Source organism: Planifilum fulgidum (assembly GCF_900113175.1).
Lineage (GTDB): Bacteria > Bacillota > Bacilli > Thermoactinomycetales > DSM-44946 > Planifilum > Planifilum fulgidum.
The window spans coordinates 2,771-60,441 of the sequence record NZ_FOOK01000012.1 but is presented as its reverse complement, the minus strand read 5'-3'; the positions used below and the strand labels follow the sequence as shown (position 1 = coordinate 60,441).

Annotated in this window: 52 protein-coding genes, 1 pseudogene and 1 CRISPR repeat array (1 of these 54 cut by a window edge); of the genes and pseudogenes, 15 read left to right on the top strand and 38 right to left on the bottom strand. The window is 58.5% G+C overall.

The genetic code is table 11. The features are described 5' to 3' along the window. The 10 genes from rpsB to BM063_RS08500 all read right to left on the bottom strand — a co-directional run. On the bottom strand, positions 1 to 332 hold the beginning of the coding sequence (gene rpsB, locus BM063_RS08540) for a 30S ribosomal protein S2 (protein WP_092037908.1). 367 nt of this gene lie to the left of the window's left edge; the window shows 332 of its 699 coding nt (coding positions 1-332); the start codon lies at positions 330 to 332; the stop codon falls past the left edge of the window. 205 nt (positions 333 to 537) lie between these two features. Next, positions 538 to 1,950 carry an ATP-dependent protease ATPase subunit HslU gene (gene hslU / locus BM063_RS08535; protein ID WP_281246692.1) on the bottom strand — a complete coding sequence of 471 codons (1,413 nt, stop codon included), beginning with the start codon at positions 1,948 to 1,950 and terminating at the stop codon, positions 538 to 540. Between the two features lie 2 nt (positions 1,951 to 1,952). Then, positions 1,953 to 2,492, bottom strand: coding sequence for an ATP-dependent protease subunit HslV (gene hslV, locus BM063_RS08530; RefSeq protein ID WP_092037975.1), 540 nt, complete (start codon positions 2,490 to 2,492; stop codon positions 1,953 to 1,955). A gap of 199 nt (positions 2,493 to 2,691) precedes the next feature. Then, complete coding sequence (gene trmFO, locus BM063_RS08525) at positions 2,692 to 4,014, bottom strand: FADH(2)-oxidizing methylenetetrahydrofolate--tRNA-(uracil(54)-C(5))-methyltransferase TrmFO (protein WP_092037906.1); 1,323 nt, start codon at positions 4,012 to 4,014, stop codon at positions 2,692 to 2,694. Between the two features lie 9 nt (positions 4,015 to 4,023). Further along, entirely contained in the window at positions 4,024 to 6,096 is a 2,073-nt protein-coding gene (gene topA / locus BM063_RS08520; protein WP_092037904.1) for a type I DNA topoisomerase, read from the bottom strand. Between the two features lie 200 nt (positions 6,097 to 6,296). Further along, positions 6,297 to 7,382, bottom strand: a complete 1,086-nt coding sequence (gene dprA / locus BM063_RS08515; RefSeq protein WP_092037902.1) for a DNA-processing protein DprA — start codon at positions 7,380 to 7,382, stop codon at positions 6,297 to 6,299. Between the two features lie 54 nt (positions 7,383 to 7,436). Continuing rightward, positions 7,437 to 8,342: a succinate--CoA ligase subunit alpha gene (gene sucD / locus BM063_RS08510; RefSeq protein ID WP_092037901.1), complete on the bottom strand. Its 906-nt coding sequence runs from the start codon at positions 8,340 to 8,342 to the stop codon at positions 7,437 to 7,439. A gap of 32 nt (positions 8,343 to 8,374) precedes the next feature. Continuing rightward, positions 8,375 to 9,535, bottom strand: a complete 1,161-nt coding sequence (gene sucC, locus BM063_RS08505; RefSeq protein ID WP_092037899.1) for an ADP-forming succinate--CoA ligase subunit beta — start codon at positions 9,533 to 9,535, stop codon at positions 8,375 to 8,377. A 203-nt stretch (positions 9,536 to 9,738) separates the two neighbouring features. Then, the gene (locus tag BM063_RS18170; protein ID WP_281246691.1) at positions 9,739 to 9,873 is read right to left on the bottom strand and encodes a hypothetical protein; all 135 of its coding nucleotides are present in this window, start codon (positions 9,871 to 9,873) and stop codon (positions 9,739 to 9,741) included. Between the two features lie 195 nt (positions 9,874 to 10,068). Beyond that, positions 10,069 to 10,272: a hypothetical protein gene (locus tag BM063_RS08500; RefSeq protein WP_092037973.1), complete on the bottom strand. Its 204-nt coding sequence runs from the start codon at positions 10,270 to 10,272 to the stop codon at positions 10,069 to 10,071. Positions 10,273 to 10,435: 163 nt separating this feature from the next. On the opposite strand from BM063_RS08500, the gene BM063_RS08495 reads away from it, so the two are divergent. The 6 genes from BM063_RS08495 (at position 10,436) to BM063_RS08470 (ending at position 15,422) form a co-directional block, all read left to right on the top strand. Further along, a complete protein-coding gene (locus BM063_RS08495; RefSeq protein ID WP_092037898.1) occupies positions 10,436 to 10,885 on the top strand; it encodes a cupredoxin domain-containing protein in 450 nt (149 codons plus the stop codon). 174 nt (positions 10,886 to 11,059) lie between these two features. Then, positions 11,060 to 11,761, top strand: a complete 702-nt coding sequence (locus tag BM063_RS08490; protein ID WP_092037897.1) for a lantibiotic protection ABC transporter ATP-binding subunit — start codon at positions 11,060 to 11,062, stop codon at positions 11,759 to 11,761. After that, complete coding sequence (locus BM063_RS08485) at positions 11,754 to 12,509, top strand: lantibiotic immunity ABC transporter MutE/EpiE family permease subunit (protein ID WP_092037896.1); 756 nt, start codon at positions 11,754 to 11,756, stop codon at positions 12,507 to 12,509. The genes BM063_RS08490 and BM063_RS08485 overlap by 8 nt, the downstream gene beginning before the upstream one ends. Before the next feature lies 1 nt (position 12,510). Continuing rightward, the gene (locus BM063_RS08480; protein ID WP_092037894.1) at positions 12,511 to 13,299 is read left to right on the top strand and encodes a lantibiotic immunity ABC transporter MutG family permease subunit; all 789 of its coding nucleotides are present in this window, start codon (positions 12,511 to 12,513) and stop codon (positions 13,297 to 13,299) included. Positions 13,300 to 13,326: 27 nt separating this feature from the next. Then, a complete protein-coding gene (locus tag BM063_RS08475) occupies positions 13,327 to 14,007 on the top strand; it encodes a response regulator transcription factor (RefSeq protein ID WP_092037893.1) in 681 nt (226 codons plus the stop codon). Continuing rightward, entirely contained in the window at positions 13,995 to 15,422 is a 1,428-nt protein-coding gene (locus BM063_RS08470; protein ID WP_092037892.1) for a HAMP domain-containing sensor histidine kinase, read from the top strand. Before BM063_RS08475 ends, BM063_RS08470 begins: the two co-directional genes overlap by 13 nt. Positions 15,423 to 15,482: 60 nt before the next feature. Here BM063_RS08470 and BM063_RS08465 read toward each other — a convergent pair whose 3' ends face one another. Continuing rightward, positions 15,483 to 15,971: a DinB family protein gene (locus BM063_RS08465; RefSeq protein ID WP_092037890.1), complete on the bottom strand. Its 489-nt coding sequence runs from the start codon at positions 15,969 to 15,971 to the stop codon at positions 15,483 to 15,485. A gap of 176 nt (positions 15,972 to 16,147) precedes the next feature. On the opposite strand from BM063_RS08465, the gene BM063_RS08460 reads away from it, so the two are divergent. After that, positions 16,148 to 16,567 carry a hypothetical protein gene (locus BM063_RS08460; protein WP_092037889.1) on the top strand — a complete coding sequence of 140 codons (420 nt, stop codon included), beginning with the start codon at positions 16,148 to 16,150 and terminating at the stop codon, positions 16,565 to 16,567. Positions 16,568 to 16,877: 310 nt separating this feature from the next. Here BM063_RS08460 and BM063_RS08455 read toward each other — a convergent pair. The 6 genes and pseudogenes from BM063_RS08455 to BM063_RS08430 form a co-directional block, all read right to left on the bottom strand. Then, positions 16,878 to 17,330, bottom strand: a pseudogene (locus tag BM063_RS08455) (PTS sugar transporter subunit IIA); the annotation flags it as partial. A 161-nt stretch (positions 17,331 to 17,491) separates the two neighbouring features. Then, a complete protein-coding gene (locus BM063_RS08450) occupies positions 17,492 to 18,436 on the bottom strand; it encodes an L-lactate dehydrogenase (RefSeq protein ID WP_092037971.1) in 945 nt (314 codons plus the stop codon). 130 nt (positions 18,437 to 18,566) lie between these two features. Next, a complete protein-coding gene (locus BM063_RS08445; protein ID WP_092037886.1) occupies positions 18,567 to 18,899 on the bottom strand; it encodes a PTS lactose/cellobiose transporter subunit IIA in 333 nt (110 codons plus the stop codon). 20 nt (positions 18,900 to 18,919) lie between these two features. Then, entirely contained in the window at positions 18,920 to 20,212 is a 1,293-nt protein-coding gene (locus BM063_RS08440) for a PTS sugar transporter subunit IIC (protein WP_092037885.1), read from the bottom strand. Further along, positions 20,209 to 20,538 carry a PTS sugar transporter subunit IIB gene (locus tag BM063_RS08435; RefSeq protein ID WP_092037884.1) on the bottom strand — a complete coding sequence of 110 codons (330 nt, stop codon included), beginning with the start codon at positions 20,536 to 20,538 and terminating at the stop codon, positions 20,209 to 20,211. Before BM063_RS08435 ends, BM063_RS08440 begins: the two co-directional genes overlap by 4 nt. 39 nt (positions 20,539 to 20,577) lie before the next feature. Then, complete coding sequence (locus BM063_RS08430) at positions 20,578 to 20,805, bottom strand: hypothetical protein (protein WP_092037883.1); 228 nt, start codon at positions 20,803 to 20,805, stop codon at positions 20,578 to 20,580. Between the two features lie 422 nt (positions 20,806 to 21,227). Here BM063_RS08430 and treP point away from each other — a divergent pair, with 422 nt between their 5' ends. From treP to BM063_RS08415, 3 genes are all read left to right on the top strand, one after another. Next, positions 21,228 to 22,670, top strand: coding sequence for a PTS system trehalose-specific EIIBC component (gene treP, locus BM063_RS08425; RefSeq protein WP_092037882.1), 1,443 nt, complete (start codon positions 21,228 to 21,230; stop codon positions 22,668 to 22,670). Between the two features lie 102 nt (positions 22,671 to 22,772). Then, a complete protein-coding gene (gene treC, locus BM063_RS08420; RefSeq protein ID WP_092037881.1) occupies positions 22,773 to 24,437 on the top strand; it encodes an alpha,alpha-phosphotrehalase in 1,665 nt (554 codons plus the stop codon). 161 nt (positions 24,438 to 24,598) lie between these two features. Then, a complete protein-coding gene (locus tag BM063_RS08415) occupies positions 24,599 to 25,585 on the top strand; it encodes an extracellular catalytic domain type 1 short-chain-length polyhydroxyalkanoate depolymerase (RefSeq protein WP_092037880.1) in 987 nt (328 codons plus the stop codon). Positions 25,586 to 25,601: 16 nt separating this feature from the next. On the opposite strand, the gene phaZ is transcribed toward BM063_RS08415, so the two are convergent. The 13 genes from phaZ to BM063_RS08350 form a co-directional block, all read right to left on the bottom strand. Then, the gene (phaZ, locus tag BM063_RS08410) at positions 25,602 to 26,495 is read right to left on the bottom strand and encodes an intracellular short-chain-length polyhydroxyalkanoate depolymerase (RefSeq protein ID WP_092037879.1); all 894 of its coding nucleotides are present in this window, start codon (positions 26,493 to 26,495) and stop codon (positions 25,602 to 25,604) included. Between the two features lie 3 nt (positions 26,496 to 26,498). After that, positions 26,499 to 27,536, bottom strand: a complete 1,038-nt coding sequence (locus BM063_RS08405) for a 3-oxoacyl-ACP synthase (protein ID WP_092037878.1) — start codon at positions 27,534 to 27,536, stop codon at positions 26,499 to 26,501. Next, positions 27,536 to 28,540, bottom strand: a complete 1,005-nt coding sequence (locus BM063_RS08400) for a branched-chain amino acid ABC transporter permease (RefSeq protein ID WP_092037877.1) — start codon at positions 28,538 to 28,540, stop codon at positions 27,536 to 27,538. The genes BM063_RS08405 and BM063_RS08400 overlap by 1 nt, the downstream gene beginning before the upstream one ends. A 4-nt stretch (positions 28,541 to 28,544) precedes the next feature. Then, positions 28,545 to 29,405: a branched-chain amino acid ABC transporter permease gene (locus BM063_RS08395; RefSeq protein ID WP_092037875.1), complete on the bottom strand. Its 861-nt coding sequence runs from the start codon at positions 29,403 to 29,405 to the stop codon at positions 28,545 to 28,547. 60 nt (positions 29,406 to 29,465) lie between these two features. Then, positions 29,466 to 30,167 (bottom strand): ABC transporter ATP-binding protein, encoded by a 702-nt coding sequence (locus BM063_RS08390; RefSeq protein ID WP_092037874.1) that lies wholly within the window; start codon positions 30,165 to 30,167, stop codon positions 29,466 to 29,468. Next, the gene (locus BM063_RS08385) at positions 30,157 to 30,852 is read right to left on the bottom strand and encodes an ABC transporter ATP-binding protein (protein ID WP_342713744.1); all 696 of its coding nucleotides are present in this window, start codon (positions 30,850 to 30,852) and stop codon (positions 30,157 to 30,159) included. Before BM063_RS08385 ends, BM063_RS08390 begins: the two co-directional genes overlap by 11 nt. Before the next feature lie 139 nt (positions 30,853 to 30,991). Then, entirely contained in the window at positions 30,992 to 32,206 is a 1,215-nt protein-coding gene (locus tag BM063_RS08380; RefSeq protein ID WP_092037873.1) for a substrate-binding domain-containing protein, read from the bottom strand. Positions 32,207 to 32,301: 95 nt separating this feature from the next. Further along, on the bottom strand, positions 32,302 to 34,461 hold the full coding sequence (locus BM063_RS08375) for an AfsR/SARP family transcriptional regulator (RefSeq protein ID WP_092037867.1): 2,160 nt from the start codon (positions 34,459 to 34,461) through the stop codon (positions 32,302 to 32,304). A 16-nt stretch (positions 34,462 to 34,477) separates the two neighbouring features. After that, entirely contained in the window at positions 34,478 to 35,563 is a 1,086-nt protein-coding gene (locus BM063_RS08370; RefSeq protein WP_092037865.1) for a winged helix-turn-helix domain-containing protein, read from the bottom strand. Between the two features lie 20 nt (positions 35,564 to 35,583). Beyond that, positions 35,584 to 37,077, bottom strand: a complete 1,494-nt coding sequence (locus BM063_RS08365) for a class I adenylate-forming enzyme family protein (protein ID WP_245752182.1) — start codon at positions 37,075 to 37,077, stop codon at positions 35,584 to 35,586. A gap of 192 nt (positions 37,078 to 37,269) precedes the next feature. Then, a complete protein-coding gene (locus BM063_RS08360) occupies positions 37,270 to 38,109 on the bottom strand; it encodes a sulfurtransferase (protein WP_092037859.1) in 840 nt (279 codons plus the stop codon). Positions 38,110 to 38,407: 298 nt separating this feature from the next. Further along, on the bottom strand, positions 38,408 to 39,859 hold the full coding sequence (locus BM063_RS08355) for an amidase (RefSeq protein ID WP_245752181.1): 1,452 nt from the start codon (positions 39,857 to 39,859) through the stop codon (positions 38,408 to 38,410). Between the two features lie 155 nt (positions 39,860 to 40,014). Next, positions 40,015 to 41,268, bottom strand: a complete 1,254-nt coding sequence (locus BM063_RS08350; protein ID WP_092037857.1) for a chromate transporter — start codon at positions 41,266 to 41,268, stop codon at positions 40,015 to 40,017. A gap of 169 nt (positions 41,269 to 41,437) precedes the next feature. Between BM063_RS08350 and BM063_RS08345 the strand changes: the two genes are divergently transcribed. Continuing rightward, positions 41,438 to 42,526, top strand: coding sequence for a M24 family metallopeptidase (locus tag BM063_RS08345; RefSeq protein WP_092037855.1), 1,089 nt, complete (start codon positions 41,438 to 41,440; stop codon positions 42,524 to 42,526). Positions 42,527 to 43,246: 720 nt separating this feature from the next. Next, complete coding sequence (locus BM063_RS08340; RefSeq protein ID WP_177199055.1) at positions 43,247 to 43,987, top strand: thermonuclease family protein; 741 nt, start codon at positions 43,247 to 43,249, stop codon at positions 43,985 to 43,987. A 271-nt stretch (positions 43,988 to 44,258) separates the two neighbouring features. Here the strand turns inward: BM063_RS08340 and BM063_RS08335 are convergent, their stop codons facing one another. Beyond that, positions 44,259 to 45,686 (bottom strand): hypothetical protein, encoded by a 1,428-nt coding sequence (locus BM063_RS08335; RefSeq protein WP_092037851.1) that lies wholly within the window; start codon positions 45,684 to 45,686, stop codon positions 44,259 to 44,261. A 169-nt stretch (positions 45,687 to 45,855) separates the two neighbouring features. On the opposite strand from BM063_RS08335, the gene BM063_RS08330 reads away from it, so the two are divergent. Then, a complete protein-coding gene (locus tag BM063_RS08330) occupies positions 45,856 to 46,614 on the top strand; it encodes an NRDE family protein (RefSeq protein ID WP_092037849.1) in 759 nt (252 codons plus the stop codon). Between the two features lie 314 nt (positions 46,615 to 46,928). Next, positions 46,929 to 47,486, top strand: coding sequence for a GNAT family N-acetyltransferase (locus BM063_RS08325; protein WP_092037847.1), 558 nt, complete (start codon positions 46,929 to 46,931; stop codon positions 47,484 to 47,486). Positions 47,487 to 47,605: 119 nt separating this feature from the next. On the opposite strand, the gene BM063_RS08320 is transcribed toward BM063_RS08325, so the two are convergent. From BM063_RS08320 to BM063_RS08305, 4 genes are read right to left on the bottom strand one after another with little or no spacing between them, the layout of a single operon-like run. Continuing rightward, positions 47,606 to 48,703: a GerAB/ArcD/ProY family transporter gene (locus BM063_RS08320; RefSeq protein WP_092037845.1), complete on the bottom strand. Its 1,098-nt coding sequence runs from the start codon at positions 48,701 to 48,703 to the stop codon at positions 47,606 to 47,608. Between the two features lie 38 nt (positions 48,704 to 48,741). Continuing rightward, positions 48,742 to 48,984 carry a hypothetical protein gene (locus BM063_RS08315; RefSeq protein WP_092037843.1) on the bottom strand — a complete coding sequence of 81 codons (243 nt, stop codon included), beginning with the start codon at positions 48,982 to 48,984 and terminating at the stop codon, positions 48,742 to 48,744. 2 nt (positions 48,985 to 48,986) lie between these two features. Continuing rightward, positions 48,987 to 50,105: a Ger(x)C family spore germination protein gene (locus BM063_RS08310; RefSeq protein WP_092037841.1), complete on the bottom strand. Its 1,119-nt coding sequence runs from the start codon at positions 50,103 to 50,105 to the stop codon at positions 48,987 to 48,989. A gap of 1 nt (position 50,106) precedes the next feature. After that, the gene (locus BM063_RS08305; RefSeq protein WP_092037839.1) at positions 50,107 to 51,603 is read right to left on the bottom strand and encodes a spore germination protein; all 1,497 of its coding nucleotides are present in this window, start codon (positions 51,601 to 51,603) and stop codon (positions 50,107 to 50,109) included. Between the two features lie 152 nt (positions 51,604 to 51,755). Here BM063_RS08305 and BM063_RS08300 point away from each other — a divergent pair, with 152 nt between their 5' ends. Beyond that, positions 51,756 to 52,424, top strand: coding sequence for a protein kinase domain-containing protein (locus tag BM063_RS08300; protein ID WP_143085286.1), 669 nt, complete (start codon positions 51,756 to 51,758; stop codon positions 52,422 to 52,424). Positions 52,425 to 52,990: 566 nt separating this feature from the next. Here the strand turns inward: BM063_RS08300 and BM063_RS08290 are convergent. The 3 genes from BM063_RS08290 to BM063_RS08275 all read right to left on the bottom strand — a co-directional run bounded on the left by BM063_RS08290 (position 52,991) and on the right by BM063_RS08275 (position 56,001). Continuing rightward, positions 52,991 to 54,517, bottom strand: a complete 1,527-nt coding sequence (locus BM063_RS08290; protein WP_092037833.1) for a YifB family Mg chelatase-like AAA ATPase — start codon at positions 54,515 to 54,517, stop codon at positions 52,991 to 52,993. A 734-nt stretch (positions 54,518 to 55,251) separates the two neighbouring features. Next, positions 55,252 to 55,671 (bottom strand): DUF559 domain-containing protein, encoded by a 420-nt coding sequence (locus BM063_RS08280; protein ID WP_245752180.1) that lies wholly within the window; start codon positions 55,669 to 55,671, stop codon positions 55,252 to 55,254. A gap of 15 nt (positions 55,672 to 55,686) precedes the next feature. Further along, complete coding sequence (locus BM063_RS08275; protein WP_143085284.1) at positions 55,687 to 56,001, bottom strand: hypothetical protein; 315 nt, start codon at positions 55,999 to 56,001, stop codon at positions 55,687 to 55,689. Between the two features lie 835 nt (positions 56,002 to 56,836). After that, positions 56,837 to 57,671: a CRISPR direct-repeat array (repeat unit 30 nt; unit sequence GTTTCAATTCCTCATAGGTAACCTACAAAC).

The following is a 57,671-nucleotide window of genomic DNA, read 5'->3' as shown; positions in this document are numbered from 1 at the left end:
ATCCGCTTGCGGATCGTCTGGAAGTTGGTCAGGGTGCCTCCCAGCCAGCGGTGGTTCACATAAAACATGCCGCACCGCTCCGCTTCCTCGCGAACCGCATCCTGAGCCTGTTTCTTGGTTCCCACAAAGAGGAGGGTTCCGCCGCGGGAAGCCAGTTCGCGGACGTAGTTGTAGGCCTCCTCCATCATTTTCACCGTTTTTTGCAGGTCGATGATGTAGATCCCGTTCCGCTCGGTGAAAATGTATTTTTCCATTTTGGGGTTCCAGCGGCGCGTCTGATGCCCGAAATGAACCCCGGCTTCCAGCAACTGCTTCATCGAAACGACTGCCATGGCTCTTTCATCCTCTCTCGGTTGATTCCTCCGTCGGCTTCATCACGGCCGGGATCGCCTTCGCGACACCGCCCGCCCACCTCCGCCGACGTGTGTGCTTAACACCGTTCATAAATATACCACAGGCAAAACCGCTTCCGCAACGACTCCCCCTTCAATTTTTCCGGCTCGGAGAACGATTTTTCGGCAGGCACGAAAGCCCCTGTCAAAGGATGTACTGGCTCATGTCCCGATCCCGAACGATATCGGCCAGCCGCTCCCGCACATATTGGGGGGTGATCACGACTTCCTTCAGATGAATGTCCGGCGCCTCAAAGGACAGCTCCTCAAGCAGCCTCTCCAGGATCGTGTGCAGCCTCCGGGCCCCGATGTTTTCGGTCCCCTGATTCACCTCGGCGGCCAGGCGGGCGATTTCCCGGACGGCATCCTCCGTGAACTTCACTTCGATCCCCTCGGTCCTGAGCAGTTCCGTGTACTGCTTGATCAGCGCCCCCTTGGGCTCCGTCAGGATGCGGAAGAAATCGTCGGCGGTCAAGTCGTCCAGTTCCACCCGGATCGGGAACCGGCCCTGAAGCTCGGGGATCAGATCCGAGGGCTTGGCGATGTGAAAAGCTCCCGCAGCGATGAAGAGAATGTGGTCCGTCTTCACCGGGCCGTACTTGGTCATCACCGTCGATCCCTCGACGATGGGAAGAATGTCCCGCTGCACCCCTTCCCGGGAAACATCGGGGCCGCCGCGCTGGTCCTTGCCGGCGATTTTGTCCACCTCGTCGATGAAGATGATCCCCATCTGCTCCGCCCGCTCGATCGATTCCTGGATCACCTGATCCATGTCGATCAACTTCTGCCCCTCTTCCTGGATCAGCACCTTCCGGGCCTCCCGGACGGGCAGGCGGCGCTTCTTCGTCCGCTTCGGAAGGAACTGCCCCAGCATTTCCTGCATGTTGATGCCCATCTGTTCCATCCCGGAACCGGCAAACATGTCGAAGACCGGGAGCTGTTCCTCCACTTCGATCTCGATGATTTCCTCCTCCAGCTCTCCCCTTTTCAGCCGTTCCCGCACCTGCCTCCTGCGCTCCTCAATTCCCGCCTCTTCGGCTCCGACATCCTGGGAGCGGTTGGAGTGGCCGGACTGGTTGAAAAGCATCTCCAGGGGGTTTTTGAAGCCGCTCGTCTTCCTGGACGGGACCAGGATGGAAACCATTCGCTCGTCAGCCATTTGGGCCGCCTTGTCCTTCACTTTTTCCAGCTGCTCCGCCTTGACCATCCGGACGGCCGTCTCCACCAGGTCCCGGACCATCGATTCCACATCTCGGCCCACATAACCCACTTCCGTGAATTTGGTGGCTTCCACCTTGATGAAGGGGGCGCCGACCAACTTCGCCAGGCGACGGGCGATCTCCGTCTTCCCCACGCCGGTGGGGCCGATCATCAGAATGTTTTTGGGCACCACCTCGTCCCTGAGCTCCTCCGGCAGCAACGTCCGGCGGTACCGGTTGCGGAGGGCGATGGCGACCGCCCGCTTGGCTGCCTGCTGGCCGACGATGTATTTGTCCAATTCGGCGACAATCTGGCGCGGCGTTAACTGCTCTTGTCGGCGGATCGATCCCCCGTTCACGCCTATACCTCCTCGACGACAATGTGCTGATTGGTAAACACGCAGATCTCACCGGCAATCCTCAGGGCCGCCTCCGCGATCTCCCGGGCGCTCATCTCCGGAGCGTAGGTTTTCAGGGCACGGCCGGCGGCCAGCGCATATCCGCCTCCGGAACCGATGGCCAGCACTTGATCATCCGGTTCAATCACTTCACCGGTTCCCGACACCAGCAGAAGCTGCTCCGCATCCATGACAATCAGCATCGCTTCCAGCCGGCGCAGCACCTTGTCCGCCCGCCACTCCTTGGCCAATTCGACGGCCGCGCGGGTCAAATTGCCGTGGAACTCCTCCAGTTTCCCCTCGAACTTCTCAAAGAGGGTCATGGCATCGGCCACCGATCCGGCAAAGCCGGCGACCACTTTCCCGCGATACAGCCTGCGCACCTTTTTTGCCCGGTTCTTCATCACCATCTGATTGCCGAAGGTGACCTGACCATCTCCCGCGATGGCTCCCTTTCCCCGATGGCGGATGGCGAAGATGGTCGTTCCGCGAAACCCCTCCACCGCAAATCCCCCTTTGTCTCCCCGATTCATCCCGTTTTCCATTTTGCTCGGAGACGAACAAAAAAAGACTTCACAGCCGCTTTCCGGGTGAAAACCCATAAAGAAAAGAAACAGCAGCACGACCGACTGCTGCCTGTTTCCTCAAAGCCCGTATTCCGGAAGCCGTTTCCGTCTTCATCTTAGCACACCGATCGATGCATTAGCAAGGCAAACGGTCAAGCTCCCTGGAAAAATCATGAAGCCTGTTCAGTGCCCGCTCGGCGAATTGCAGGTTCCGCTCCTCCCGGGAGCGGATCCGCTCCGGAAGAGGGGGAAAGAGACCGAAGTTGGCGTTCATCGGCTGGAAATGCTTCGGATCGGCGGTGGTGATGTACCGGGCGAGGCTGCCCATCGCCGTCTCCGGCGGAAAAACCACCGGATCCCTCCCCATGGCCAAACGGGCGGCGTTGATCCCGGCGATCAGCCCGGATGCGGCGGATTCCACATAACCCTCCACTCCGGTGATCTGTCCGGCGAAAAACAGATTCTCCCGGCGGATCAGCTGGTACGTGGGTTGCAGCAACTTGGGGGAATTGATGAAGGTGTTGCGGTGCATCACGCCGTACCGGACAATTTCCGCCCGTTCCAGTCCGGGAATCATCCGGATCACCCGCTTCTGCTCTCCCCATTTGAGATGTGTCTGAAAGCCGACCAGGTTGTACAGCGTCCCGGCGCTGTTGTCCTGTCTGAGCTGAACCACGGCGTAGGGCCGTTTTCCGGTCCGCGGATCCGTAAGGCCCACCGGCTTCAACGGACCGAACAGGATCGTTTTCTTTCCGCGCCGTGCCATCACTTCGATCGGCATGCAGCCTTCGAAGTAAATCTCCTTTTCAAACTCCTTGAGGGGAGCCTGCTCGGCGGAGATGAGCGCTTCATAAAACCGGTCGAACTCCTCTTGCGTCATCGGACAGTTGATGTAGGCCGACTCCCCTTTGCCGTAGCGGGAGGCGACAAACACCTTGTCCATGTCGATGCTGTCCTTTTCCACGATGGGAGCCGCCGCATCGTAGAAATACAGGTACTCCTCCCCGGTCAGGCGGCGGATCGCCTCGGACAGCGCGGGAGAGGTAAGCGGGCCCGTGGCGATCACCGCGATCCCTTCGGGAATCTCCGTCACTTCCTCGTGGACGATCTCCACGTGGGGAATCTGTTTCAGCGCCTCCGTCACCGCGGCAGAAAAGCCCTCCCGGTCCACCGCCAGCGCCCCTCCGGCGGGAACCTGATGGGCATCGGCACAGCGCATGATCAGCGAATCCATCCGCCGCATCTCTTCCTTCAATATTCCGACCGCATTGGTCAGCGCCTTGGCCCGGAGCGAATTGCTGCAGACCAGTTCGGCAAAACGGCCGGTCCGGTGGGCCGGCGTCATTTTGCCGGGACGCATCTCGATGAGCCGGACCGGCACGCCGCGCCGGGCGATCTGCCATGCCGCTTCGCTGCCGGCCAAACCCGCACCGATCACCGTTACCGTCTGTCGCATCATGGAACCTCCTCAGGGTTTTGCTTCCTCATAACTGCATTCCGTGCAGCGGATCACGGGCTCCTGCTTTTTCTTCTTTTCCACCATCAGCTTGCCGCACTTGGGACAAGGACGGGGGACGGGTTTGTCCCAGGAGACGAAGTCGCATTCCGGATACCGGCTGCAGCCGTAAAAGGTGCGGCGCTTTTTGCTCTTCCGCTCCACAATCTCCCCTTCGCCGCACTTGGGACAGGCAACCCCCGTCGATTTGAGGATCGGTTTGGCGTTGCGGCACTCCGGAAAGGCGGAGCAGGCCAAAAACCGCCCGTACCGGCCCATTTTGTACACCATCGGGCTTCCGCACTTTTCGCAGACCTCATCGGAAACCTCGTCCTTGATCTCCACTTCCTCCATCTCTTTTTCCGCGATGGAAAGGCGCCGGTGAAAGGGGCGGTAAAATTCGTCGACGATTTGAACCCAATCCACGGCCCCTTCTTCGATCTGATCCAATTCTTCCTCCATGTTGGCCGTAAACTCCACATCCAAAATCTCCGGAAAAAATTCCTCCATCAGCTGGGTGACAATCTCGCCCAGCTCCGTCGGCACGAGGCGGCCGTCTTCCAGCGTCACATAACCCCGTTTTTGGATGGTCTCCAGGGTGGGGGCATAGGTGGACGGCCTTCCGATTCCCAGCTCCTCGAGGGTCCGGACCAGCCGGGCTTCCGTATACCGGGGCGGCGGCTGGGTGAAGTGCTGTTTCGGCTGCACCGATTTGCGCCTCAGGGTTTCCCCGCGCTCCAACTCCGGCAGCCGTCCGTCCTCTTCGGTTTTGTTTTCGTCCGAACCTTCCACGTATACCTTCATGAAGCCGGGAAATCTGACCGTCGAACCCGTCGCCCGAAACAGCGCATCCCCGGCGCGGATATCCGCGGAGACGGCATCCATGATGGCGGAAGCCATTTGGCTGGCCACGAAACGCTCCCAAATCAGCTTGTAGAGGCGGTATTGATCCCGGCTCAGGTAGCTTTTCACCATTTCGGGCGTACGCGCCACCGACGTGGGCCGGATCGCTTCGTGGGCGTCCTGGGCCCCCGCCTTGACCCGGTGCCGGCGCGGAGTGTCCGGAAGATACGATTCTCCGAAGTGTTTCTTGATCCAGTCCAGCGCTTCCCGCTGGGCCGTCTCGGAAATCCGGGTGGAATCGGTCCGCATGTAGGTGATCAACCCGACAAAGCCCTCGGGTCCCAATTCCACCCCCTCGTACAATTGCTGCGCCACGGCCATGGTTTTTGAGGCCCGGAACCTGAGTTTCCTCGCCGCCTCCTGCTGCAGGGTGCTGGTGATGAAGGGCGGAGCCGGATTGCGGCGCCGCTGGCTTTTCTTCACTTCTTCGACGACGAACCGCTTTCCTTTGATTCGCTGAAGAAGCGCCTCGACATCCTCTTTGTGCTTCAGCTCCGTTTTTTCCTTTCCAAAGCCGTAAAACTTCGCCTGGAAAGACTCGGATCCCTTCAACAGCTCCGCCGTGACCGTCCAATATTCCTCCGGCTGAAATTCACGGATCTCCTTTTCCCGGTCGATGATCAATTTGACGGCCACGGATTGAACGCGTCCGGCGCTCAAACCCTTTTTCACCTTTTTCCACAGGATCGGGCTGATTCCGTAACCGACCAGCCGATCCAGAATGCGCCGGGCTTGCTGGGCGTGGACCAGATCCATGTCGATCGGCCGGGGATTTTTAAAGGCTTCCTGGATGGCCTGTTTGGTGATCTCGTTGAAAACCACCCGGCATTTCTCATTCGGGCTCAAATCCAGGCTGAGGGCCAGATGCCAAGCGATCGCCTCGCCTTCCCGGTCCGGGTCGGCGGCAAGGAACACCCGCTTCACCTTCTTCTTCGCTTCGCGCAGTTCCTTCAACACGTTTCCCTTGCCGCGGATGGTGATGTATTTCGGTTCAAAACGGCGCTCGATATCGATGCCCATCTGGCTTTTGGGCAAATCCCGCACATGTCCCATCGAAGCTTTGACGATGTATTTTTTTCCCAAATATTTGCCGATGGTTTTCGCTTTGGCGGGCGATTCGACGATGACGAGCGAATCGGCCATCCCGTGTCCTCCCCTCTATTTGAAACCGTTCCATTTTCTTCCCGTGTCGGATCCAAGACAAGGTCGCATCTGTAACGATAACAGATATCCTGTGCCTGCGGCAACCGGGGAGCCCTCCCTCAGGACCTCCGGCGGTTCATCCAAATGGTATCCAGCCTTTTGCCATGTCATTCTCCCAAAACCCCGTAAAACGCCGGGATTCATCCTTCCCTGACAAACCGCGCCCCCGGAAGCTGAAGAATCCGCTTCTTCAACTGGAGCGAAAGGAGGTGCCGGTGAAGCTCCCCGGGCGGGAGGGAAATCTGGTTCCTCAATTCGTCGATGTGCACCGGTTCGTCTCCGATGAAGGAAAGCAACAGCCGCTCGTCCGGAGAAAGGTCGGAAGGTTCCGTCGATTTTTCCGCTGAAGGGGGAACCAGGGAAGGAAACTCCTCCAGGATGTCCTGCACGCCGATCACGCACTTGGCTCCCTGCTGGATCAGCCGGTTGGTGCCCGCGCTTTTCTCCGACGTGACGGGGCCGGGGACGGCAAACACCTCCCGCCCCTGCTCCAGGCTGCAGTCGGCGGTGATGAGGGCGCCGCTCCGCTCCGCCGCCTCCACCACCAGCGTGCCCACGGAAAGGCCGCTGATGATCCGGTTTCTCCGGGGAAAAAGACCGGGATGAGGCGCCGTCCCCGGCGGCATCTCCGAGCAGACCGCTCCCTTTTCGACCAATTCCGCGTAAAGGCGGCGAAGATGCCTGGGATAAACCACATCCACCCCCGTGCCCAGCACGGCGACCGTTTTTCCGCCCGCCTCCAAAGCGCCCCGGTGGGCCTCGGAATCGACGCCGGCGGCCATGCCGCTCACCACCACCCATCCCCGGGAAGCGATCTCCGACGCCATTTTCCGCGCCATCCGCCGTCCGTAATGCGTCGGCTTGCGGGTGCCCACCACGGCAAAGCAGATGCCGGAAAGGAGGGAAGCGTCCCCTCTGATATAGAGCACCCAGGGAGGCTGGGCGATCTCTTTCAAATATTCCGGGTATTCCGGATCAAAAACGGTGAGGGCGGTGATTCGGCGCCGCACCAGCTCCTCCTTCACCCGCCGCACAAAGGACGGGGTCCACTTTGCGCGGATGCGTTCCACCGTGCTCTCCGGAACGCGGAGATCCCTGAGGCGCCGCAAAAGATCCAAAGTCAATTCTCCCGCAGGGGACCATCCCGCTTTCAACAATTTATGCAGCGTGTGCCAACCGATTCCCTGGATTTGGTGCATCGCGATCAACCCGTCCCGCTCTTCCATCGCGCTCCCTCCAAAAAACGGGGGACCGCAGGGCGGTCCCCAGAAAACCGGTGTCTATTTCTTCGTGATGCACTGCTCAAGCAAACCCTTCTCCTCCAGGACCTGAACCAGCGTCTCGCCGATGTCGGCCGGGGTGGGAGCCACCTTCACGCCGCATTCCTGAAGCTTGGCGATCTTTTCGGCGGCCGTTCCCTTTCCTCCGGAAATGATGGCCCCCGCATGGCCCATCCGCTTGCCCGGAGGAGCCGTCTGGCCGCCGATGAAGGCCACCACCGGTTTATCCATGTTCTGGCGGATCCACTCGGCGGCTTCTTCCTCGGCCGTGCCCCCGATCTCACCGATCAGGATGACCGCCAGGGTGTCCGGATCCGCCTGGAACTCCTTGAGTACATCGATGAAATTGGTCCCGTTGACCGGGTCTCCGCCGATCCCGACCGCCGTCGATTGCCCGATGCCGCGGGTGGTCAGCTGATGAACCGCCTCATAGGTGAGGGTCCCGCTGCGGGAGACGATCCCCACCTTTCCGGGCATGTGGATGTATCCGGGCATGATGCCGATCTTGCACTCGCCCGGCGTGATCACTCCCGGGCAGTTGGGGCCGATGAGGCGCGTTTTCTTCCCCTCCATGTACCGCTTCACCTTGACCATGTCGAGGACGGGAATCCCTTCGGTGATGCAGACCACCAGATCCAGCTCCGCATCCACCGCCTCCATGATCGCATCGGCGGCAAAGGCCGGGGGAACGTAGATGACCGACGCGTTGGCCCCCGTCTCCTTGACCGCCTCCTCCACGGTGTCAAAAACCGGAACGCCCTCGACGGTGGCTCCGCCTTTCCCCGGCGTGACCCCCGCGACCACTTTCGTTCCGTACTCCAGTGCCTGCTTGGTGTGAAACCTTCCGTTGGAACCGGTGATACCCTGCGTAATCACTTTGGTGTCTTTGTTCACGAATATGCTCAACGCCCAACCCGCCTTTCTTCAACATGCTCGGTTCATTTCACCAGGGAAACGATCTTCTGCGCCGCGTCCGCCATGGAATCGGCGGCGATGATCTTCAAACCGGACTCTTCCAGAATCTTCTTGCCGAGTTCCACGTTGGTTCCTTCCAGGCGCACCACCAGCGGACGGTCCAGCCCCACCTGTTTGGCCGCCTCGACCACGCCGGTGGCGATCACGTCGCACTTCATGATTCCGCCGAAAATATTGACCAGGATCCCTTTCACCTTTTCGTCGGACAGAATGATTTTGAAGGCTTCCCTCACCTTCTCGGCGGAAGCGCCCCCTCCCACATCCAGGAAGTTGGCCGGCTCCCCGCCGTAATGCTTGATGATGTCCATGGTGGCCATCGCCAGCCCGGCGCCGTTGACCATGCAGCCAATGTTGCCGTCCAGGGCGATGTAGCTCAGATCGTATTTGGAAGCCTCCACTTCCCGGGGATCCTCTTCATCCAAATCCCTCAATTCGCGGATGTCCGGATGGCGATACAGCGCGTTGCTGTCGAAGTTGAGCTTGGCGTCCAGAGCCATCACCCGGCCGTCCTCGGTGGTGACGAGCGGGTTGATTTCCGCCAGGGAGCAATCCTTCTCCACAAAGGTGCGGTACAGTCCCATCATAAACTGAACCGCCTTGTTGACGCGATCCTTGGGAATGTTGATCTTGAAGGCGACCCTGCGGGCCTGGAAGGGCAACAGGCCGACCGCCGGGTCGATGGACTCCTTGATGATCTTCTCGGGTGTGCGGGCCGCCACTTCCTCGATCTCCGTCCCGCCCTCTTCGGAAGCCATCAGGGTGACCCGGCCGGTGGAGCGATCGATCACCATGCCGACATAGTATTCCTTCTCAATCTTGCACCCCTCTTCGATCAGGAGGCGTTTCACTTCTTTCCCTTCGGGGCCCGTCTGATGGGTGACCAACACTTTCCCCAGGAGTTCTTCGGCGTGGGCGCGCACTTCATCCAGGCTGCGGGCCAGCTTGACGCCCCCCGCCTTTCCCCGTCCCCCGGCGTGAATCTGCGCCTTGACAACCCACAGATCCCCGCCCAGGGCCTTCGCCGCCTCCACCGCCTCTTCGGGGGTGAAGGCCACCTGTCCCCTGGGGACGTCCACCCCGTACTGTTTCAGGATCTCTTTTCCCTGGTACTCGTGAACATTCATGCGTCTCCTGCCTCCTATCCTCGATTTCCTCCACAAAAAAAGAAGCCCGGTCGGTTCCTTTCACCCGGCGCGCGGGGCCGGAGCCCGGACCGGTGCCGGCCCCGGCCGAGGCCGCATGGGAGCGTTTGCGAAATATCCCGCGAAAGCTTGCGCGGGCAGGCGGATCCCCGGCCGCTTCCCGAGCCCTGCGCGGGAATCCCCGCTCACCGGAAGAGGCTGATCACCGTCGCCACCACGGCGATCCCGAAAAAGAAGATAAAGGAGGCCGCCGTGGCGAAGACCATGTCCAGAAAATCGTTGTCGCTATTTTCTCCTTGGTTTTTCCATTTCAGGCTCATCTGTCACCCTCCCGGTTATCACCTGTCGCCCGAACGCCTTCGGGCCGATCAACCATCCGGACGGATCGGTGCAAACGGCCCTTTCATGATCGGATCGGGTTGATTTCAGGGACTAGTATAACACGGTTTTCCCCTCGGGAAAACACCGATTCGATGGCAATCTTCCGAAACCGCCTTCGAAGGGCTCACGTGCGCCTATTCCGGTTCCCGGGCCGCCAGGATGTTGGAGCGCTTGAAGCGGCGAATCCCTTTTCTCTCAAAACAATACGCCTCCACCAGGTCCTCCCGCAGGGCCCGGATGCGGATCCGCCGCTGGGTGATTTTCCCCTTTTCGTCCATGTAGATGATTTCCACCGGCCTGCCGGTCTTCGCGGCCCTTTTCAACACCGTGTCCCTCATGGGTCCCACTCCGGAATCGAACATCCGTTCCTATTATATATCAATCCCCGCCCGCTTACAACACGATTTGGTTTGAGAAAAATTTTTTTCCATTTCCGCGGATAAAACCCCGGGATATCTGTCAATAAATAGTCACAAAACGTTCGCCAAAGGGGGATCGCCCATGACAACCCCGCGTCAATGGTTGACGCTCACCATCACGTTCCTGTTGGTGCTGATCGCCGTCACCCTGCTCCTCCTCCCCTGGTTCGACGACCGGACCGTCATACAGGAATGGACCGAAACGCCGGAAAAAACCTTTCATCTCGTCGCCGTCGAATACGAAAGCGAACTGAACGGGCGAAAAATCGAGGCTTATCGCTGGGACCCCGGATCCATCGTGGTCAACAAGGGGGACCGGGTCAACCTCGTACTGCACGGGATCCACGGGAAAGTCCACAACTTTTCCCTCAAGGAATTCGGTGTCAGCGGAGTCGTCCGAAAGGGAGAGAAAACCCGGGTATCCTTCACGGCCGACAAACCCGGAACCTATCAGCTGATCTGCCACGACCACAGAACGGCCGAAAGCCATGGACCGATGATCGCCTACATCACGGTATTGGACCAAAAATAACCATCCGCCCCCGGCATCGCCCTCCGAAGGCCGCTTTTCGGCATGTCGGAGGGCATTTGTTTTTTTTCGTTCCGGTCCCGCGCGAAAAAAGGCGAAAAAGGTTCCGCCGTTTTATAAATCCTTTATTTTTGCCTGTTACATTGATTCCGAAACAACGAAAAGAGGTGGGCATACATGATCGAATACGCCATCGAAACGCGAAACTTGACCAAACGCATGCGGGGCCGGCGGATTGTAAAAAACGTTTCCCTCAAAATACCCAGAGGATCCGTTTACGGTTTGCTGGGACCGAACGGGGCGGGGAAATCGACCACCCTGAAGATGTTGACAGGACTTTTGCGCCCGTCGGAAGGCGAAGTGCGCGTCTTTGGGAAGCCCTGGGACAGAAAGTGCCTGGGCCGGATCGGCGCCCTGATCGAAACCCCGGCCCTGTACGGCAATCTGACCGCCTTTGAAAATCTGCTTATCCACAGCCGGCTGATGGGCCTTTCCGAGGATGAGATCGATAAGGTTCTCGTCACCACCGGGCTTGAGAACACCGGCAAAAAATTGGTCTCCCACTTTTCCCTCGGGATGAAACAAAGGCTCGGTCTCGCCATCGCTCTCCTCGGAGATCCGGAAATTCTGATTCTGGACGAACCGACCAACGGACTGGATCCGATCGGTATCGAAGAATTTCGGGAAATGGTCCGGTCCCTCCACTCCAGGGGAAAAACCATCCTTTTGTCCAGTCACATTCTGTCGGAAGTGGCCCAACTGGTCGACCATATCGGCATCATCAACGAAGGGGAGTTAAAGTATCAATCGCCCATCAGCCATGAAGAGGATCTCGAGGCGCTGTTCATCAAAACCGTGAGGGGGGTCGCCCATGCTTAACGTTCTGCGATCGGAACACCTGAAATACAAAAGAACCTTCATGAAGCGCCTGATACTCTTTGCGCCCCTGGTTTTTTTCCTGATCTCCCTGCGCGTCAAACTGTTCCTGCCCGATTACATCGGGGCCTGGGAAATGTTGCTCGCGCAAATTTACAACTGGTGGCCGGTCCTCTTCCTCCCGCTCGGAACGGCGCTGCTCGCAGCCCTGGCACAACAGAAAGAGAAAAAGGCGGGCAAGTTTCAAAATCTGCGGATTCATCCCGTGTCAACGACCGCCCTTTGGACGGGCAAAATCGCCGTGTTGGCCTACCACACCCTGCTTTCCAGCTGCATACTCATGGTTGCCGTTCTCATCTCCGGCCTCACCACGGCCGGTGGAGCGACCCCGTGGTCCACGATTGTTGCCGGCGGTTTGCTGATGTGGTTGACATCCCTTCCCCTCATTCCGATTCAACTGTGGGCGGCGGCCTGGAAGGGCACCATTTTCAGCATGGCCGTCGGTTTCGCCGGGGGAATCGCCGGTGTTCTGGCGGCACCCGAACCCTATTGGGTCTATATTCCCTGGAGCTGGCCGATCCGGCTGATGTCCCCGGTGGTGGGGGTGCATCCCAACGGTGTGCTGATGGAAGAAAACCATCCCCTCAGGGATCCCTCCGTCATACCGGTGGGCATTCTCCTGGGAATCATCGCCTTTGTCCTCTTTACTTGGATCACCGCCGCATGGTTTAAAAGAAAGGAGGCCATCTAAAATGGCGACAATCCTAAGATTAGAATGGCTGAAGACGAAGCGAACGCCCCTTCGCCCCCTGGCCTTTGCTTTTCCCCTTCTGTATGCGGCGCTGATCCTTTGGTACTATTCCAGGTGGGAAATCACGCCGGAAAAACAGCTTTCTTTGTTCCTGACCTTTTTTGAAGGGTGGACCATCCTGGTGATCCCCGTCGGAATCGGCATCCTGTCCGGATTCATGGTTCACCAGGAGGAATTGGCCGGCAACTTCCAGGGATTCCTCGGAAGTCGAAGGCCCCGGAGTCAGTTGTTCTTCGGAAAACTGGCCATCCTTCTGTTCCTGATCACGGCGAGCACCCTGACGGCAACGTCGGCCCTCATCCTGGGATTTAAGCTGATCCAGGATGTTCTCATCGCCTGGCCCATTTTCCTGACGGCCACCTTGATGGCGTTGGTTGGAAGCTTGCCCCTTTCGGCCATCCATTATTGGATCAGCTTTTCCTGGGGATTCGGCCCGTCGATCGGCGTCGGCGGAGTGGGTCTTTTGATCGCCGCCCTGATGGCGACCAGCATCGGGGATACCATCTGGCCCTACGTGCCGTGGGCATGGCCCGTCCGTCTTCCCTTGCTGGCCGGAGCCTATTTGACCTATCTCCCCGGGATGGATTCCCCTCCGGACGTCATCGCTTCGGGAAAAATCATCCGTCTTTCCCTTCAGGGATTGATTTCGTCGACCATCACCTCGCTCGTGATGTTGGGCGGGGGAATGATATGGTTTGCCCGCTGGGAAGGAAGGAAAAAGACGGAGTGAGATCAGAACAGGATGGGAGGATGTAACGTGCCGGCGACGATCCTGATCGTCGATGATGAACAAGACCTAGTCGACATGATCAAGGACGCCCTGGAGGACGAGGGATACCGGGTCCTCACCGCCACGGACGGAAATGGGATCTTTCCGCTCCTCAAGCACCAGCCGGATCTGATCGTGCTGGACATCATGATGCCGGGGCTGGACGGAATCGAGGTCTGCCGGGCCATCAGGGAGACGGTGGCGTGCCCCATCCTCTTTTTGTCCGCCCGGCGGGAGGTGGAAGACCGGATCGAGGGCTTAACCGCCGGGGGCGACGATTACTTGACCAAACCCTTCAGCCTGCGGGAACTGAAGGCGCGGATCGCCGCCCACCTGCGCCGGGAACAGCGCTCCGCCCTGGGCAAGGAGATGACGGTCCTCCGCTTCGGAAACCTGACCATCGATCTGAAACAGCGGAAAGTGCACGTCCGGAACCGGGAAGTGCCGATGACGGGCAAGGAATTTGACATCCTTCGCTTTTTGGCCCTCCATCCGGGACAGGTGTTTTCCAGGGAGCAAATCTATGAAAAAATTTGGGGGTTCGGAGAGGGAAGCAGCGCCACGGTGACCGAACACATCAAAAAAATCCGGGCAAAGCTTGCCGCCGCCGAACCGGGACTGAACCCCATCACCACCGTCTGGGGGATTGGATACCGTTGGGAAAAATAAATCCTCCTCCCAGCTTTCGCCGTCAATTCATCCGCCTGGCCCTGTCCGTCATTCTGTGGAGCGCCGTGGTGTCCGCGCTGATCTGGCTCCTCCTCGGCCTGACGCTTCTTCTCTTCTTCCGGCCCGCCAACTATTACGAAAAACAGGTGCCGGCCATCCTCCGCTTCGCGGAAGAATCGGGGGAAAAACTGCTCGATCCCGAAACCCGTCCCCTTTTGGAAGAGAAAATCCCGACCGAAGGAATCGCCTACCGGGTCCTCCCCCTGGAGGGGGGAAAGGGGTACGGGACCCTTCCCCCGCCGGAAAAAACGGATCCAAAACAGTGGATCCGAAAGCTGAACACGACGGAAACCCGGGAAGGACTGGTCTACCGGTATATTCCCCTGAGCGACGGCCGGGGCCGGCTGGCGGGTGTGCTCGTGCTCGGCTATGAGATCTCCTTTCTTAAGGCCAACGATTCCCCTCTGGCGGCGGTCGTACTCATCCTGGCGATGGCCACTCCCTTTGTCGCCATCGCCTTCTTCGCCTACTGGTTCGGCCGTCGCCTTGAAAGGCGGATCTCCCCTGCGATCGACGCCCTGATGGAGGGGGCGGCCCGGGTGGAACGGAGAGATCTGGACTTCACCTTGGGCGCAGTGGGCGGAACCCGGGAGCTGTACGCCCTGGGCGAAGCCTTTGAAAAAATGCGCCATTCCCTTCGCACGTCCCTGGAAACCCAGTGGAGGGCGGAACAGGGACGGCGGGAGATGCTGGCCGCCCTGGCCCATGACCTGTTCACCCCGCTCACGATCATTCGCGGGCACGCCGAAAACCTCCTGAATCGGGTGCCGCAGGAAGAAGGGCGCCTTCACCGCCCCCTCCGGGCCATTTTTGCAAATAGCGAACGGGCGATCCGGATGCTGGAAGAGATGCAGGAGGCCAACCGTCTGGAGCGGGCCGATTTTTCCCTTTCCCCCTCCCCCCTGGACCTTGGCGCTTACCTGGAGGAGAAGAAGGAAGAATACCTTTCCCTCTGCAACCGCAAGAAAATCCGTTTGCATTTCAGTCTGGAGGATTCTCGCCGCCGTCCCCGGCCGATGCGGCTGGACGGCCATCGCCTGTCGCAAATTCTCGACAATGTGATCACCAACGCCCTTCGCTACACTCCCGCCCGGGGAGAGATCCGCTGGCGCGTTCTCCTGGATGAGGAGGGGGTGGAAATGGAGATCACCGACACGGGTCCCGGCCTTTCCGAAGAGGACCTGCGCCGCCTCTTCCAGCCCTTCTACCGGGGAGACCCGGCGCGAAAATCGGGGCATGCCGGTCTGGGAATGTATATCGCCAAAACCCTTGCGGAGAAACACGGCGGATGGATCACCGCGGGCAACGCACCCGGGGGAGGAGCCAAAATCCGCTTTCGCATCGCCGAGCTGTAGGGGAAATCGAAAACGCAAAAAAACGGATGCCCTCCCGCGGGCATCCGCCGCAAATCCCCTTCACCCGTACAAATCGAACATGTTGACCGGATGGCCCAGTTGTTTCAGGTACTGAAACAGCTGGGCCCGGTGGTGATACACGTGGGTGACGATCTCAACGAGCCATTTGGCCTGGGTGGAGCCGTGATCGGCATAGAAGGGCTTCGTCCTTCGGGTCAGGAAGCTCTCTTCGTCCAAACCGCGCATGTAATCGCACAAGGACTGAAAGCCCTCTTCCATCCATTCACACAGCTTCTCCGGATCGGAAGAGGCGTGTTCCGACTCCAGCTTGCGCACTTCCTCCTCGCTCTTTTCCTGGAGGATGGCCAGATCGACGAACGGAATCTGCGCCAGATGATTGGCCAGCTCTCCCAGCGAACGCATGTTGTCCGCCGGTCGGAAATCCCACTCTCCGGGCCTCACCCGGGCCAGCAGTTTCTTGGTCGTCCTTACGCCGGCGCCCAATTCCTCAAGCAAAAGTTCCCGCAATGTCTCTGTTCCCCCGGTCATTTCCGCGGCGCTTCCCGCAGGAAGCGCCTTCCTCCTTTCATAAAGAACATATGTTCGTTTATCTATTCGACCTCTCCCGGAAAATCTCCTCCCCTTTCCGTTCGGGTGGAGCCGGCCGGAAATTGTGTTATAGTTGGATCGCACCTTCATATCACCCATCGCGGAGGGATCAAACCGTGCATGTCCGTTTCGAAACCCCCCACCAGTACGTCTTCATCCACGAAAACGTGAAGCACTTGCTGCTGGTCTGGTCCAAGGACTCCAAAAAGCAACTCTTCATTGCGGAAGACGAGGAAGACGCCCTGGTGCTCCGCTATCCGGGGGAAGTCTACACCGAAACCGTGCTGGAGCAGGTGGAACCCGTCTTCTTTCTGGACCTGGAGGGCGGGGTGGAAGCGGTCCTGGGCGCCACCTTCTACCACCAAGGAAGGCTGATCGGCATGTACTACGACAAAAAAAATCCTTCGGGCCCTCCCTACTTCTTCGAAATCGAAAAGGGCTCCCCCGAAGAAATTCCCGATGAGGAATATCAGGAAGTGGTGAAAACCTTTGCGGAGGAATTTCCCGAATATGTCGCGGAGAAGCCCGAAGCATGATTTTCACCGAACCGGCATAGTCCGCCGGTTCCGGGGAAAACTGCAAAAAAAGGGAATGCAAAGGAGCATCCGGCGATGAAGAAGCGAAGGAACAAGGAATCTCGTTCTCCCGGGAGCGAACAGCGCCGCGCTCGTCGGCAGCCGGAGGCCGCCCGGGATCCGAGGCCCGGGTACGGAGACAAAAAACTGGACGGGCCCAATATCCCGTCCACATGAGATTTCGCAAACCAAAAAACCGAGGCGGACGAACGTCCGCCTCGGAATTGGAGCCATCACGGGGCGGACCGGTCCGCCCCGTTTTTTCGAAATGTCATGTCACCGCCACGACGGCTTCTTCACCCTGCCGGGCCTCCGCCTTTTTCAGCTCCACCTTTTCCCCTTCCCGCAGGTTGGTGAAAAGGACCGGAGTGATGGCGGAGGTCGCCTTGTTCCGGAGAAGGTCCAGATCCACTTCCATCAATTTTTGCCCCGGTTTGACCTGATCCCCTTCAGAAATCAGGGGTTTGAAGCCTTCTCCCTTCAGGTTGACGGTGTCGATCCCGATGTGAATCAGGATCTCCCGTCCTCCCCTGGAACGGATGCCGATGGCGTGCTTGGTGGGAAAGAGATTGACGATTTCCCCCTCGACGGGAGAAACGACAACCCCCTCCGCCGGATCGATCGCAAAGCCGTCCCCCATCATTTTTTGGGAAAACACCTGGTCCGGCACTTCGGTGATCGGAAGCAGCCTGCCGGTCATCGGGCAAACAAAGGTCTCCTCCTCCCCCTCACCGGCAGAAGGCGTTCCGGCGGAACGTTCCGCTTCCTTTTCGGAGGAGCTTTTTCCGATGAAACGTTGCAGTTTTTCAATCGCCTGTCTGAACATCGTCTGACCCTTCCATTTCCTTGATCACGATTTTGAATGCACAAATCTAGTATCGTGGATTAGAGGATTTTTTTCAACACCCGGGTCAGCACTTCCGCAGAATGATGCAACTTCTTCCGTTCCTCCTCCGTCAGGTTCAGATCCATCACTTCCCTCACGCCGGAACGATTCACCACCGCGGGAACCCCGATGTAGATGTCCTTCAATCCGTACTCCCCGTTGAGCAGGGTGGAAACGGTCAGCACCGAATTTTCATCGTTCAAAATCGCGCGGGTCAACCGGGCGAGCCCCATCGCGATGGCGTAATAGGTGGCTCCCTTTCGCTCGATGATGTGGTAGGCCGCATCCCTCACCCGGACAAAGATTTGATCCAACTCCTCCCGGCTGGGACCGCTCCCCTCTTTCAGATAATCCGCGATGGGGCGCACGCCGATGCTGGCATGGCTCCAGACGGGCAATTCGGTGTCCCCGTGTTCCCCGATGATGTAGGCATGCACATTCTGCGGATTCACTTGGTACGCTCCGCTCAGCAAATGGCGCAGGCGGGCCGTGTCGAGGATCGTGCCGGACCCGATCACGCGACGGGCGGGCAGGCCGGAAAACTTCCAGGTGGCATAGGACAGGATATCCACCGGATTGGTCGCGACCAGGAACAGCCCGTTAAAACCGCTTTTCATCACTTCATCGACGATGGAGCGAAAAATTTTCGCGTTCCGCTCCGCAAGGTCCAGACGGGTTTCTCCCGGCTTTTGATTGGCGCCGGCGGCGATCACCACCAAATCGGCATCCTTGCAGTCGGTGTAATCTCCCGCCCAAATGCGCATCGGCGCGCCGAAGGGCACCGCATGGTTCAGGTCCATGGCGTCCCCTTCCGCCTTTTTCCGATCGATGTCAATCAGCACCAGTTCATTGCCCAATCCCTGATTCACCAGGGCATACGCGTAACTGGAACCCACCCATCCGGTTCCGATCACCACGATGCGCGTCACTTTGACCGATTCCATTTTCATCCTCCTCCCCCTTTCCTGTCATGACCGTGCAAGCGGGCGCGGGCTTCTCCTTCTCATCGCCTTCTCACGGAAAGGCAGGTCCCCGCCGCCCGCACAGGCGGCGGGAAACCCGCCCATCTCCGGGTCAACGATTCTCCAATGCTTCCACCCGCTTTTTCAGCTCCTCGATCAAACGGTAGTTTTTTACAAACCGCTTGACCAAATTCAATTCCGCCAGCGCCGTCATGAGATGATCCTGGGCATGGATGGCGAGAAAGCTCGGGGGATCATCCCCCGTCGATTGCACCAAATCCGTCTGCCACTTGTGCCCCTTCATCAACTCCGCTTCCGCTTCCTGAAGCAGCTTCTCCGCTTCCTCAAACCGGAATTCCTCCGCCGCATCCAGCGCTTCATACGCCTTTCCGCGGGCGTTTCCTCCGTAAAGCACGAGATGGAAAATCGCTTGTTCCAGATCCAACGGCGTCACTCCTTGTCCGCTCAGCCCTCTTGGGCCGATTGTTCCTGTTCGATCAGCGTCTTTTCGTACCGTTTAAAGAACGGCCAGTAAATCAGGGCGGCGATCACCGCATCGATCACCTGAACCAATCCGGCAAGGACGGAACCGCCGGTGGCGATGAAACCACCGAGGAAAATCGGGACGGTGAACGGCGGTTGAATGATCACCGGCGGCAAAATCCCGGTGGCGAACAGAATGTAGTTGATCGTGACGATCACCGCCGGTCCGAGAACAAAGGGAATGAACATGATCGGATTCAACACGATCGGCAGACCGAAGATGACGGGTTCGTTGATGTTGAAGATCGCCGGAATCAGGGCCGTTTTCCCCACTTCCTTCAATTGGCGGGAACGCGAGAGCAACATGAAGATCACCAGACCCCAGGTCGCCCCGGACCCGCCGATATGGGCGAACATGTGGAAGAAGGGCTCCGTCACGATTCCGTGGGCGGTCGCTCCGGCGCTGACGGCCTCAGCGTTCTCCGCCAACTGAGTCATCCAGAAGGGATACGCCACGGAAGACACCACGTTCATTCCGTGGATTCCCATCCCCCAGAGCACCATCATCAACAGGATCATGCCAAGGGCGGCAGGATAGGAGTTGGATGCCGCGACGAGGGGGCTGAACAACTCCAGAACGGCCTGCGGAATCGTGATGCCGAAATTGGCCCAGACGATCCATTCCAGGATCCAGACGGTCGGCAAAATCACCATGAAAGGAACCAGAACGCGGAAGGTCCGCATCACGTACGGGGGAACGCCCGCCGGCAATTCAAAGGCGAATCCCCGCTTGATGAGAAAGCGCATCGCCTCGGTTGTCAAGATCCCCAAAATGATGGCGACGAACAACCCTTGCCCGCCGAGATAATCCAAGATCTTTCCGAAGGGGATCTTGGTGATGTCCTCCACCGGGAAGGCGGTCATCAAAAAGGCGAGCATGGAAAGGATTCCCGCCATGACCGAATCCACATCCCTGCGTTCGCCGAGGCTGTACCCGATGCCGAAGGCGACCGTGACGGCCATGATGCCAAACGTGAGCTGGAACGGGAACAGGATCTGCGCCTGAATCGGCTCGACCGCGTTCGCCCAGGCCTGGATCGGCGCCCATTCAATCGAGGTGGGCGGGTTGGCGATGATGAGAAAAATCGCACCCGTCAGGATGACCGGCAGCGCAAAAATGACGAAGGCGTCCCGGATTGCTTGGAGATAGGTGTTTTGGGCCAATCGCCCAAGGGGTTCCATGAGCCGGTTTTCCAGCCAATTCATGATGTTCATGGTTCCCGTCTCCCTTTCATCATCGTCAGGACTTGATCCAACACCTTGTCTCCGTCCATCAGGGCAAAGGCCCTTTGATCGACGATTTCCAGGGGAATGCCGTGTTCTTCAGCGATTTTCTCCATTTCCTTCTTCAGATGGCGTACCTGGGGCTCCAGCAGGGCGACATTATACTGGTCGGCTTTCTTTTTGAATTCGCCCGTTCCGCCCGCATCGGCCGTCAATTCGATTCCCCGCTTGTCCGCCGCCTCCTTCACTTTTTTGGCCAGCTGACTGGAGGTCGCTCCCCAGCTGCACAAGATGATCAGTCGGATCGGCTCGGACATGGCAAACTCCTCCTTCATTCACAGCATTCGATACCGAAATCACTTCCCGCGTCGATAGAGGGCATCCCGCTTGGCTTCGAATCGACGAATATGGGCGAGCAGCCGGCTGCTCAGCCAGGTCGCCGCAATGAGAACCAGCGCAAAGGCGAAGCTGAAAACCAGCACCGCCTGCGACTGCGGCCCTCCCTCGATGACGGAAAACAATCCCGTTGCGATCCAGATCATCGAAAACACAGCGGCATAACCCACCCAATAACGCCGATTCATGTTCACCCCCCCTTTTTCCGAGTCTAACCATGACAGCTAAAAGCTAGTCCCTTCCGCACTTTCATTATAAGTCGCGCAAGGGCCAAAAGGGTTGAACAAATCGTGAACTATTTCACAATAAATTGACGTTGCATCCTCTCCCCCCGAAAATCCCTCCGATTTTCTTATTGTCAATAACCTAGTAAATATCGAATTATTCTCCTTCGCGAAATGTAAAAAAACGGCTACACCAAACAGCTATTATTGTGAATATAATCACATAATTTCCCCCGGTGTTCCCTACACTGGATAAGACGGGGGGCGCGGCAATTTCTCCCCCCGGTTGACCCTGGGCGTTTTTTAGGGCATAATGCCTTTGTTTTTCCGCACCAAAAAACATCCTGTCGCCGGGCTTTCTGAAGTCACAGAAAAGGAGGATGGATATGTCCAAGGATTACCGTCGAATCGCCGAAGGAATCCTGCAAGGCATCGGGGGAAAAGAGAATCTCGTCCAAGCGGCCCATTGCGTGACGAGGCTTCGGCTCGTGCTGAAGGATGAGGGAAAAGTCGATGCGGACAAGCTGCAAAAGGTGGAATTGGTAAAGGGACATTTCACCAATGCGGGCGTTTTTCAAATCGTCATCGGACCCAACGAGGTGGAAAAAGTATATAAGGAATTTGTGGAACTGGCCGGCGTTGAAACCGCCACCGTCTCGGACGTGAAAGAGGTGGGGGCCAAAAAACTGAATCCATTCCAGCGATTGATCAAAACCTTTTCCGATGTGTTCATGCCCATTTTGCCGGCCATCATCACCGCCGGTCTGCTGATGGGAATCAACAACCTGATCGGGGCGGAAGGGCTGTTTATCGAGGACAAAAGTCTGCTGGAAGCCTACCCCGATCTCCAGGGCCTGTGGGATCTCATCAACACGATGGCCAACACCGCCTTCGTCTTCCTCCCCGCCATCGTCGGTTGGTCCGCCGCAAAACGGTTCGGAGGCTCGGAAATCCTGGGAATCGTGTTGGGACTGCTTCTGGTTCATCCCGACCTCTTGAACGCCTGGAATTACGGAAAGGCGGCGGCGGGAATCGAAGGGGAGATTCCCTATTTCGACATTCTCGGCCTTTTCCAGATCGAAAAAGTGGGTTACCAGGGCCAGATTCTGCCCGTGTTTGTGGCGGCCTACGTCCTGAGCGTCGTTGAAAAATGGCTGAAAAAGCGGGTGCCCAACGCCATCCAACTGCTTGTGGTCCCCATCACGACGATCGTCATCACCGGCGGGCTCGCCTTGGCGGTCATCGGACCCGTCACCCGTCACCTCGGGGACCTGCTCACCCAGGGAATCGTGATGATCTACGATGCCGCCCCGGCGGTGGGAGCTTTGCTTTTCGGTTCCCTGTACGCTCCCCTGGTGATCACGGGGATGCACCACATGTTCATCGCCGTCGACCTGCAACTGATCACTCAAAACGGCGGCACCTTCATCTGGCCGATGATCGCCCTGTCCAACATCGCCCAGGGAAGCGCGGCCCTCGCCATGTTCTGGGTCGCCAAAAACGCCAACGAGAAGAGCATGGCTTCCACCTCGGCCCTGTCCGCCTATTTCGGCATCACCGAACCGGCGATGTTCGGGGTGAACCTGCGGCATAAATTCCCCTTCTACGCGGCGCTTACCGGTTCGGCTCTGGGGGCGGTCTTCATCTCCCTCAACGGCGTGTTGGCACCCGCCATCGGCGTCGGGGGACTGCCGGCCTTCATCTCCATCATGGTGCAACACATCCCGATGTTCCTGGTCGGCATGGCGATTGTCCTCATCGTGCCCTTCGTGCTGACGATTCTGTTTCACCACATCGGCAAAAAAAGGACCCAAAAATCCCCAGCCTGATCCCCCGGAGGCGATACGGGGCCGGTTTCCCGACGAACCACTTGCGGAAACCAGCCCCTTCCCTTTTGTCTCCTCGCCATCAAGTCAAGGAGGCGGAACCCCATGAAGAACCTCAGAAACGAAGACTGGAGAAAATCGGTCATCTATCAGATCTACCCCAAAAGCTTTTACAGCGCCAAAAACCAACCCACCGGAGATCTCGCGGGCATCATCGAAAAACTGGACTACCTCGCCTATCTGGGCGTCGATTACATCTGGATCACGCCGATCTATCCCTCTCCGCAAAGGGACAACGGCTATGACGTAAGCGATTATTACGCCATCGACCCCCGCTACGGAACGATGGAGGAGTTCAAAAGGCTGGTCGAAGAAGCGCGCCGGCGCAAGATCGGCATCATCATGGACATGGTGTTCAACCACACGTCCACCGAGCACAAATGGTTTCAGGAGGCCCGCAAATCCCCGGACAATCCGTACCGCTCCTTTTATATCTGGCGGGATCGGCCCAACAACTGGCGCTCCAAATTCGGCGGTTCCGCCTGGGAGTATGACGAGACGGCCCAGCAATACTACTTGCATCTGTTCGACAAAACCCAGGCGGACCTGAATTGGGAAAACGAACGGGTGCGGCGGGAAATCTACAAAATCATGAAATTCTGGGCGGACATGGGCGTCGCGGGATTCCGCCTGGACGTCATCAATCTGATCTCCAAGGATCAGCGCTTTCCGGACGCCACCGGAGAGGGGCCGATGAACGACGGCCGCAAATTTTACACCGACGGCCCCAGGGTCCACGAGTTCCTTCAGGAAATGCACCGGGAGGTGCTGGAAGGCACCAACCTGATCACCGTGGGGGAAATGTCCTCCACCACCATCGAACACGGGGTGAAATACTCCCGGCCGGACCGGAAGGAACTGAACATGATTTTCAGCTTTCACCACATGAAGGTGGATTATCCCGGCGGTGAGAAATGGGTGAAAGGCTCCTTCGACCTCTTGAAATTGAAAAAAGTGATGTCCGAATGGCAAAGGGGGATGCATGAAGGCGGGGGTTGGAACGCCCTTTTCTGGTGCAACCACGATCAGCCCCGCGTCGTCTCCCGGTTTGGAAACGACACCGTCTTTCGGCGCGAGTCGGCCACCATGCTGGCCACGGCGCTGCACATGCTCCAGGGAACTCCCTTTATTTACCAGGGCGAAGAGATCGGCATGACCAATCCCCATTTTGAATCCATCGATGAATACCGCGATGTGGAAACATTGAACGCCTACCGCCTTCACCCGGACAAAAAGGCCGTCATGGAAGCCATCAAGCAAAAATCCCGGGACAACGCGCGCACGCCCATGCAGTGGAACAGCGAAAAATACGCCGGATTTTCCACCGTCGAGCCCTGGATCAAAGTCGCTCCCAACTACAAAGAGATCAACGTGGAAAAGGAACTCAAGGATCCGCGTTCCATCCTCCATCACTACAAAAAACTGATCCGGCTGAGGAAAGACTACGATATCATCACCTACGGAAAATACGAACTCCTTTTGGAAGACCATCCCCGCCTGTGGGCCTATACGCGCAGTCTGGAAGGCGAGGCGCTTCTGGTCGTAAACAACTTTTCCGAAAAGGAGACCGAATTTCACCTGCCCGAGGGCCTTCCCTTCGCCCGCTGGAAACACCGGGTGCTCATCGCCAACTACGAAGACGCCCCCTCCGATTTCAGGCGGATTCTCCTTAGACCCTATGAATCCGTCGTCTTCCACTTCACCCGGTGACGCGGCGCCCCCGGGCGCACATGAAATCCCGGACGGCTTCGTCCGGGTTTTCTTTATCCTTGGCACTCCACTCCTTCTGTAACCGGTTTGCAATTGGTTTGTGACGATTCGAATTATAATTTTGAATAGATTGACGATTGTAACGAGGAGATGCCGTCACGGTGGCTTCCCCGAATTGGAAACGCATCGTCTGGATTCTTGTCCTCACACTCTTGACCGGTGCGGCATTGACGGCGGAAACCAAACCGGTTTTGGCCGCCGGGAGCTTCACCCGCCATGAGTATGGAGGCGGATTCCATTTCAAAGTGTATGTTCCCGGAGGCTATAGGGGGGAACCGGTTCCCCTCATGGTCATGCTTCACGGCTGCACCCAGAACGCCGATGACTTTGCGGCGGGTACGCAGATGAATCGGCTGGCGGAAGAAGAGAATTTCATCGTCCTTTACCCGGAGATGAATCCCTCTGCCAACATTAACCGCTGTTGGAACTGGTTTTTGGACGCCAACCAGCACCGGGGATCCGGAGAACCGGCCGTCATCAAGGGAATGGTGGACTGGGTGAAGAGCCGCTACCGGATCGACGGAAACCGGGTCTATGTCGCCGGGTTCTCGGCGGGGGGAGCCATGAGCGTGATCATGGGCGCCGCCTATCCCGATGTTTTCCGCGGGGTGGCCGTTCATTCCGGTTTGGAATACGACGCGGCCAACTCCCTGCTGGAGGCGACGATGGCCATGCTGTACGGAGAGCCGGATCCGGACGCGAAGGGGTATTTGGCCTACAGGGAAATGGGCGGCAACAGCCGGTTGATGCCGGTCCTCGTCCTCCACGGGACCGCCGACTACACCGTCTCCCCCATCAACGGCCACCAAACCCTCGCCCAATGGGCCCAGACCAACGATTACGCCGACGACTTTAGCGACAATGGGTCGGTGGACGCCGCCGCGGATCAAACCATCACCGGAAGCGCCAACGGACGGACCTACACCCGTTACATCTACAACGACCGTCACGGGAACCGCCTGCTGGAAAAATGGATCGTAAACGGGTTGGGGCACGCCTGGTCCGGGGGAAGCGCCTCCGGGACCTACACCGATTCCCGGGGGCCGGAGGCCAGCCGCATCCTGTGGGAATTCTTCTCCTCCCGCTGAAGAAGCTTTGCACCCCCTATTCATCGAGAAACTGCGTCACCCGATCCAACAGCTGATCCGGATCATCCACCAGCGGGGAATGGCCGCAATCGGTCAGGCCGACCGGCCGGGCGCCCGGCCCGATGTCCTCCACAATCTCCAAAGCCATCCTCTCCGGCACGACGCGGTCGCGATCCCCCCACAGCACGAGGGTGGGAGCGACGATCCGCTTCGCCTCCCCCGTCCCGCCCACCAGCCCGTTGTGCCGATCGCTGATGTTGAAGGTATTCAGCGCGTGATACACCTCCGCCAAATTCCGCTGGGTCAGCATGTCCTCCAGATACGCCTCATACCGATCCGGATCGGGGCGGCGATGGGTGTAAATGAGCGTTTCCCACAACTTGCGCAGAAACTCCTTGTCCCGCCGCTTCAGGGCGCGGAGGATCGGAAGCGTCTTTCCCGGGTCGGCGGCGATCTCCTCTTTGGTCCTAAGCCGCCGGCCCGTGGGCTGCCCCTTGTCATCGGTCTCATAAAAGGGGTAGCCCCGGGTCGACACCGACGCGAGGAGAATCAGTTTTTCCACCTGCTCCGGGCGATCCGCCGCCAGATGCATGGCCACTCCGCCTCCCATTGACCAGCCCATGACCGAATAGCGATTCAGTCCCAGGGCGTCGATCCACTCCTTCACATCGGCCGCAAAATCCCGAAGGGACTCCACCGGACGGCGATAGGTGGAAAGGCCGAATCCCCGCAGATCGACGGCATACACCTTGAACCGCTCGTCGATTCGCTCCAGGACCAGGTCCCAATGGGCGGAAGAAGTCATATTTCCGTGGATCAGGACCAGCGCCCGTTCCCCTCCCTCCCGCATTCGATACCCCAGCTTCTCCCCGTTGGAAAGTTCCACCGTGCCGATGCGAATCGGTTTCATGGTTCAACCCTCCTTGGACGTTCCTTCTCCCCACCGGATCACCGTCGCCCCCCAGGCATAACCGATCCCCGCGCTGACGAGGACGACCAGATCCCCTTCCCGGATTTTTTTCTCCCGGAGCCCCAGCTCCAGGGACAAAACGGGATCGAACTGCCCGATGTGTCCGTAATGATCCAGATAAATCGTCTGGTCCCCGGACAGCCCCAGCTCCTCCAGAACCCGTTCGTGGGCCGACCGCTTCATGTGAAGAATGCCGAGATAATCGATGTCCCGCTCCGTATAACCGCTCTTGGCCAAGGCTTGCCGGATCGCCTCGAGAAAGTTGCGGATCGACCGCTCCTCCAGCCGCCGCCGCATCCCCCGGGGATCCGGGACATCCAGCAGGTGATCCCCCCGGGCGATCCCCTCCGGAGTCAGCGGCTTCTTGGTTCCCCCGGCCCGGATCACCACGTCCTCGGAGAAGGAGCCGTCGGTGATGATGTGACTTTCCAGCACTTCGTTTCGGGACAAACCCCGCCGCAGAATCGCCGCCCCCGCTCCGGCTGCCAGATTGAACAGGAACCGGGTTCGCTCGTTCCGGTAATCCACCAAGTCCACATTTCGGTATCCGCCGGCCAGGAGCACCGTGCGGACCGACGGATCGGCGCGCATCATGTCCTTCGCCAACTTGAGCCCCAGAATGAACGTCCCGCAGCGCTGGGACACGTCGAAGGCCCAGGCCCGCCTCGCCCCCACCAGCCGCTGCAGGTGAATCCCCGCGGTCCAAACGGGGTATTCCTTGTACTCTTCACCGACGTAAACGACCACATCGATCTCCTCCGGATCGATTCCCGCCCCGGCGATGGCCCTCCGGGCGGCGCGGGCCCCCATCTCACAGGTGTGATCGTCATCTCCGGGTACCGGTTTCTGCACGATCCCCATCTTTTTTTCCACCACCTCCACCGGCAGGCCGGCGGCCGCCGCTATCTCCCGCCCCGTCATCACCCGTTCCGGAAGATAGACGCCGGTGGCCAGGATGCCGATCCTCTCGCGGGTCGCCATCAGACCTTCTCCCCCTCAAATCCGGCATCGGGTTCTCTCCGCACCGGGCGGGCGAACCGCCAATTTTGGAGCGTTCCGACAATCCCTTTGGGAAAAAAGAGGACAGCCAAAATGTACACGATGCCGAACAAAATGATCCATCGCTCGAACAGCGGGTGCACCTTGGCCAAATCGGTCAGCGCATCGTGCGTCAGCTCGATCAGCGCCGCCCCGACGATGCCCCCCACCAGGGTGCCGACACCGCCGATGATGGTCATCAGCAGCACGTCCAGGGTGATCTCGACGGAAAAAACCGACGTGTTGACGAAGCGGAGGGTCAATCCGTACATCAGTCCGCTGAGGCCGGCGAGAATCCCCGACAGGACGCTGGCCGCCACTTTGTAATCGAGCACCCGATATCCCAGGGCTTCCGTCCGCTGCTCATTCTCCCGGATCGCCTGCAGCACCCGCCCCATCGGCGACCGGGTGAATCGAAGCAGGAAGTAAAAGGCGAAAATCATGAAAAACAGGGCGATGAAATAGACGGTTTCCCGGTCCCGCAGCCAATCGGGGACCGAAAAGGTGAACCCGTCATTGCCCATGGTGAGGCCACGCCATTTCTCCGCCGCCACCTGAAACAAACCGGCGAAGGCCAGGGTCAGCATGGCGTAATAGTGGCTTTTCAGCCGCAGGGACAACATGCCCACCAGATAACTGACCAACGCGGCCAGGGCGATCGTCACCAGGATGGAGAGCAAAAAGCTCTCCGTCGTCGCTTCCCCCCGCTTCATCCAGATCCCGACGGTGTAGGCCCCGATTCCGAAAAACATCGCATGGCCGAAGGAAACGATGCCGGTGTATCCCAACAGCAGATCGTAACTCATGGCAAAAACGGCAAAGATGAATATCTGCGTCAGCAGAATCAAGAGGCTGCGGGAATCGGTCAAGAAGGGAAGCAAAAAAAGAAGCGCCGTGATGCCGCCGCATAGAAGCCGCGACCGGAAAGCGGCGATTCGCCGAACCATCCCCTCACCCCCTCGCTCCGAACAGGCCGGACGGTTTGAACAGGAGCACCGCCGCCATCAGCAGCATGTTGACCGCCAAAGCGGCATCGGGAAGAAAATAATTCATGAAGGCGCTGGCCAGCCCCACCATCAGCGCCGCCAAAGCGGAACCGGACACACTGCCCAGTCCCCCCACCACCACGACGATGAAGGCGAGAATCGCGTACTCCATCCCCATTTCCGCATAAATCGCGCCCGAATAGGGAGCGAACAGCACGCCGGCCAACGCCGCCAGTGCGGCTCCCAGCATGAACACCAACAAAAAATATCGTTTAACATTGATACCCAGCGATTCCACCATCTCGCGATGGATCGCGCCCGCCCGGATGATCAGCCCCACCCGCGTCTTCTTCAAAAGCCCCTGCAGCAGCGCAAAGATCAAAACCCCCGCCGTTATGACAAACACCCGGTACTTGATGAGGACGATCTCGCCGATCCGCCAGCTGCCCTCCAGGAAGTCGAGGGGCGGAACGCTGATCTGGTTGGAACCCCAGAATACCTTCACCAGTTCGCTCAGCACCAGCATCACACCGAGCGTGATCAAAATCTGCCGCGTGGGATCCCCGTAAACCGGCCGGATAATCAGGCGTTCCATGACAAAGCCCAAGAGCAGCCCGGCCGAACAGGCGCCCAAAAGCCCCGCAGCAAAACTCCCGGTCCAAAGATACAGCCACACTCCGGCATAGGCGCCCCAGACGAACAGGCCGCCGTGGGCGAAATTGAGCACGTGCATGAGACCGAAAATGAGAGTCAATCCCGCGGCCAGGAGAAAAAGCAGCATTCCCGTCGCCAAACCGTTGATGATCAGATTGATCACAATGTCCATGCGGACCCACACCCACTTCCCCGCGGAAACTCCCTTTCAAAACGGCCCTGCGGAATCGCCTCAGGCGATTCCCAAAAACCGCCTCTGCAATTCCTTGTCCCTTTTCAATTCTTCCATCGGGCCGCTATGGACGCAGCGGCCGCCGTCCAGGATCACAAACCGATCGCCCACGGCCCGGGCCATGGAAAAGTTCTGCTCCACCAACAAAATGGTGGTCCGCTCCTTGATCTCCCGGATCCCTTCGACCATTTTGCCCACCATGATGGGAGAGAGCCCCTTGCTCGGTTCGTCGATCAGCAGAAGAGACCGGTTCTGGACGAAGGCCCGGGCGATCGACAGCATCTGTTTCTGTCCCCCGCTCAAATCTCCGCTTTTTCGCCGCCAATACATCTTCAAGTCGGAAAAGAGCCCGAGAATCCATGCGAGCCGCTCCGCCGCGGGGGGATCTTCCTTTCCCATGGCCAACTTCAGATTTTCTTCCACCGTCAGATCGCCGAAAAGGCCCATATCCTCGGGAACATATCCGATCCCCTTCCGGGCGATCACATGGGTGGGCAGGAACTGGATCGCCTCCCCTTCAAACCGTACCTCCCCCCGCACCACCGGGGAAAGCCCCATGATCGACCGGAGCGTCGTGCTCTTCCCCGCACCGTTCCTCCCCAGAAGCACCGTCACCTCCCCCCGGGGAACCCCGAAGGAAACCCCCTGCAGGATGTGGTGCCGTCCGATCACGGTGTGGAGATCCCTCAACTCAAGGAGCATGAACAACCCCTCCCAAGTAGACCGATTGCACCCGTTCGTCCCTCATGATCTCCTCCGGCGTTCCCTCCGCCAGAAGACTTCCGCCGGCCAGCACCAACACCCGGTCCGAAAGGTTGAGAACCAGGTCCATCTTGTGTTCGATCAGGAGAAGGGTCCGTTCCCCTCCCTCCTTCAGAAGGCGGAGCAGCTCCAGGATGGCCGGCACCTCTTCCCGGGACATGCCGGCGGTCGGCTCATCCAGCAAAAGCAGCTCCGTTTCCAGGGCGAGGAGCATGGCGATTTCCAGTTGGCGTTGCTCCCCGTGGGTCAAATTTTTGGCCGGCAGATTCTCCTTGGGCAGGAGGCGAACCATCCTCAGCCAATGCGTCGTCTTTTCCTCCACTTTCGGGTATTTGTCGGCCCGGGTCCACATCGGATAGCGGATGCCCATGCGGGATTGGACCGCCAGCCGGACGTTCTCCCGGACCGTCAGGCCGGGAAACACGTTGGTGATCTGGAAGGAACGGCCGATCCCCTCCCGGGTCCGGGCGTGCGGAGAGAGGCGGGTGATGTCCCGCCCCTTAAACCGGATGCTCCCCCGGGTCGGCTTCAGTTGCCCGCTCAGCAGGTTGAAAAAGGTGGTCTTTCCCGCGCCGTTGGGACCGATGATGGACGTGAGGCGGTTTTTTGGGATGTTGACGCTCACCCCGTTGACGGCGACATGCCCCCGAAAGAGACGGTCAAATCACGGGTCTCCAGTAGGGTCTCCATCGGTTCATCCCTCCCTTCCGACGAGGAAAGGCACGCACCGCTTCTTCCCGCGGTCGGGTGCCGATCCGCCGCCCTCACCGCTTGTTTTCGACCGGCGGCGCCGCCTCCTCCGGTGAAATTTCGCGTATCAACACCGGCACCGGCTCATCGGAACCTTCTTTCTTTTCCAGCTTCACCGCGTACATCGCCTGAAGGGCCTGATGATCTTCCGGGCGGAACGTCATCTTCCCCTTGGGTGTTTCAAAAGACATGCCCTCCATCGTTTGAATCAACCGCTCCGCCTCCGGATCCCCGCCGGTTTTTTTCAAGGCTTCGACAATTGCGATCGCCGCGGACATCCCCCCGGGGGTGAACAGGTCCGGAGGACCTCCAAAGCGCTTCCGATGCTCCTTCACCAGCCAATCGTTGACCGGATTTTTCGGAAGGGTGTAGTGATACACCGTGAAGCCTTCCATCCCGACCATCGGCTTCATGACCTGCATCGCCGCAAAATCCGGCACGCCGGTGGAAATCTTGATCCCCCGCTCCTGAACCTTCATGTCCGCCAGCTGCTTCCAGGGAGTGTTGGCCCCCGACCAGATGACGAAGAGATAGTCCGGCTTTTTCATAATAATTTTCTGGATATTCGGAGTAAAATCCGTGGCCTTCGGATCGGCATACTCCTCCAGAACGATTTCGGCCCCCAGTTTCTCCGCCTCCCTTTTGAAGGCGGCCACTCCGTCCCGACCAAAGGCGTAATCGGGTGCCAAGGTGGCGATTTTCACCCCCGGGGCGGCGATGGCTCGGGCCCCGGCCGCGGCGTCCTGGGAGGAATTGCGCGCCGTCCGGAAAATATACCGGTTCCAATTGTCCCCGGTGATGCTGTCCGCCGCCGCGGGTTCCACCACCATCACCCGCTGATATTCCTCCGCCAGGGGCAGGACGGCCAGGGTGTCCGCCGAGCTGGACGCTCCCACCAGAATGTCCACCTCGTCCTCCTCCAAAAGTTTCGTCGCCTTCTGGACCGCCACATCCGGCTTGGTCTCCGTGTCCTCCACGATCCACTCGATGGGTCGTCCCGCCACCTTCTTCGTTCCTCCGGTGGCATATTCGATTCCCAGTTCGAACCCGTTGATCGTCTGTTTTCCGTAGGACTCCAGCGCTCCCGTCTTTGAAATCAGAACCCCGATCCGGATCGGCTCTCCGCTTTCGGCATCCGATTCGGATCCCGCCGAACCGCAAGCCGCGCCCAGCACCAATATGGATGAAAACACCAAAGCCCATCCGATGCGGCTGATCCGCCTCCTCATCCCTCACCCCTCCTTGAAGCTTCTTCCATCCGATCATAGCCCCGGAGGGTTACAAAGCGGTTACAGCGGGCAAACCGGCCGCGTATTGCGTACTCTCATGGGGCGGAAGCCTCCGGAGCGCCGTCAAACCGGGGTTCAAGCACCAGATTTCCTTCCCGGATCATCCGGTAAAGCCGCTCTGTCTCGGGCATCGGCTCGATGTGAAGCTCCCGCTCCAGCGTCTGCAGGCAACGGAGATACCATTTGATGGACTGGGGGCGGTTGTTTTTGCGGAAATAGGCGATCATCAGCAGGCGGTACGCCTCCTCCCAGCAGGGATCCCGCCGAAGAATGCGTTCGCTCCAGTGGATCACCCCATCATCGTCCCCCGCTTCCAACAAGAGCTGCGCCAGCCGCTCCGCTCCCCGCAAAAACAGCGCATCCAGCCGCTCCCTCTCCTCCATGCACCAATCATCGTAACGCCGTTCCGGAAGATACTCCCCCTTATACAGGGACAGTCCGGCGGCAAGAACGCTCCGGGCGCGATCCGGATCCCGGGTTTGCAATCCCTCCAGAATCCGCCGCTCAAATTCGGCGGCATCCAACTCAAATCCCGACGCCGGGTTCAATCCGTACATCGACCCTTGCCGCTGAATGAAAAAGGGGGTCGACCGGGCCGGACGGCCGGGTTCCAACACCTGGTTCAGCGCGTGGAGGGCCACTTTAAAATCCCGGGATGCCGCCGATTTCTCCACCCCCGGCCACAGGAGGGAGAGAATCTCCTCCTTGGGAAGCAGATGCTGCCGCCGGGTGATGAACAATTGGAGGAGCTCCCTCGCCTTCCACCTTTGCCAACCCTTCTCCTCCACCGGCTCATCCCCCAGCCACACGCGGAAACCGCCCAGGGTCTCAATCCGCAGGGTGTAGCCGGGGTGGAAGGTGATCCGTTCAAAGCCCAACTCCGACAACAAATGGGAGACATACTCCTCCTTCACGCCTTGCCGCTGGGCCTCAAACAGCAGCCGGGTCACCTTCTGCACATCCGACGGGCCGAAGAGGGTGCGGCGCCGGAGGAGGTAATCGTGTTCCCCCGTGCGCATCAGGTTTAAAAAGCGCTCCATGCATGTGGAGAATTGATCCTGTTCCTTCAATTTGAAGGCGGTCAGGGCCTGCCACAGGGAAGCGACGGTCAAACCGTGGCTGTCGCCGCAGCGGGCGAAGTCCCGGCTGCAATCGGCAAACCATCCGGCGGCCTCCTCCCACCGGGAGGCATGGGCGCAGGCGATCCCCATGGAAAGCCGGATCAAGGTGGAAAGCCAAAAATCCCTCGCTTTCTCCGTTTCGGCCAGAGCCTCCTCCCCGCAGGCCAAAGCCGATTCGACGGCGCCTTCCCGCCCGTGGAGCAGACACAGGCCCATCAGCGGTTCCGCTTTCCCTCGCGAAACCTTCATCTCCTCCATCAGATCCAGGGCCGTCCGGTAACAGTCGGCGGCCAGCTGCGACTCATACCGGTTCAACAGCTGAACGGCATGACCCATCCGCATCCATCCGCAGGCCTCCACAAAGGGAACCTGCCACCGGACCCCCTGCATGATCCCGGCCTCGGCATATTGCTTTGCCATTTCGGGGTCCCCCATCATCGCGTGGATCAGGGACAAAAGAACATCCGTCTCCCGGTGAGCCCGGGGGAGGCGGCGATCCTCGCGGCCCGCCTCCGCCCGCTTTTTCCGCTCAAGGATTTGTTTGGCCTGAACGAGCCGGCCGGTTCGCAGGAAATAGCGGGCCTCCAACTCCTCCTCCCCGTCGGGTTGCTCCCGGCTCTTGGCCACCCACTCGCCGGCATCATCGGCCCGGCCGTAATTGACCAGGTTTTCGGCGATCAAACGGGTGAGGCGACTCCGCTGCTCCTCGGCTCCCGGGATGCCTTCCAGCACATCCAGGGCGCGATTCAAAAGGCGTTCCGCCTCCCTGGGCTGAATCGTATCGAGGAAAATTCGCGCCTGCCCTTCGAGCGCCATGCTGACTCCCCGGAAGTCTCCCCTTTCGCGGGCAATTCCTTCCCCGCGGAGATAGCAATCCCTCGCCCGCGCGTAGGCACAGCGGTAACGATTCACCTCCCCCTCCAGCACCCAGAGCCAATAGCGCCGATCCTTCACCTCTTCGGACAATTCAGAAAGGGCTTTTTCAATCAGGTTCAACCGGCCCCGATCCATCATCACCGAGCCGTGTTCCTCCAAAAACCGGCCGATGCTCTCCGCATCCCCCGTCTCCAGCATCAGGCGAATCGCCTCGTCAAACCGCCGGTTCCGAAAGGCATGTTCGGCGGCGAGACGGTAAAAGAAAACCCGTTGTTCCCGGGACTTCCGGCGCAGCTTTTCCCGGAGATAATCCCGGAAGAGGGGAAGGTAACGGAATCTGCCCCCCCTCGGCCGGCGCCAAAAAAAGATGTTGACGGAGAAGTTCCTCCAGGATTCGCCGGGCCTCCGCCTCCGGAAACAGCGCCTCCAAATCCTCCGGAGACCACTTCTCCAGAAGCGCCGTCTGCATGAAAAACCGGCGGACTTCTTCAGGCTGCCTTTCCCAGACCTCCGCGTCCAGAAAAGGAAACAAATCCTCCTCAATCTTTTTTTCAAACCCCTCTTCCAACCTTCGGGAAGCGGCGAACTTCTCCCCGATCAGCCGAAGGGGCAGCACCCATCCTCCCGTCTGCCCATGAAGCCGCCTGAAATCCTCCGGCGAAAGGGCGAGCCCGTATTCGTCGGACAGCCACACCTCCGCTTCCTCCTCGGAAAAGGACAGGTCGTCGCCGGTCACCTCCAGCAGGCTCCCCTTCACCCGCATCTCCGCCAACCGGGACCAATCGGGGCGGGTCCGGCTGATGAGAACGAGACGGGAATTTTCCGGCAAATGGGAAAAAAACCACTCCATCCATCCGGAAAGGAGCGGATTTTCTTCGGCCAAATGCCAGTTGTCCAGCACGAGCACGGACCTTTTCCCGAGCAGGGCCAATTCATTGAGGAGATCCGATCCCAGGTCGTACCAAACTTCCGTTTCCCGGTCTTCCTCCTCCCGCTCCAAGTGCCGCATCCATTTTTCGCCGACCGAAGGAAAGCGGACATTCAGCGCACCGAGCAGATATCGGAAAAAAACGGCCGGTTTCGCATCGTCCTCTCCGATTCGATACCAGCCGGCAGTCAGTTGTTCGTCCTGCATGAAACAGGCGACGGCGGTGGTTTTTCCGTAACCCGGAGCGGCATGGACCAGGGTGAGAGGGACCAACCCCTTCAACTTTTTCGACACTTCCGGCCTGCGAAAGGTGCTGGATTTGGGAGCCGGAGGGATCCATTTCGTTTTCAGGAGCCGCATTCCCCTTCTCATGGCATCCACCTCTCGGAACTTCAATCCTTTTGGACAAAGAGGCGGAGGATGGCCCGCCTGTCGATCTTGCCCACGGGCGTCTTCGGCAGTTCGTCCATGAAAAGGACGGCTTTGGGAATCTTGTACGCGGCCAGTCTGCCCCTCAGGTAGGACCTCAGTCCCTCGCCGGTCAGGCAGGAACCCTTCCTCGGAACGACGGCGGCCGCCACCGCCTCCCCCCATTTGGGATCCGGCGCACCCACCACGACCACCTGTTCCACTTCGGGGTGTTCGGCGATGATCTGTTCCACTTCCGCAGGATAAACGTTTTCTCCCCCCGTGACGATCATCTCCTTTTTTCGCCCAACGATGTAAAAGTCCCCCTCCTCATCCCGCATCCCCAAATCCCCGGTCCGGAGCCAGCCGTCGACCAGCGACTCGTCGGTCGCCTCCGGATTGTTCCAGTAACGGTCGAACAGGTGACCGCCCCGGATCCAAATCTCTCCCACGCTTCCCGCCGGGGAATCCGTCCCGTCCTCCGAGACGATCCGGACCTGGTTGTAGAGCATCGGCTTCCCGACGGTTCCGGGTTTTTTCCGGGCGGTGGAAGGATCGGTGACAAAATTGTTGGGTCCCGCCTCGGTCAAGCCGTAACCCTCCCGGAAGGGAAGCCCCTTGTTGGCGAAGGCCCGGTGCACTTCCCGCGGGCACGGCGCGCCCCCGGAGAGAAACTCCCGCATGGTGGGGAAGGATTTTTCGGCAAACCGGGGCGACCGGATGAGCAGGTGGTACATCGTCGGAACCATCAGGGCGATGGTGCACCGTTCCCGGTCAATCACATCCATCACCCTGTCAGGGTCGAATCGGTCGATGATGACGAGAGTCCCCCCCGCCTGCAACACCGGAAGGGAGAGGACGTTCAATCCCCCGGTGTGGAACAGGGGCAAGCAGGAGAGGGCCCTGTCCTTCGCCGTCAGCTGCCAGCTCAAAATCGTGTTGATGGAGTTCCAAAAGATGGAGCCATGGGTGAGCACCACCCCCTTCGGCTTCCCCGTCGTCCCGCCCGTATAGAGGATCATGGCCGGGTCCGACAGCGAGGGATAATCCGCCTCTTCCTCTCCTTCCGGCTCCGGCGGATCGTCCGGATCCAAAAGATCCAAGGGGACGATCGACGGGGCGGCGAGCGCTGCCGCCAAATGCTCCATTCGCCGGTGAAATAGCAACACTTTCGGCCCGGCATCTTCCAGGATCCCGTTCAATTCCCGGGGCGAAAGCCTCCAGTTCAGGGGGACAAAAATCGCCCCCAGCCGCTCACAGGCAAAAAAACAGACGAAAACGGCCATATCGTTGGGAGCAAGAAATGCCACCCGGTCTCCCTTTGAAATGCCCATCTCCGACAAATACCGGGCCGCCCGGACCGAGCGCCGGTACAGGAGATCGTAACTGCAGCGCCTTCCGGTTTCTCCGTCAACAAGGGCGATCTGATCCGGAGCAAGCCGTTTGCGCCCTTCGAGCCAACCCGTTTCCCGGTACACCGACATCGCTCCTCGTATTCCCGTGATGCAAAATCCCACAAGGAAGATACCAGGAACGGGTTGCAAACGGGTTACACTGCTCCCCTCCCGGAGCCCCCCTGCAAGCGGACTTGGCCGCACGCCTTGTGTTTAAATTTTCGGAAAAAGTTGCTTCCGGCACCCCGCGGGGGAAGCCGCCCTGCAAGGCTTCCCTCAACGGGGCTCCTCCTCTCCTTGCGCGATCGGATTTTCCTCATAACTGATCCAATCGCTGAAACTTCCCGCATACAGGCGCCCTTCCCGGCCGGCGAGATGCAGGGCCAGCAGATTGGCACACGCCGTCACGCCGGAACCGCAGTAGACGATGGGACGTTCCCCTTCCGGAATGAAGGAAAAATCCCGCCGCAATTCCTCCCGGGATTTCCACCGCTGCCCTTCCGCCAAATTGTCTTTCCAAAACCGGTTTACTGCGCCGGGGATGTGCCCCGCCTTGGCGTCGATCGGTTCAAACCGTCCCGCATACCGTTCGGGGTCCCGGGAATCGATCAACAGCCCCCGGTGACGCCTCACTTCCTCCATGTCCACCAACCATTCGGGATGGCGGATTCGGGGGACGAACCGGACGGGCGAAGGCTGGATCCGTTCCGCCGTCACGGGATACCCCTTCTCCTTCCACCCCTGATACCCCCCATCCAAAACCGCCACCGGTTCATGCCCCAGATAGCGGAGCAACCACCACAGGCGGGCCGCCATCGCCCCTCCCTGATCGTCGTAGGCGACGACGATTTTGGTGTGGTCGATTCCGGCCCTTCCCAACTTCTCCGCAAAGGCGTCCGTCTCCGGCAGGGGGTGACGCCCGCCGTGCCGGCCGACGGGACCTGAGAGATCCTTCTCCAGATCCATGTAGACGGCTCCCGGAACGTGATCCTGTTCGTACGCTTTTCGGCCCGCATCGGGCTTTCCCAGTTCGAAGCGGCAATCGACGACAACCAGATCGGGATTTTCCAGCCTCTCCCGCAACCACTCCGGCGATACAACCGCTGACGGCAACATGTGCATCCTCCTTCCCCGAGGGGGTCGGCCCCGGTCTCCCAGAAGACAGCAGATCTCCCCCTCTCTCGATTCCCGTGCCGAACGCAGACTCTCCAGGCAACCGGACCAGGCCGTCCGATGCGGCGACCCTCCGTCCCCTCTTCTCTTTCCCCCCAACCGATATGCTCCACGATCACCCGCTGGCCGCGCTCCTTTCTCCTCAAAGCGGATGGCCCCGGACGTGGGGAAGTCCTCCCGGTTCATCCACGCCGCAAAGGGATCCGGTCTTTTTCTCGGATTCCCCGATCGCAGGCGGTTGTCAAGATCCCCCTCCGGGTTCGTCGCCGCTCTCGGCATCGTATTTCGTGCAGCGCACATACCCCCGGAAGGCGGATTCCACCCGGCGCCCCCACTGAAAAAGGGCGGCCTCCTGGCCGACGGCGGTGATGAGCTGGAGGCCGATCGGCATCCCGGACCGGTCGGTCCCCACGGGAACGGTCAGGGAAGGCAATCCGAAGGTGTTGGCATAGGCGACATACGGAAGATACCGGAGAAAGGTTTGGCGAATGGAGAAAAGCTCCGCATACACCTTTCCGTGTTCCGGGGCGGCGCAGTGGTACACCGGAAGAACCAGCACGCGGTTTCGCAAAAACGCCGCCACCTCCCGCTCCCCGCCGCGGAGCTCTTCCGACATGCGCATCCACTCCTTAGCGGAGGGACGGAAAAGCCGTGTGCCCAGCAGGGCCCAGGTCAGATAGGGATGCAGCTCCGACCTTCCCGTCAGGCGCGCCTTCAAATACTCCAGAAAAACGCCGGAAAAGCCCTTCTCCCCGCACAGCCGGACCAGTTCCTCCCCTCCGTCGTGGGACATGATCCATTGCCACATCCGGGTCGCCCGCTCAAAGTGGGGAGGATGCTCCGCATGGCGGGAACCGGCGGCAAACTCCCGGCGGACCGCATCCAAATACTCCGCCGTCTCCTCCCCCACCGGCGCGTCGGGATGAGGAGGGGGAACCACCAGCTGAAAGGCTCCGGCATCCACCGGGGAGGGCTTCTGGAGGGCAAGAATGTCATTGACAAGTTCCGCATCCCTCACCGATTTGGCAAGGGCGCCGATTCCAAACATGGAAACCTGATGGGGCTCCTTCACCTCCGGAAACGCCCCGGCGGGGGAAACCCGGCGGTTGCCCGACTTAAAACCGATCACCCCGTTGAAATGGGCGGGAAATCGGATTGATCCGCCGATGTCGGAACCGATTCCCACCGCAGCGCCTCCCACCGCCATCAGGGCCCCTTCCCCGCCGCTGGAGCCGCCGGCGGTGCGGCTCAGATCCCAGGGGTTGTTGGTTCGGCCGAACAGCGTATTTTCCGTCTCCTGGCAATAACACAGGGCGGGGGTGTTGGTCTTGCCCAGAATAACGGCACCTTCTTGTTTCAACCGCCTCACGATCTCCGCGTCTTCCCGGTCCACCGCCTCCCTGCGGCGGGGCAGGCCGCCGGTGGTGTGCATCCCCTTGACATAAAAGGCTTCCTTCATGCTGATGGGGACGCCCCACAACCTGCCCTTCGCCTTTCCCTCCCTGAGCAACCGATCCCGTTCTTCCGCCTCCTGCCTGGCCTCATCAAACCGGGGTTCGATCATCGCCCGGATGTGGGGATTGACCCGCTCGATGTGCCGGATATACCCTTCGACGGCTTCGGCGGACGTGATCTCTCCCGACCGGATTTTTTCAGCCAGGGCGGAGGCGTCCATGTCAAGAAGTTCCCTCATCGGCTCACCACCAACCGAATCCTTGATCAATTTCCGCATGAGTCCCGAGAATCATTGCCCATTCATCCATTCCCTTCAAAAGACGAAAAATTCCCGCCGGATATCATACTTGGATGACCAACGAAAAAACTCCTTCCGCAATGCCGCAGCTGGATCTATCCGCAGAGATACAGGAGTGCCCCTCCCGCCGCGCACAGAAGGACGACCGCCCAGGGCGGCACTTTCCAAATCATCAGCAAGGCGAAAGCCATCAGCGCCAAACTGAAATCCCACGGAGTCCGAATTGCTTCGGTCCACAGGGGATCATAAAGGGCCGCCGACAATATTCCCACCACCGCCGCATGGATCCCGTCCAGGGCCCTTTGAAACTCCGGTCGCGTGCGGATCCGGTCCCAAAAGGGGAGTGTCCCGACAATCAACAAAAAGGAGGGAAAAAAGATGGACACCGTCGCCAACAGCGCCCCCGGCCACCCGCCGATCAGCATCCCCAGGTAGGCGGCAAAGGTGAAGAGGGGCCCCGGCACGGCCTGAGCCGCCCCGTACCCGGCGAGAAACTGGTCGGGAGTCATCCACCCGGGCGACACCACTTCCGCCTCCAGGAGCGGAAGAACCACGTGGCCGCCGCCAAACACCAGCGAACCCGTCCGGTAAAAGCTGTCCAAAATCGCCGGCCATCGGCTCGAGGCGACTTCGCGCCACAACGGAAGAAGAAAGAGCAGCCCGAAAAACAGCCCCCAGGCGATCCACGCGGCCCTCCGGGAAAAAGGAATCCTCAGCGGAGAGGCTTCCCGGCCGGGACCTTTGGGCAAAAGGATCCAACCGAACACCCCCGCGGAGGCGATGATCAGCACCTGACTCAGCGCCGATTGCCAAAGCACCGCGACGACGGCCGACAAAACGGCGATCGTCCCCCGGAGGCGATCCGAAGCCAGCCCCCGGGCCATGCCCCAAACAGCCCGGGCGACCACCGCCACCGCGACGACCAACAATCCGTGAACCCAACCCGTCCCTTTGATCTGGATTCCCTGCAAGGCGCAAGCAAACGCCATCAGCGCCAGGGCGGAAGGCAAGGTGAATCCCGTCCAGAAAGCCAATGCTCCCGGAAATCCCGCCCGGATCAGACCGATGGCCATCCCCACCTGACTGCTCGCCGGTCCCGGAAGCATCTGACACAAGGCCACTAGGTCCGCATACGTCTTTTCATCCAGCCATTTTCTCCGGATCACGCATTCCTCCCGATAATACCCCAAATGGGCGACGGGGCCGCCGAAGGACGTCAGCCCCAACCGGACGGCCACTTTCAACACCTCCAAGGCGGACCCCTTCCGCGCCCTTTGGGTTTCCGAAGCGCACGTTCCCCCGGCCCAATCCCCCCGGTTTTGCCGGAAACCATCCCGGTCCTTTTCCATCTCCTTCCCCTCCCGGTTTTAATATACACACCCGAAGCGCCCGGTCAGAACCGGCAAGGCCGACGCCTCCGGGTTCCGGCCCGACGGCCGGTCCGCATCCCCCGGGGATCGTCCTTTCCCCCGTTTTTTGATACATTGAGTAAGAGAACCTCGGGAAAGGGGCGGAAACATGAACCAAAAAATCAAGGAACTCTCCCGTTGGATGAAGGATCAGGGCATTGACCTCGCCTTGCTCACTTCCCCGGCCAACATCTTGTATCTGACCCGCTTCCACTGCGATCCCCACGAACGCCTTTTGGCCCTGTTCGTTCCAGCCGAGGAGGAACCCTTCCTGATCTGTCCCCTGTTGGAAGTGCAGCGGGCCAAGGAGGCGGGCTGGAAAGGGGAAGTCCTGGGTTACGGCGACGCGGAAGACCCCTGGGACCGCATCCGGGAAAGATGGAACCGGGCGGCAGGCACGATCGCCGTGGAGAAGGAACACCTGACCTTCGGGCGGGCCGAACGGCTCCTCGCGCTGAATCCCGATGCAACCCTGGTCTCCGTCGAGGAGAAGATGTACGAACTTCGCGCCATCAAGGACGAGGAGGAAATCCGCCGTCTCGCCAAGGCGGCCCGGCTGGCCGACTATGGGGTGGAAATCGGCATCGACGCCTTGCGGGAGGGGTGCACGGAGATCGAAATCGTCGCCGAAATCGAATACGAGCTGAAGAAAAAAGGGGTGCAGGGAATGTCCTTCTCCACCACCGTCCTGTTCGGTGAAAATACGGCCCTCCCCCACGGCACCCCCGGAAGCCGCAAGCTGTCTCCCGGGGACCTGGTGCTGTTCGACCTCGGTGTCATTGTGGACGGGTATTGTTCCGACATCACCCGGACCGTGGCATACCGGCAAATCGACGATCAGTGCCGGCAAATCTACGAAACGGTTTTAAGAGCCCAGCAGGCCGCCCTCGGGCGCTGCTCCCCCGGCATCCCCATCAGCGAAGTCGACCAGGCCGCCCGGAAGGTGATCACCGCCGCCGGATACGGGGACCGGTTCCCCCACCGCGTCGGTCACGGCCTGGGCCTGGAGGTCCACGAATTTCCCTCCATGAGCGCCTCCAACGACCAGACGCTCCGGGAAGGGATGACCTTCACCGTCGAACCCGGCATATACATCCCCGGCAAGGGCGGCGTGCGAATCGAGGATGACGTGGTCATCACCCGGGATGGCTGCGAAATCCTGACCAAATTCCCCAAAGAACTGCGGGTGGTCGAATAAAAAAGAAACTGCGCGGGATCGGTGCAGGATTTCAAACAATCTACCGGGCGCAATAACATATCATCGCTTCAACAGCGGCCGCATCGGCTGTATAGTCCGGTCGGCGCGGAATCAATAAGCCGACCGAAGAGCGGCACTGTCATCATATCCTGATGCGAACTCGTCTTGGTGATCTGCGTTGAATCAAAAACCCGGCTCCTAAGTCCGGAGGAGCCGGGTTAGAACTTATTTTTCAACCGCCGGCGATACCATTCATCCACGAGACAATATGCCGCCGCTGCCGCCACAACCTATCCCCTCTCTTCATGAAAGGCGCTTTTTCCCGATGCGCCTCCGCCGGCATGTATGACAATGTCATCCTAGGGGCGAAAAAATCTTTTGGCTGTTAAGTCGGGAAAAGAAAGAAAATTCCGCTTCCGGCGGCCATGACCATCCTCAACACTTATCATTATCCATGTGACAAAAAAAGCGGCCGCTTCTCTTTCATCCACAAGCATGGGGCCGTTTCTCCACCACCGGATCGCCTCCCGCAACAAGCGGAGGGATCCTTTAATTCGATTCAAATAAAGTAAGACCGGGAAAAGCGGAACATCCTCTTTCCCGGCCAAATCCGTCAAGAATTTAGTAAAAATCGATAAAATCATCGTGAAATCTATAAACTGAAATAGTATCATAGAAATGAAAGCGATCCGGCAAACCACGGCAGAAGGGAGGATTTCCTTGCGAACGTTCCGATCCTTGGCCCTCGCATTGATCCTGGTCCTGTCCCTCCAACCGCATGTCCACGCGGCGGGGGAAAATGCAGAGCGGGAACGCGCTTCCGATCAACCGCCGATCGGCCAGGAACCGCCCACCCAGCAGCTTCCCTCCCCCACCCAGCTGGAGGGCGAAGCGGTTCGGGTGATCGACGGAGCCACCATCGAGATCAACCTGCCTGATGGCCGGCGGGAGATGGTCCGCCTCCTGCAGATCGAGGTTCCGACGGGTTCCTGCGCACCGGAAGCCGCCGCTCTGGTCAGAAAGTTGGTGCTCGGAAAAACCGTCCGGCTGGAATTGGGAAATCCGGAACGAGACGGGGACGGCCGCCTTTTGGCATATGTCTACGCGAACGGGAAATCCGTACAGCAGGCCCTTCTCAACGAGGGACTGGCAAAGGTTGCCGCCAATCCGGGCAACGGCAAATACGCGGAACAATACCGGGTTTTTGAAGATCACGCCAAAACGCTGGAAAAGGGAATTTGGGCATCCGCCCCCTGCAAAAAAGCGGACCGGACAAAGGACTCCGTCGGGGAGAAAAAATCCCCGGAAGACGATTCCAATCCGGGAAGCACCCTGGAACAATCCAAATCCGGCAACAGCGGAGGCCGGCTGCCGAATACCGGAACGGATCACCCGACCCATGCCCTGCTCGGCGCCGGACTTCTCCTGATCGGTCTTCTCATGCGGCGAAGCGCGGCTTGATCATCGGGCGGGATTCCCGCCCTTTCAAAATGGGGAAACCCGCCCGAATAATACCACCTCATTTTTTTCTCCTTTATATAAATTTTATACCGGGAGGATCCATTCCTCCCGGTTCCTTTATCTGAAAGCCTTTGATCTTGGTCCCAAAAACCATTTTATTCAACTTTCCTCCCGAATCAATCCCTTTTTCCTCTTCACCAAAAAAAATTTATCTTCAGGATTTTGTCCCGCCGCGGCCACCCGCCGCATTCAAGCCACCTGCCTTTTCCCCTTATCCTCCGATGAGAATGGCCGTTCCTGTGGATAGGATCAGACCGAAAAGCACGGGGAAGAAATTTTTTCTCACCAGTTCGACGGTGGACACCCCCGTCAATCCTGCCACCGCCACCAGCGAAGACCAGGCGATGACGGTCCCTCCCCCGCTCCAGATCGCTCCCATTTGGCCGATGGCAGCCAACATGGCGGGATCCGTCCCGGAAGCACCCGCCATCGCTCCGGCCAGTCCGCCGGTCAGAGGCAGGCCGGAAAATCCCGAGCCGTCCAACCCGGTCATCATGCCGACGATCAACAAACCGAAGCCGGCCAGAAAGCGGTTGTCCGGTATGAGCGATTGCGCGCTGTTTATCAGATCAAAGAGGAAGGCGGGCGCGCGCTCCGGATCGGACAGGATCTGTCCGGAAAATTCCCCGTTCCCCAGAAAGAAAAAGCCGGCAATGGGAATGACGGGTCCCATCGCTTTGACGGCAAAGATCAATCCTTCCACCAAATGGTCGGCAATCCGATCCAGCGCCCGGCCTTTCCAATGCGCCAACGTGGCCAAAATCAGCAAAAGGGCCCCCACGCCACCGACAAAAGCGGCCCCGTCCTCCCCCTCCAGGCCGCTTCCGCCGTCCAATTTAGAGCGGATCATGACGGCCACAATGCCGAAGAGGGAAAGCGGAACCAACAGGGCAAACACGCCGGCCCACCGGCCCGGGGGACGCGCCTGCCGGGGGCCCTCTTCCCCCTTTTCCTGAACGCTGACGACGGACTCCCATTCCCGCTCATTGCAGGGGTCATCGGAGCGCCGTATCTTGGAAAACAAGGTCAGGTAGGCCAGACCGATGGACACCACGCCGGTGATGAGGGACAGCATCATCGCCTTATCCGCCACCTCCGACGCCGGGACGCCCGCGGCCCTAGCGCTCAACATCGGAGCCACCTGCATCACATAATCGGAGGACAGGGCCATCCCTTGTCCGGCGAGGGCGATGGCCACAGCCGCCCCCATCTTCGGAAGCCCGGCGCGAACCGCCGGAGGCACCAGCAGGGCGCACACCAGGGGAACCGCGGGAGTGGGCCAGAAAAACAGGGAGAGAATATAGGTCGCTCCCGCCAGAATCAAAAACGCCACATGTCCGTTCACCATCATTTTGCCGATGGGGACAACCATCCGCCGATCCGCCCCCAAATCGTTGAGGGAGCGGAGAAGGGCCACCATGAAGGTGATGATGAGGAAAATGCCGAACAGTTCCTTGGCAGCCACCATATTGGCCTTGAAAATCGCCTGCAATCCGCCCGCAAAGCTTTTCTCGTGCACCCAGGCGACCAGCAAGGTTCCGAGCAGGGCGGGGAGGACCACTCCCCGGCGAAACAGCATGGCGCCGATAATCGCCAGCGTCACCCCCGCATAGATCCCGTGGGCTGCGGTCAGTGTCATGGCAGATCCCCGCTTTCATTCAAAATATTAAAATAATGATCGATAAACCTTTCCGCTCGAACGCTGTCTCATGGTGTACAATACAGACAGACTCGGCTTTCACCCATTCCGCACTATCCTATTCATCCCGTCGCCCAAAAGTGTTACTTTCACCGAGAGGTGTGCAGTCATGTGTCTTATCCTTTTCGCCTTCCAAGCCCACCCGGATTACCCCTTGGTCGTAGCCGCCAACCGGGACGAATACTTGGACCGGCCGACGGAACCGGCCCGATTCTGGGAGGATCATCCCGACGTGCTGGCCGGGCGCGATCGGGTCAAAGGGGGGACGTGGATGGGCATCACCCGCAGGGGACGGTTCGCCGCCCTCACCAATTTCCGCGACCCTTTCGCTTCCGTGAAAAACAAAAAATCCCGCGGCCTGCTCGTGCGGGATTATCTGACGTCGGAGATTCCCCCCCGAATCTATCTGGAAAAGCTGTCAAAACAGCGCACATCCTACCCCGGCTTCAATCTGCTGGTCGGCACTCCCTGGGAACTGTGGCACTACTCCAACCAAAACGACAAAATTTCCCCCGTCGAACCCGGAATCCACGGGCTCAGCAACGCTCTTCTGGACACCCCCTGGCCCAAGGTGGTCAAAGGACGGGAACGCCTGACGGCCTGCCTTCGGAATCCGGACCCCTCCCTCCTCTTTGAACTGTTGGCGGATGAGGAACCTGCCCCTGACGAGCAGCTGCCGGACACCGGCGTCGGGTTGGAAATGGAACGTCTCCTCTCCCCCGCGTTTATCCGGATGCCCGGCTACGGCACGCGTTCCTCCTCCGTCTTGATCATCCGCGCAAAAGGGGATGTCACCTTCATCGAACGCACCTTTTCCCGGGAAGGGACAAGGGAGGTTTGCCACCGCTTTTCCATCGAAGCGGAGTGACGGCCTTTCTCCTGTTGCGGTGCAGAACCCCTTCGCGAAGAGGACAGCGGGAGGGAGAGCAAATCGGAATCCGGAACGGCCGGAGCGGCCGCGGACCGCGGCGCGGGAAGCTGGTCCGCATGTTTGACCCTTTCCACGCACACTGCCGAACCCCCTGAAACCCGTTGCCTGCCGAGCCCTTGACGCATTTTATCAGTTTTTCGTATCATCCTCTCAGTCCAACATTTTAGGGAGGAACGCCCAGTGATGCCGCCCATTGCCGCAAAAGTGTCGTCCCGCCGGAATTTTCCGCGTCGTAAAGGAGGCAAAAACGATTGTTCACCGGCGAAAAAACGCGATTGCGCGCCTTCAGGGAAGAAGACACCGACCGGTTTGTCGAATGGGAAAGCGATTTGGAAACCCGCCTGCTGATGGATGACGCAATCCCCTTCCCGCCCCAACCGGAGAAGCTCCGGTCTCTGCCGGAAACCCTGGGTTCAAAGGAGAATGCCTTTCTGCTTGCGGTGGAAACCCTGGACGGGGAATTCATCGGTTCCCTGGCCCTCTTCGACATCAACTGGCACCACCGCTTCGCCCGGATCGGCATCTCCATCGGAAAGCCCTATCAGGGAAAGGGATACGGAACCGACGCCATCCGCGTCCTGGCTGACTTCGCCTTCCAGCAGATGAATCTCCGAAAAATCAAGCTGACGGTTTTCGCCTTCAACCGACGGGCGATCCGCGCTTACCAAAAATGCGGTTTCCAGGTGGAGGGGATTCTGCGGGAGGAATTGTATCGGAACGGGCGGTATCACGACGTGCTGGTGATGGGCCTGCTCCGCTCCGATTTCGCACTGAAAGAGCGTGACTCTGATCTCAGCGGACAAAGCTAAGAGTAAGCCGGTTTCGCCCCCTGCGCCCGCAGGGGGCGTGCAGTTTCCGCAAAAAATCTGCAGGGGTTCCCCCCCGAAACCTGTAAGCTTCTCCCTTGTTCAATTCCGGAAAAAACGGATTAAAGGGACGCTTTCCTCCTCTTTTTTCCCATTCCCCGGATCCAGGTGACGACCAGCAGGAGAAGCGGCACGAACACCCCGAACAAGGAGGAATAGGGCGTCCAGTAGATGTTCACGCTCTCGGTGAGATGGACCTCGCTGGGGACAATGGTTTCGGCAAATATAATCATGGCGACCGCCAACGGGATGGAAAACAGGCGTGCGTCGGGAAGGCGCAACAGCGTTCGGAGTCCATCCAGAGCGAAAGCAAAGCAGACGATTAACTTGATCTGCACGCACGCGATCCAGGCGATCAGTGTCAGGGCTTCAATGCGCTCAATGACATCCGAGATCCCCGCTTGTTGCGCCAAGGCGTACAATGGATAAGTGAGATGGGCGGTCCATTCGGCTCCGAAAACCATCAGGGTGAACAGCATGACCAGCACCAGAAATCCCGTTCCCAGAAAATATGCCACGGCCATCCTCAGGAGAAAACGGGCGGTTTCCTCCACCCGAGGAAGAATCCACCCGGTCACGATGACCGTCTCCAGGAAAGGGAACCCGACGGCGGGATACGCTCCGGCAACAATCCGCCTCCATCCTCCGCCCAGGACCGGGAGGAGGTTTTCGGGGTGGAGCTTTCCGATCAGCAACAGAAAGGTCAACGCAATCACCACGATGACAATGAGGAGCAACATTTGGCTGAATCGGCCGAGGACTTCGGGGCCCAAGCGATAGGCGCAGACGGCGACGAGCAGAAGCAGGAGGTGAAACGCCCACAGGGGCGTCTCCGGCTGCAGCATCATCGTCTCGAACATGCCCACATCATTGGCGACGAGAACCCCGAGATGAACCGCGTAAAGCACATATCCGGCCCCCAACAGGGCTCCCGCATAAGGTCCCAGGACGGACAGGCACACCTCTATCAGGGATCGCCCTTGATGCTTTTGACACAAGGTAAACACCATCAAGGGAGCAAGCCAACCGACCAGGGCGGCAAGGAGGACGGACAACCAGGCGCCCTGTTTGGCCAGAGCGGTGATGATGACGGGAACATTCAGGATGGCTGTTCCCAGGATAAAGAGAAACATCACGGCCTGGGCTTGGACCGGAGTCATCAATCGATCCCTTGCGCTCGGTGCAGATGCGGACGATCTCACACCTCTCCCCCTTTCAACCAATCAAACAAGGGACGTGCCACAGGATCCATCAACCAAATCATCAGTTGGTTGAAATTGGGCAGCGGAAGGTCCCAAAATCGCAGTAAAACAAGCACGACATCCATCCCGTACAGCAGAGCATACCCCAGCCGCAGCCGGAAGGGTTTGGGGAAAGGATCCATTCTCCATTCCCCGATGGCAATGAGAATAAATGCGATGGATAGGGCGATTTCATACATCGTCATCTTCCTTTCGGATTTTCCCTGCCGCTGTGGAGCAATCGCACGTGGATTTCAATACGGAATTTCGCCTGCGGCCAAATCCGGTCGCTCCAATGTTCCTTCACCTTTTTCCAGTAAGATGGATGATACTGAGCCAACAGATTCCCCAATTGGCAATAATCCGCCCGAAACCGTTGGGATGTCCGCAGACTCCTCCGGATTTCGCCGGTCACCTCACGGGCAACCCGCCGCTCCAATCTCCGGAGGGAGGAAATCCGGCTGAAATCCTCCGACGAGTTGATTTCCTGGATATGCCCCTTCACCATGCCTTTTATCGTGAACGTGAGAGGCCGGAGCGAAGTCACTTTCGTTTTGATCTTCCCGCCTTCCAACCATACCGTGACACTTCCCCGTTTGGTTCGGATGATGTCCGTTCCGCTCTTCAACAGATTTTTGATCAAAAGATAACCCCGGATCTCCGGAAAATCCACGCGGCCCACCTTTCTCCCGTCCTTCAGCACGGCGGCCCCGTTAAAGGAAACATCCCCCTCCGTCTCCCTCGCCTCCACCAGCAGCATATCCTTTACCTCTCCGTATTTGACGAGCAACAAATCAAACATCGTCGTCAGGAGCGCCTCACCGGATTCATAGGATTCCTGATTGATCCTCCTCAAGACGAATCCCCCCAATAGGGGAGGCTCCACTTTTCGCTCCAAGAATCGGGCCGCGTCGGTTCCGGACACCAGCGCGACGACGATGTCCCGCCGCATTTCGTGATAGCGTTGGGCGACATCGAGCAAACGAAACAGGTTCTCCCGCCGTACCAACTTCTCGTTGATCAGGAGCATCTCCATGTGGGACCAAAGTCTTCGCCGGGAATCCCTCCGGCTGATGTTGCGAACGGCATCGAGAACGGAATACCCCTCCGCCTGTTTGACGTAATAGGGATGGGGGCGTTCCTGTTGACGAACCATTGCCGTGGGATCGGCGAACTGAATCGTCAGGCGGTAAGGTGCCTGTTTCCCGGGATCGACGGCCGCACCGCTGACGATCGAAAGTTGCTTGATGTCCCTCGCCGACCAGCACCCGCTTGTCAGCATGAGGATCAAAAACAGAGCCATCCACCACGGATACCGCACATCATCGCCTCCTCCGCCTGCCGAGAAGGGGTTTGTTTTTCAAGAAAACCGGTTGGCGCTGAACGAAGGGCATCGGAAAACGAATGAACACATCGCGCCAGTCACCTGAGCGACCGGGAACAACCGGTGACAGATAGGGAAACCCGAAGGATTTCAGGGATAAAAGGTGCAACAGGATCAAAAACGTTGCGATGATCAACCCGAAAATCCCGATAAAGGCGGCAAAAAGCAGGATCAGAAAGCGAAGGACGCGCAATCCGTAGGACAGATGGAAGGCCGAAATCGTGAAGGAGGAAAGGCCGGTCGTGGCCGTAACGATCACCGTCACCGGCGCGACCAGCCCGGCATTAATCATTGCTTCGCCCACGATCAAAGCCCCGACAATGCTGACCGCCTGTCCCGCCGGCGGAGGCAGGCGGATGCCCGCCTCCCGCATCAGTTCGAAGGACACTTCCATCAGAAAAATCTCCAACACCGTGGGAAGGGGTACCCCTTCCCGCTGGGCAATCAACCGAAAAAACAGCTCCGTGGGAATGAGCTCCGGACGGTACATCACGATCACGACGTAAATGGACGGCAAAAACAGGGCGAAAAAGGCGGAAATATAGCGGACGATCCGGATGGCCGAAGCCGGAAGGAAGTGAAAATAATAGTCTTCCGACGGATGCAGCAGATCGAACAGCGTCGTGGGCGCGATCAAGGCATAGGGGGAGCCGTCGGTGAGAAGAATGACCCGACCCTCCAACAGGCTGGCCACGACCTTGTCCGGGCGCTCCGTATAATATAGCTGCGGAAACGGGGTCAAAGGGTGATCCGCAATAAGCTGCTCCAGATTTCCCGAATCAAAGATGAATTTTTCAATCCTTTGAATCCGCCGGCGCACTTCCTCCACCAATTCGGGCCGGGCAATCCCGTCGATATAACAAAATGCGATCCGGCTCTTGGCGACTTTGCCCACTTTTATCATTTCGATCCGAAAGCGTTCCGTGGCCAATCTTCGCCGGATCAGACTGATCGAATCAATGATCGATTCATTGAAGGCTTCATGGGAACCGCGGATCACCACTTCCGTGATCGGCTTGGAGATATCCCGGCGTTTCATATCTTCGACGCACGCGGCCAGGGCTTCGCGCCGACCGTCCATCAAGATGACGGCAAAACCGTCCAATAACAGTTCCAACAGCTCAGTCTCGTCCAAGATCCGCCGGACATCCCCCGTGTGAATGCACCGGAGGAGATCCTCCCGGGCCAATCCCCGTTCCGCCGCCTCCCTGTTCAGCGGCGCAATCACATCCCGCTCCAGGATATCCTGATTGCAAAGGCTGGACAAAAAAGCGACCGCCAGCTCCGCTTTCCCCGAAATGCGGCGAATCGTCAAGTCGTGGGAAGAAAACAGTTGCTCCAGATTTCTCAGATCGCGCTCCAAATGACCCGTCAGCGAAAAATCGACGGTTTCCGACGATCGGGCGGAACGGCCCCTTCTCCGGAATAACCTCATGGAAAATAACCCCCCGTTATCCAACACTTGGTTATTATCTCCGCATCCTTGCCTGGGTATGTAGAAAAGAACATCAATTGAACGTTTACGTCATCGCCGCGGCGGGAAAGCGAATCTTGGACTTCCATTCCAACCTAGAAAGGGGATCCGGCATGGCTCAAACGGATTTCACCATCGATCCGGCCATCGTGGAGCACCTTCGCTCCGTCATCGCCAGCGGCGGGATGGATCGCCGCTATCCTCTCCTCGGGGAAGGATTGAACGGCAAAGTTTATGAATTTGAAGACTATGCGGTCAAAGTGTTCAAGCCGGATGCCGCCGAAAGAAAAGACGCGTTCCTGTTGTCCCGCCTTTCCGGGCACGCCTCTTTCCCCCGGGTGCACTACCGGGAGGAAGGATGGATGATCGTGGACAAAGTAAACGGTCCCACCCTGTGGCAAGCCCTTCAGGGGGGCGAAAAGCTGAAGGGCCGTCTGTACGATCAGATCGAGGAAGCCGTGGAATACTGTTACGCCCGGGGCATCATCCCCGATGACCTCCACCTGAACAACATCATGGTGGACCAAGAGGGGCGGGTAAAAGTGGTGGACGTGGGTCGCTTTTTCCGTGCCCAACAGTCGGCCGCCCACAAAGAGGCGCTGGCGGAAAACCTGGAAATGGTGAAATACTGCGGCCTGTTCCGGTTTTTCTCCTCCTCCAGACGGAAGCGCCCGTGGTTCTCTTCCGACCGCCACCGCCGCCACAGCCACAGCGGCTCCTCCCCACGCAGGCACCATCATTCATCAGACCGGCCCTGGCGGCGCAAAAAATCCTCCTGGTAAACTCGATCAAAAAAAGCCTGGTTTTTGGACCAGGCTTTTTCTGATGCCGCTGCCCCATCCGATCAGGAAGCGCCTCTTTTATCGCAACCATGAGGAATTTGCCCCGCAAATCGGTACAAAGGATTGCAAAAGCGGATAGCTTTTCAAACCCCTTCCCCATTCCTCAAATGCTTTGTTCCCATTTCACATCCCCTAATTTTTGATCACCCATCTCGGCCGAGTATGGACGATTCCCAACCGACCGGCCGCTGGCCGGTCTTTAACTTGAGCGGAACTACAATGTCGGGCAGTGTTCGGGCTGACCTCTGTCTGACGGATGCGATAGTGACTATTCCGTCCATGGGGTCTTGGCACAGTTACAAGCCCGAAACGGTGACAGGATGCTTTTTGCGGATCGGCGCCAATGTTTCAAAGAGGGTCAACCTTTGGACCTTCTCCTTCCTTATCAAAATGAAAAGAACCGCATCCATCTCGGAAAAGAGATGAACGCGGTTCCCACAATGCATTGTCGCGTGATAATGAATCCCCTCAATCTGCTGCGTGAATCCGGAAACATCCGGCAACCTTCACTCCCAAAACTTGCGGTCCAGCACCCGATACTGGATCGCCTCGGCCATGTGCTCCTCCCGGATTTTCTCCTCCCCCGCCAGGTCGGCAATGGTCCGCGCCACCTTAAGGATGCGGTCGTGGGCCCGGGCGCTGAGTCCGAGGGAGTTGAAGGCCGCCCGGAGCAGGCGGCGGGACGCATCGTCCAGGGGACAATGGCGGCGGATGTCCGACGGTTTCATCCCGCTGTTGGTCGGGTTCGCTCTCCCCCTGAACCGTTCTTGCTGGATTCGCCGCGCCCGGTTGACCCGCTCCCGGATCGACGCGGAACGTTCCCCCGGCTTTGTGGAAGTGAGGGTTTTGAAGTCCACCCGGGGCACTTCCACGTGGATGTCGATGCGGTCCAACAAGGGGCCCGATATTTTGGACCGGTACCGCTGCACCTGGAGAGGGGTGCACGTGCAGGGCCGATCCTCCTCCCACCCGAAAAAGCCGCAGGGGCAGGGATTCATCGAACCGACCAGCATGAACTCCGCCGGATAGGTGAACACCGCCCGGGCGCGGGAAATGGTCACCTCCCCGTCCTCCAGGGGTTGGCGGAGCACCTCCAGGGCGCTCTTGGAAAACTCGGGCATCTCATCGAGAAACAGCACTCCCCGGTGGGCCAGCGACACTTCCCCCGGCTTCGGGATATTGCCGCCCCCGATCAACCCCGCCTGTGAGATGGTGTGATGGGGGCTGCGAAAGGGACGCCGGGTGATCAGCTTTCCACGGCCGCCGAAAAGCCCGGCGATGCTGAAAATCTTGGTCACTTCCAGGGATTCCTGGTCGGTCATCTCGGGCAGGATGGAGGGAATGCGCCTGGCCAGCATCGTCTTGCCCGATCCGGGCGGACCGATCATGAGAAGATTGTGCATGCCGGCGGCAGCCACCTCCAGAGCCCGCTTCACATGGAACTGGCCTTGAACATCGGCGAAGTCATCCAGGGCGGGCTCCTCCGCCTCCCCGGTTTCCGGCTCCGGAGCCTGTGGCCGGGTCTCCCCCCGCAGCACCAGAACCGCCTCCCGCAGGGAACCGACGGCGAGCACCTCCATCCCCTCGACCAACCGGGCCTCGGAAGCATTCTGCCGGGGAAGCATCACCCGGCGAATTCCCCGCTCCCGCCCCGCGATCACCATCGGAAGCACTCCCGTCAGCGGGCGGAGCGTGCCGTCCAAGGCCAACTCCCCCAGCAGGAGGAGACCCTTCGCCGGTTCCAGGGGAACCTGGCCGCTGGCCCCCATCACGCCCAATGCGATGGCCAGGTCAAACCCGGACCCCTCCTTTTTTAAATCCGCCGGGGCCAAATTGGTGGTGATCCGCTGGAGGGGAAACCGGCCGCCGCTGTTTTTGATGGCCGACCGCACCCGTTCGCGGGATTCCCGCACGGCGGAATCGGGCAATCCAACTACGTCAAAAGCGGGCAAGCCATTGTGGATGTCCACCTCCACCTCGACGATGATCCCGTCAATGCCGTAAACCGTCGCACTGTGCAGCTTCGCGTACATAAAGCCCTCCGAAATAAAAAAACCATCAGTTCAAGAAAGTATAATTCGCTCCCGGAATTGGCAAATCCTTCCCTTCAAAAAGCAAAAAACCGCATGCCGCAACATGCGGGTCTGTCTGTGCCAGAGACCTTTTTGGCTGCAATCTTTTGATTCGCTGACGACGACTTGCCGAATTGGAGATAGCATTACCCCGCCCGGTTTATGTGGACGTTCGTTGAAATCAAAAGCGCGTCTATATCGATCTCCATCTATTTCTCTGAAGATATGGGCCGCGTTTTTTATCTCCAAACCCCCTCACCCGTATGCTACTGTAATATATTTAAACTTTAAAGGAACATACGTTTGTGTTATAAAAATGAGGCGGTGGCACTGGATCTCGGAAACAAGCTATGGGAAGGTCATCAGGTGATCCTTCCCGAAATTGGATCTTTGGATCGCAGGCAGAAAATGAGAGAGTATCAGCCGGCAGAGCTGATAGAGCACGAGATCGAGAAAACCAGCCGCCTTATTTCTTGGTCCAAGGCGCAAGAGCGGCCATCACTTTGATCTATGCTGAACGATACAGCCCCAAGCGGATCACCGGGGTTGTCGTTCGGCTCGACCCGATCAAGCGGTGGTTGATTCTTCAAAGCGAAGAGGACCGGAAGACGATCCCTTTGGCCCAAATCATCGGAGCGGAAGAGGAATCAAAACGGCACCCGGTTGGGGGGCTCTTTTTTCGAACTTTTATGACGTCATCGACTCGATTTTCCATTCAATCCTCGCGATAACCTTTGGTAACTCACCGTTGATTTGCTTGCCCTTCGCCCGTATATTGACCAGCCGTTCTTTCGGAAATAGCGATCCTTCCTCCGATCGTGTCTCTTCTGCTCCGGCGTGCTGTGGTACTTTCTCCCGTCGCATTCAATCGCAAGGCGGTAATCCGGTAAAGCGATATCAATCCGATAGGGACCGCACGGATACTGCGTGACCACCCGATACCCCCGTTTGACCAGTGCATTGTACAGCCGAAGCTCGATCCGGCTTTCGGTACGGGCACGGTAATACCCGATCGGATCGGTGATCCGCCACCGCAAGTCCCGCAAAAACCAAAACACACGGAGGCCCAAATATGCGGCTCCCAGCACCATCAAAGCGGTCAACACATTCTCCACATCCCCTACATCCTCCTAAGCCGCTTTTTTCTTTTTCGTCCGGTGGTTGTGCTGAATCGCTCTGATCTTCACCCCCAGCCAAATCAAAGTCCCGGATACGCCCACGCAGTATACATGAAACAGCAAGCCCTGAATCGCAGGGGTGGCCAGATCCGCATAGAAAGAGTACAGCGAAGCCAACAAATGGGACAAACCCACCCCCACCACCAGCCACCAGGGGATGAGAAGAAACCGCCCCGGATTTTTCCCCTGCATCTCAAACCATCGAATACAATGTTTGGCCCACCCTTGCACATACGCCACATAACTCAGCCACACCGAAATAAGCACCAACATCGACCCCATGAAAAACGAAGAAACCTGCAGTCCTTCCCGCAAGCTGGAAGGGACCATCAAAGCCCCCAAGAACATTAATCCAAAGCAAAAGAAAAATATAAATTGCTCACGCAAAGCTTTCCAGTGCTCCTCCAACGACCATTGCTTTCTTTTGTGCTTTATTTTGATCCTCTCCCTTCATGTGTGCTTGTTGCTCCAATCCATAATTTCAATATTCCCTGTTCGTTTGCGCAATGGACCGCTTTTGGCATAAAAAAGCCCTTCGTGGGAGGGACTCACAGGCTGCGCCGTTATTTGTCCGGGACTTGGCGGTGGAGATTCCGTTCCGGTCCCCAGGCCGCCTAATAAAAGGCTTGGGCTTCGGCTCGGGTCGCGAAGTCGGAGCAGTCTCGGTCGGGGCCTTTAGGGTTATACGGTCCAGTATAACCCGCATCCGGCTTCTTTTCGGCTCCATCCTTGCACCACTTGTCCTTGTTGAATCCTTCATCCGTCACGTACCCCGGACACTGCCAGATCCCGAGCTTCTTCTCCCTCGCGAATCTCCGGCGGAACTTGTAAACTACCCCACCCGGGCAAGCCGTTATGGATGTCGACTTCCACCTCGACGATGATCCCGTCAATGCCGTAAACCATCGCCCTGTGCAGCTTCCCGTCATAAAGCCCTCCGAAATAAAAAACGGCGACTATTGGTGCTTTAGCCTAGTTTCAATCTCTCATAGGTAACCTACAAACGTTTCTGAACCGCAACTGAGACTCAGGAAGTATTTCAATTCCTCAAGGTAACCTACAAACCTTATCTTTATGCGGGGGTTGATACTAGAGGGAAGTTGTTTTAATTCCTCATAGGTAACCTACAAACTTTCCAGTGCAATGTGTGTAACGTGTTCGGCGAAAGGTTTTAATTCCTCATAGGTAACCTACAAACCACTTTCTCTTTGAAATTCAACCACCGCCAAATACTGTTTCAATTCCTCATAGATAACCTACAAACTCCGGGACGCATTCTGGTCTATGAATAAATTGTTGTGGATGTTTCAATTCCTCATAGGTAACCTACAAACGAATTTAATTCCAGTTATTCGCTCGATTTTCTGCCGGTTTCAATTCCTCATAGGTAACCTACAAACAAGGCCATCGATCACGCGCAGGAGATGGTGGACTCTGTTTCAATTCCTCATAGGTAACCTACAAACGAAATGGTCCAGCATGGTTTCACGATGGAAAAGGTTCGCGTTTCAATTCCTCATAGGTAACCTACAAACGGCGGAAGTCACCGAAGGGCTTGAAGAGGCCAAGGAGTTTCAATTCCTCATAGGTAACCTACAAACGAAATGGTCCAGCATGGTTTCACGATGGAAAAGGTTCGCGTTTCAATTCCTCATAGGTAACCTACAAACGGCGGAAGTCACCGAAGGGCTTGAAGAGGCCAAGGAGTTTCAATTCCTCATAGGTAACCTACAAACATCCTTCTTTTGGGAACGCCCGAGGGTTTTATAAAAGTTTCAATTCCTCATAGGTAACCTACAAACAAACTACTGTACCAAAGATGGTACAGTAAAGAGGAAAAAGGTTTCAATTCCTCATAGGTAACCTACAAACCATGATGCAGACGCTGTATTTAGGCTCCTGTCCTTGTTTCAATTCCTCATAGGTAACCTACAAAC

Coding starts and splice junctions, on each gene's coding strand:
- trmFO (WP_092037906.1), bottom strand. CDS start 4,014: ATGATGCGACAGACGGTAACGGTGATCGGTGCGGGTTTGGCCGGCAGC.
- topA (WP_092037904.1), bottom strand. CDS start 6,096: ATGGCCGATTCGCTCGTCATCGTCGAATCGCCCGCCAAAGCGAAAACC.
- dprA (WP_092037902.1), bottom strand. CDS start 7,382: ATGGAAGAGCGGGACGGGTTGATCGCGATGCACCAAATCCAGGGAATC.
- sucC (WP_092037899.1), bottom strand. CDS start 9,535: ATGAATGTTCACGAGTACCAGGGAAAAGAGATCCTGAAACAGTACGGG.
- BM063_RS18170 (WP_281246691.1), bottom strand. CDS start 9,873: ATGAGCCTGAAATGGAAAAACCAAGGAGAAAATAGCGACAACGATTTT.
- BM063_RS08500 (WP_092037973.1), bottom strand. CDS start 10,272: ATGAGGGACACGGTGTTGAAAAGGGCCGCGAAGACCGGCAGGCCGGTG.
- BM063_RS08495 (WP_092037898.1), top strand. CDS start 10,436: ATGACAACCCCGCGTCAATGGTTGACGCTCACCATCACGTTCCTGTTG.
- BM063_RS08490 (WP_092037897.1), top strand. CDS start 11,060: ATGATCGAATACGCCATCGAAACGCGAAACTTGACCAAACGCATGCGG.
- BM063_RS08485 (WP_092037896.1), top strand. CDS start 11,754: ATGCTTAACGTTCTGCGATCGGAACACCTGAAATACAAAAGAACCTTC.
- BM063_RS08480 (WP_092037894.1), top strand. CDS start 12,511: ATGGCGACAATCCTAAGATTAGAATGGCTGAAGACGAAGCGAACGCCC.
- BM063_RS08465 (WP_092037890.1), bottom strand. CDS start 15,971: ATGACCGGGGGAACAGAGACATTGCGGGAACTTTTGCTTGAGGAATTG.
- BM063_RS08450 (WP_092037971.1), bottom strand. CDS start 18,436: ATGGAATCGGTCAAAGTGACGCGCATCGTGGTGATCGGAACCGGATGG.
- BM063_RS08440 (WP_092037885.1), bottom strand. CDS start 20,212: ATGAACATCATGAATTGGCTGGAAAACCGGCTCATGGAACCCCTTGGG.
- BM063_RS08435 (WP_092037884.1), bottom strand. CDS start 20,538: ATGTCCGAGCCGATCCGACTGATCATCTTGTGCAGCTGGGGAGCGACC.
- BM063_RS08430 (WP_092037883.1), bottom strand. CDS start 20,805: ATGAATCGGCGTTATTGGGTGGGTTATGCCGCTGTGTTTTCGATGATC.
- treP (WP_092037882.1), top strand. CDS start 21,228: ATGTCCAAGGATTACCGTCGAATCGCCGAAGGAATCCTGCAAGGCATC.
- treC (WP_092037881.1), top strand. CDS start 22,773: ATGAAGAACCTCAGAAACGAAGACTGGAGAAAATCGGTCATCTATCAG.
- phaZ (WP_092037879.1), bottom strand. CDS start 26,495: ATGAAACCGATTCGCATCGGCACGGTGGAACTTTCCAACGGGGAGAAG.
- BM063_RS08405 (WP_092037878.1), bottom strand. CDS start 27,536: ATGGCGACCCGCGAGAGGATCGGCATCCTGGCCACCGGCGTCTATCTT.
- BM063_RS08400 (WP_092037877.1), bottom strand. CDS start 28,540: ATGGTTCGGCGAATCGCCGCTTTCCGGTCGCGGCTTCTATGCGGCGGC.
- BM063_RS08395 (WP_092037875.1), bottom strand. CDS start 29,405: ATGGACATTGTGATCAATCTGATCATCAACGGTTTGGCGACGGGAATG.
- BM063_RS08390 (WP_092037874.1), bottom strand. CDS start 30,167: ATGCTCCTTGAGTTGAGGGATCTCCACACCGTGATCGGACGGCACCAC.
- BM063_RS08380 (WP_092037873.1), bottom strand. CDS start 32,206: ATGAGGAGGCGGATCAGCCGCATCGGATGGGCTTTGGTGTTTTCATCC.
- BM063_RS08375 (WP_092037867.1), bottom strand. CDS start 34,461: ATGCTGGAGACGGGGGATGCGGAGAGCATCGGCCGGTTTTTGGAGGAA.
- BM063_RS08370 (WP_092037865.1), bottom strand. CDS start 35,563: ATGAGAAGGGGAATGCGGCTCCTGAAAACGAAATGGATCCCTCCGGCT.
- BM063_RS08360 (WP_092037859.1), bottom strand. CDS start 38,109: ATGTTGCCGTCAGCGGTTGTATCGCCGGAGTGGTTGCGGGAGAGGCTG.
- BM063_RS08355 (WP_245752181.1), bottom strand. CDS start 39,859: ATGAGGGAACTTCTTGACATGGACGCCTCCGCCCTGGCTGAAAAAATC.
- BM063_RS08350 (WP_092037857.1), bottom strand. CDS start 41,268: ATGGAAAAGGACCGGGATGGTTTCCGGCAAAACCGGGGGGATTGGGCC.
- BM063_RS08345 (WP_092037855.1), top strand. CDS start 41,438: ATGAACCAAAAAATCAAGGAACTCTCCCGTTGGATGAAGGATCAGGGC.
- BM063_RS08335 (WP_092037851.1), bottom strand. CDS start 45,686: ATGACACTGACCGCAGCCCACGGGATCTATGCGGGGGTGACGCTGGCG.
- BM063_RS08330 (WP_092037849.1), top strand. CDS start 45,856: ATGTGTCTTATCCTTTTCGCCTTCCAAGCCCACCCGGATTACCCCTTG.
- BM063_RS08320 (WP_092037845.1), bottom strand. CDS start 48,703: ATGACTCCGGTCCAAGCCCAGGCCGTGATGTTTCTCTTTATCCTGGGA.
- BM063_RS08315 (WP_092037843.1), bottom strand. CDS start 48,984: ATGTATGAAATCGCCCTATCCATCGCATTTATTCTCATTGCCATCGGG.
- BM063_RS08305 (WP_092037839.1), bottom strand. CDS start 51,603: ATGAGGTTATTCCGGAGAAGGGGCCGTTCCGCCCGATCGTCGGAAACC.
- BM063_RS08300 (WP_143085286.1), top strand. CDS start 51,756: ATGGCTCAAACGGATTTCACCATCGATCCGGCCATCGTGGAGCACCTT.
- BM063_RS08290 (WP_092037833.1), bottom strand. CDS start 54,517: ATGTACGCGAAGCTGCACAGTGCGACGGTTTACGGCATTGACGGGATC.